This is a genomic window from Sphingomonas sp. (genome assembly GCF_036731925.1).
Classification (GTDB): domain Bacteria; phylum Pseudomonadota; class Alphaproteobacteria; order Sphingomonadales; family Sphingomonadaceae; genus Sphingomonas.
The window spans coordinates 885,930-943,371 of record NZ_DAINDJ010000001.1; the positions used below are offsets into that span (position 1 = coordinate 885,930).

49 protein-coding genes, 1 tRNA gene and 2 pseudogenes (2 of these 52 only partly in view) are annotated in these 57,442 nt (G+C 65.7%); 28 read left to right on the forward strand and 24 right to left on the reverse strand.

Annotated features, from left to right (window positions below):
* The 4 genes in view from yidC to rpmH are tightly spaced (at most 21 nt apart) and all read right to left on the reverse strand, a layout consistent with a single transcriptional unit that may run on beyond the window.
* Positions 1-780 carry the beginning of a membrane protein insertase YidC gene (yidC, locus tag V7E00_RS04560; protein ID WP_333571489.1) on the reverse strand. 939 nt of this gene lie to the left of the window's left edge, so only the first 780 of its 1,719 coding nucleotides appear in the window; it begins with the start codon at positions 778-780; the stop codon falls past the left edge of the window.
* A 21-nt stretch (positions 781-801) separates the two neighbouring features.
* A complete protein-coding gene (gene yidD, locus V7E00_RS04565; protein WP_066722546.1) occupies positions 802-1,014 on the reverse strand; it encodes a membrane protein insertion efficiency factor YidD in 213 nt (70 codons plus the stop codon).
* The gene (rnpA, locus tag V7E00_RS04570) at positions 1,011-1,370 is read right to left on the reverse strand and encodes a ribonuclease P protein component (RefSeq protein ID WP_333571490.1); all 360 of its coding nucleotides are present in this window, start codon (positions 1,368-1,370) and stop codon (positions 1,011-1,013) included. Before rnpA ends, yidD begins: the two co-directional genes overlap by 4 nt.
* Before the next feature lie 14 nt (positions 1,371-1,384).
* Positions 1,385-1,519, reverse strand: coding sequence for a 50S ribosomal protein L34 (gene rpmH / locus V7E00_RS04575; RefSeq protein ID WP_010545931.1), 135 nt, complete (start codon positions 1,517-1,519; stop codon positions 1,385-1,387).
* A 238-nt stretch (positions 1,520-1,757) separates the two neighbouring features.
* On the opposite strand from rpmH, the pseudogene V7E00_RS20050 reads away from it, so the two are divergent.
* The 3 genes and pseudogenes from V7E00_RS20050 to V7E00_RS04580 all read left to right on the forward strand — a co-directional run.
* Positions 1,758-1,892: pseudogene (locus V7E00_RS20050) on the forward strand (ATP-binding protein); the annotation flags it as partial.
* 259 nt (positions 1,893-2,151) lie between these two features.
* Positions 2,152-2,478 carry a topoisomerase DNA-binding C4 zinc finger domain-containing protein gene (locus V7E00_RS20055; RefSeq protein ID WP_443019170.1) on the forward strand — a complete coding sequence of 109 codons (327 nt, stop codon included), beginning with the start codon at positions 2,152-2,154 and terminating at the stop codon, positions 2,476-2,478.
* A gap of 195 nt (positions 2,479-2,673) precedes the next feature.
* Positions 2,674-3,567 (forward strand): site-specific integrase, encoded by an 894-nt coding sequence (locus tag V7E00_RS04580; RefSeq protein WP_333571491.1) that lies wholly within the window; start codon positions 2,674-2,676, stop codon positions 3,565-3,567.
* A gap of 125 nt (positions 3,568-3,692) precedes the next feature.
* On the opposite strand, the gene V7E00_RS04585 is transcribed toward V7E00_RS04580, so the two are convergent.
* A complete protein-coding gene (locus V7E00_RS04585) occupies positions 3,693-4,055 on the reverse strand; it encodes a response regulator (protein WP_333571492.1) in 363 nt (120 codons plus the stop codon).
* Positions 4,056-4,936: 881 nt separating this feature from the next.
* Between V7E00_RS04585 and V7E00_RS20060 the strand changes: the two genes are divergently transcribed.
* Both V7E00_RS20060 and V7E00_RS04590 read left to right on the forward strand, forming a co-directional pair.
* Positions 4,937-5,512 carry an SH3 domain-containing protein gene (locus V7E00_RS20060; RefSeq protein ID WP_443019137.1) on the forward strand — a complete coding sequence of 192 codons (576 nt, stop codon included), beginning with the start codon at positions 4,937-4,939 and terminating at the stop codon, positions 5,510-5,512.
* A gap of 93 nt (positions 5,513-5,605) precedes the next feature.
* Entirely contained in the window at positions 5,606-5,815 is a 210-nt protein-coding gene (locus V7E00_RS04590) for a hypothetical protein (protein WP_333571493.1), read from the forward strand.
* 615 nt (positions 5,816-6,430) lie between these two features.
* Here V7E00_RS04590 and V7E00_RS04595 read toward each other — a convergent pair.
* A complete protein-coding gene (locus tag V7E00_RS04595) occupies positions 6,431-7,873 on the reverse strand; it encodes a hypothetical protein (RefSeq protein ID WP_333571494.1) in 1,443 nt (480 codons plus the stop codon).
* Entirely contained in the window at positions 7,870-8,424 is a 555-nt protein-coding gene (locus tag V7E00_RS04600; RefSeq protein WP_333571495.1) for a recombinase family protein, read from the reverse strand. The genes V7E00_RS04595 and V7E00_RS04600 overlap by 4 nt, the downstream gene beginning before the upstream one ends.
* A 200-nt stretch (positions 8,425-8,624) precedes the next feature.
* Here V7E00_RS04600 and V7E00_RS04605 point away from each other — a divergent pair, with 200 nt between their 5' ends.
* Together V7E00_RS04605 and V7E00_RS04610 are read left to right on the forward strand one after the other, a co-directional pair.
* Entirely contained in the window at positions 8,625-9,104 is a 480-nt protein-coding gene (locus V7E00_RS04605) for a hypothetical protein (RefSeq protein ID WP_333571496.1), read from the forward strand.
* Positions 9,105-9,657: 553 nt separating this feature from the next.
* On the forward strand, positions 9,658-9,795 hold the full coding sequence (locus tag V7E00_RS04610) for a hypothetical protein (protein WP_333571497.1): 138 nt from the start codon (positions 9,658-9,660) through the stop codon (positions 9,793-9,795).
* A 181-nt stretch (positions 9,796-9,976) separates the two neighbouring features.
* Here V7E00_RS04610 and V7E00_RS04615 read toward each other — a convergent pair whose 3' ends face one another.
* The gene (locus V7E00_RS04615; RefSeq protein WP_333571498.1) at positions 9,977-10,882 is read right to left on the reverse strand and encodes a nucleotide-binding protein; all 906 of its coding nucleotides are present in this window, start codon (positions 10,880-10,882) and stop codon (positions 9,977-9,979) included.
* A gap of 416 nt (positions 10,883-11,298) precedes the next feature.
* Here V7E00_RS04615 and V7E00_RS04620 point away from each other — a divergent pair, with 416 nt between their 5' ends.
* From V7E00_RS04620 to V7E00_RS04630, 3 genes are all read left to right on the forward strand, one after another.
* On the forward strand, positions 11,299-11,928 hold the full coding sequence (locus V7E00_RS04620; protein WP_333571499.1) for a hypothetical protein: 630 nt from the start codon (positions 11,299-11,301) through the stop codon (positions 11,926-11,928).
* 317 nt (positions 11,929-12,245) lie between these two features.
* Complete coding sequence (locus V7E00_RS04625) at positions 12,246-14,591, forward strand: hypothetical protein (RefSeq protein WP_333571500.1); 2,346 nt, start codon at positions 12,246-12,248, stop codon at positions 14,589-14,591.
* A gap of 215 nt (positions 14,592-14,806) precedes the next feature.
* Positions 14,807-15,184 carry a hypothetical protein gene (locus V7E00_RS04630; protein WP_333571501.1) on the forward strand — a complete coding sequence of 126 codons (378 nt, stop codon included), beginning with the start codon at positions 14,807-14,809 and terminating at the stop codon, positions 15,182-15,184.
* 99 nt (positions 15,185-15,283) lie between these two features.
* Here V7E00_RS04630 and V7E00_RS04635 read toward each other — a convergent pair whose 3' ends face one another.
* Together V7E00_RS04635 and V7E00_RS04640 are read right to left on the reverse strand one after the other, a co-directional pair.
* Positions 15,284-15,472: a hypothetical protein gene (locus tag V7E00_RS04635; RefSeq protein WP_333571502.1), complete on the reverse strand. Its 189-nt coding sequence runs from the start codon at positions 15,470-15,472 to the stop codon at positions 15,284-15,286.
* Positions 15,472-17,094 (reverse strand): recombinase family protein, encoded by a 1,623-nt coding sequence (locus tag V7E00_RS04640; protein ID WP_333571503.1) that lies wholly within the window; start codon positions 17,092-17,094, stop codon positions 15,472-15,474. The genes V7E00_RS04635 and V7E00_RS04640 overlap by 1 nt, the downstream gene beginning before the upstream one ends.
* 105 nt (positions 17,095-17,199) lie before the next feature.
* On the opposite strand from V7E00_RS04640, the pseudogene V7E00_RS04645 reads away from it, so the two are divergent.
* The 6 genes and pseudogenes from V7E00_RS04645 to V7E00_RS04670 form a co-directional block, all read left to right on the forward strand.
* Positions 17,200-18,627 (forward strand): annotated as a pseudogene (locus tag V7E00_RS04645) (YifB family Mg chelatase-like AAA ATPase); the annotation flags it as partial.
* 191 nt (positions 18,628-18,818) lie between these two features.
* Complete coding sequence (locus tag V7E00_RS04650; RefSeq protein WP_333571504.1) at positions 18,819-19,133, forward strand: DUF6966 domain-containing protein; 315 nt, start codon at positions 18,819-18,821, stop codon at positions 19,131-19,133.
* A gap of 64 nt (positions 19,134-19,197) precedes the next feature.
* The gene (locus V7E00_RS04655) at positions 19,198-20,037 is read left to right on the forward strand and encodes a formate/nitrite transporter family protein (RefSeq protein WP_333571505.1); all 840 of its coding nucleotides are present in this window, start codon (positions 19,198-19,200) and stop codon (positions 20,035-20,037) included.
* A gap of 50 nt (positions 20,038-20,087) precedes the next feature.
* Positions 20,088-20,172 (forward strand) — tRNA-Leu (locus tag V7E00_RS04660).
* Between the two features lie 685 nt (positions 20,173-20,857).
* Complete coding sequence (locus tag V7E00_RS04665) at positions 20,858-22,669, forward strand: methyl-accepting chemotaxis protein (protein ID WP_333571506.1); 1,812 nt, start codon at positions 20,858-20,860, stop codon at positions 22,667-22,669.
* Between the two features lie 379 nt (positions 22,670-23,048).
* Entirely contained in the window at positions 23,049-24,728 is a 1,680-nt protein-coding gene (locus V7E00_RS04670; protein WP_333571507.1) for an MFS transporter, read from the forward strand.
* Positions 24,729-24,731: 3 nt separating this feature from the next.
* Here the strand turns inward: V7E00_RS04670 and V7E00_RS04675 are convergent, their stop codons facing one another.
* From V7E00_RS04675 to V7E00_RS04690, 4 genes are all read right to left on the reverse strand, one after another.
* Positions 24,732-27,179: an ABC transporter permease gene (locus V7E00_RS04675; RefSeq protein ID WP_333571508.1), complete on the reverse strand. Its 2,448-nt coding sequence runs from the start codon at positions 27,177-27,179 to the stop codon at positions 24,732-24,734.
* Between the two features lie 12 nt (positions 27,180-27,191).
* A complete protein-coding gene (locus V7E00_RS04680; RefSeq protein WP_333571509.1) occupies positions 27,192-29,603 on the reverse strand; it encodes an ABC transporter permease in 2,412 nt (803 codons plus the stop codon).
* 94 nt (positions 29,604-29,697) lie between these two features.
* Positions 29,698-30,378, reverse strand: coding sequence for an ABC transporter ATP-binding protein (locus V7E00_RS04685; protein WP_333571510.1), 681 nt, complete (start codon positions 30,376-30,378; stop codon positions 29,698-29,700).
* Positions 30,379-30,387: 9 nt separating this feature from the next.
* The gene (locus V7E00_RS04690) at positions 30,388-31,671 is read right to left on the reverse strand and encodes an efflux RND transporter periplasmic adaptor subunit (RefSeq protein ID WP_333571511.1); all 1,284 of its coding nucleotides are present in this window, start codon (positions 31,669-31,671) and stop codon (positions 30,388-30,390) included.
* A 139-nt stretch (positions 31,672-31,810) separates the two neighbouring features.
* Here V7E00_RS04690 and V7E00_RS04695 point away from each other — a divergent pair, with 139 nt between their 5' ends.
* Both V7E00_RS04695 and V7E00_RS04700 read left to right on the forward strand, forming a co-directional pair.
* Positions 31,811-33,055 (forward strand): sigma-54-dependent transcriptional regulator, encoded by a 1,245-nt coding sequence (locus V7E00_RS04695; RefSeq protein WP_333571512.1) that lies wholly within the window; start codon positions 31,811-31,813, stop codon positions 33,053-33,055.
* Positions 33,045-34,223, forward strand: a complete 1,179-nt coding sequence (locus V7E00_RS04700; protein WP_333571513.1) for a sensor histidine kinase — start codon at positions 33,045-33,047, stop codon at positions 34,221-34,223. Before V7E00_RS04695 ends, V7E00_RS04700 begins: the two co-directional genes overlap by 11 nt.
* Before the next feature lie 51 nt (positions 34,224-34,274).
* On the opposite strand, the gene V7E00_RS04705 is transcribed toward V7E00_RS04700, so the two are convergent.
* The 6 genes from V7E00_RS04705 to V7E00_RS04730 form a co-directional block, all read right to left on the reverse strand.
* Positions 34,275-35,444: a pyridoxal phosphate-dependent aminotransferase gene (locus tag V7E00_RS04705; protein WP_333571514.1), complete on the reverse strand. Its 1,170-nt coding sequence runs from the start codon at positions 35,442-35,444 to the stop codon at positions 34,275-34,277.
* Positions 35,445-35,478: 34 nt separating this feature from the next.
* Entirely contained in the window at positions 35,479-36,303 is an 825-nt protein-coding gene (locus V7E00_RS04710; protein WP_333572371.1) for a sulfite exporter TauE/SafE family protein, read from the reverse strand.
* Positions 36,304-36,382: 79 nt separating this feature from the next.
* On the reverse strand, positions 36,383-38,989 hold the full coding sequence (locus V7E00_RS04715; RefSeq protein WP_333571515.1) for a TonB-dependent receptor plug domain-containing protein: 2,607 nt from the start codon (positions 38,987-38,989) through the stop codon (positions 36,383-36,385).
* A 685-nt stretch (positions 38,990-39,674) separates the two neighbouring features.
* Positions 39,675-41,204: a DHA2 family efflux MFS transporter permease subunit gene (locus V7E00_RS04720; protein ID WP_333571516.1), complete on the reverse strand. Its 1,530-nt coding sequence runs from the start codon at positions 41,202-41,204 to the stop codon at positions 39,675-39,677.
* Between the two features lie 12 nt (positions 41,205-41,216).
* Entirely contained in the window at positions 41,217-42,410 is a 1,194-nt protein-coding gene (locus V7E00_RS04725) for an HlyD family secretion protein (RefSeq protein ID WP_443019138.1), read from the reverse strand.
* A complete protein-coding gene (locus V7E00_RS04730) occupies positions 42,403-43,842 on the reverse strand; it encodes an efflux transporter outer membrane subunit (RefSeq protein ID WP_333572373.1) in 1,440 nt (479 codons plus the stop codon). The genes V7E00_RS04725 and V7E00_RS04730 overlap by 8 nt, the downstream gene beginning before the upstream one ends.
* A gap of 117 nt (positions 43,843-43,959) precedes the next feature.
* Between V7E00_RS04730 and V7E00_RS04735 the strand changes: the two genes are divergently transcribed.
* The 4 genes from V7E00_RS04735 to V7E00_RS04750 all read left to right on the forward strand — a co-directional run bounded on the left by V7E00_RS04735 (position 43,960) and on the right by V7E00_RS04750 (position 46,229).
* Entirely contained in the window at positions 43,960-44,601 is a 642-nt protein-coding gene (locus V7E00_RS04735; RefSeq protein ID WP_333571517.1) for a TetR/AcrR family transcriptional regulator, read from the forward strand.
* A 23-nt stretch (positions 44,602-44,624) separates the two neighbouring features.
* The gene (locus tag V7E00_RS04740; RefSeq protein ID WP_333571518.1) at positions 44,625-45,125 is read left to right on the forward strand and encodes a hypothetical protein; all 501 of its coding nucleotides are present in this window, start codon (positions 44,625-44,627) and stop codon (positions 45,123-45,125) included.
* Positions 45,126-45,207: 82 nt separating this feature from the next.
* Complete coding sequence (locus V7E00_RS04745; protein WP_333571519.1) at positions 45,208-45,858, forward strand: hypothetical protein; 651 nt, start codon at positions 45,208-45,210, stop codon at positions 45,856-45,858.
* On the forward strand, positions 45,855-46,229 hold the full coding sequence (locus tag V7E00_RS04750) for a hypothetical protein (protein ID WP_333571520.1): 375 nt from the start codon (positions 45,855-45,857) through the stop codon (positions 46,227-46,229). Before V7E00_RS04745 ends, V7E00_RS04750 begins: the two co-directional genes overlap by 4 nt.
* On the opposite strand, the gene V7E00_RS04755 is transcribed toward V7E00_RS04750, so the two are convergent.
* The 4 genes from V7E00_RS04755 to V7E00_RS04770 form a co-directional block, all read right to left on the reverse strand.
* Complete coding sequence (locus V7E00_RS04755; protein WP_333571521.1) at positions 46,226-46,633, reverse strand: DoxX family protein; 408 nt, start codon at positions 46,631-46,633, stop codon at positions 46,226-46,228. The two genes, V7E00_RS04750 and V7E00_RS04755, sit on opposite strands and share 4 nt — an antisense overlap.
* A 4-nt stretch (positions 46,634-46,637) precedes the next feature.
* Positions 46,638-48,161: a fumarate hydratase gene (locus V7E00_RS04760; protein WP_333571522.1), complete on the reverse strand. Its 1,524-nt coding sequence runs from the start codon at positions 48,159-48,161 to the stop codon at positions 46,638-46,640.
* A 72-nt stretch (positions 48,162-48,233) separates the two neighbouring features.
* Positions 48,234-49,001, reverse strand: a complete 768-nt coding sequence (locus V7E00_RS04765) for an EAL domain-containing protein (RefSeq protein ID WP_333571523.1) — start codon at positions 48,999-49,001, stop codon at positions 48,234-48,236.
* Between the two features lie 82 nt (positions 49,002-49,083).
* Entirely contained in the window at positions 49,084-49,968 is an 885-nt protein-coding gene (locus tag V7E00_RS04770; RefSeq protein WP_333571524.1) for a LysR family transcriptional regulator, read from the reverse strand.
* A 103-nt stretch (positions 49,969-50,071) separates the two neighbouring features.
* Here V7E00_RS04770 and V7E00_RS04775 point away from each other — a divergent pair, with 103 nt between their 5' ends.
* From V7E00_RS04775 to V7E00_RS04800, 6 genes are all read left to right on the forward strand, one after another.
* On the forward strand, positions 50,072-51,619 hold the full coding sequence (locus tag V7E00_RS04775; protein ID WP_333572374.1) for a proton-conducting transporter transmembrane domain-containing protein: 1,548 nt from the start codon (positions 50,072-50,074) through the stop codon (positions 51,617-51,619).
* 4 nt (positions 51,620-51,623) lie between these two features.
* Positions 51,624-54,014, forward strand: coding sequence for a YbcC family protein (locus V7E00_RS04780; RefSeq protein WP_333571525.1), 2,391 nt, complete (start codon positions 51,624-51,626; stop codon positions 54,012-54,014).
* Between the two features lie 2 nt (positions 54,015-54,016).
* The gene (locus V7E00_RS04785) at positions 54,017-54,259 is read left to right on the forward strand and encodes a hypothetical protein (protein WP_333571526.1); all 243 of its coding nucleotides are present in this window, start codon (positions 54,017-54,019) and stop codon (positions 54,257-54,259) included.
* Positions 54,260-54,309: 50 nt separating this feature from the next.
* Positions 54,310-55,248 (forward strand): hydrogen peroxide-inducible genes activator, encoded by a 939-nt coding sequence (locus V7E00_RS04790; protein ID WP_333571527.1) that lies wholly within the window; start codon positions 54,310-54,312, stop codon positions 55,246-55,248.
* A gap of 73 nt (positions 55,249-55,321) precedes the next feature.
* The gene (locus tag V7E00_RS04795) at positions 55,322-57,007 is read left to right on the forward strand and encodes an ABC transporter ATP-binding protein (protein ID WP_333571528.1); all 1,686 of its coding nucleotides are present in this window, start codon (positions 55,322-55,324) and stop codon (positions 57,005-57,007) included.
* Positions 56,997-57,442, forward strand: partial view of an HlyD family secretion protein gene (locus V7E00_RS04800; RefSeq protein WP_333571529.1) — the start only. It continues 616 nt past the right edge of the window; the window shows 446 of its 1,062 coding nt (coding positions 1-446); it begins with the start codon at positions 56,997-56,999; the stop codon falls past the right edge of the window. The genes V7E00_RS04795 and V7E00_RS04800 overlap by 11 nt, the downstream gene beginning before the upstream one ends.

A 57,442-nucleotide genomic window follows, 5' to 3' on the forward strand; every position in this document is an offset into this window, starting at 1 on the left:
CGCGGTCAGCCAGTAATGGTCGCTGAAGCCGACCCAGCCGCCGGTGGTGGCGAACTGCTGGGGCGTGCTCTCGATGTCCTTCCAGTTGATGTAATGCGCCGCATCATTGGTCGCGGCCACCGGGCCGACATGCGCGGCCCACTGGCTGGTATCGGCCGAGCGCTGGCCGCGCGAGATCAGCGTGTAGGGGGTAACGGCCACCGGCGCCGCGCCGCGGTTCGCGACGGTCTGGCGCACGGTGAACATGAAGTTCGAGTCGACACCGAGCTCGACCGTGAAGGTCTGGCCCGCGCTGTTGGTGGTGGTGAGCTTCACCGGGGTGGCGGGCGTCAGCGTCTCGCCATCGGCCTTCCACACGGTGTTGCCGTCAGGCGCGCCGGCACCCTGCCAGCCGAACTGCGCGAAATAGCTCCCCTCCGCGCCGCTCGGCGAAAGCAGGCGGATCGGCGGCGAGTTCTTGGCGACGGTCTGGTCGTACTGGCGCAGCACGAGATCGTCGATGCGCAGGCCCTTGAGGTTGATCGAGCCCTTGAGCGCGGGGGTGTCGATGGCGACGCGCGGGCTATCGGCCAGCACCGCTTCCCGGGCCCGAATCGTCTTGGGCGCGTTGGCCGCCGGATCGACGCCGGAGTTGGGCATCGGCTGGAGCTTGCCGTCCACCATCTTCCCCGGGACGGCGGGCTGCTGCGGGAAGACCCAGCGGCTGATCATCGGCCAGCCGAGCAGGACAAGCGCCGCGAACGCCGCGAAGAGGATGAAGTTCTTCTGTTCTTCTTTCACCGATAATCCCCGGAAGGAAACTCAAGGAACGGGATCTGGGCCGTGCCCGCCCCATGGATGGCAGCGCGCGATGCGCCGGAGCGCAAGCCAGCCGCCTTTCACCGCCCCATAGCGGCGAAGCGCCTCGATTGCATAGGCCGAACAGGAAGGCTGATAGCGGCAGGTGGGCGGCAGGATCAGCGACGGCCCCAGCTGCCAGGCGCGCGCGAGCAGCATGAGTGCTCGCGCGATCATGATTCTACCTTGGGGTCGGCCTTGGGGCGAACGCGCCGAAGCGCCTTGGCGAGTTCCGCCTTCAGATCGGCATAGGGGCGTTCGATTCCGCCGTTCCGGCCGATCAGCACATGGTCCGCGCCGGCGATTCCCGCTTCGGGAAGCACTTCGCGCGCGAGCATGCGAAAGCGCCGCTTCATCCGGTTACGGATAACGGCGTTGCCAACTTTCTTGGATACGGTAATGCCGATCCGCATCGACGGATCGGCATCGTTCCGTTCGCGCACCAGCAGGACGAAACCGGGCATCGGTGCCCGCTTTCCCCCGTTGGCGGCGAGATAGTCCTTGCGCTGCGTGAGCCGGTCGAGGCTCAGCAAGGGCGTGTCGGTGCTTACGCCGACAGCTTCTTGCGGCCGCGGGCGCGGCGGGCGCGGATCACATTGCGACCGCCCGGGGTCGCCATCCGTGCACGGAAGCCGTGCCGGCGCGCACGCACCAGGTTGCTCGGCTGAAAGGTCCGCTTCATCGCTCATCCTCGAGTATCTAGAACGTAAAAGGGCCGCCACAGGGGCGGCCGCGTGTCGAGCGCCCTTAAGCAGAACTGCCGCACGAGTCAACGCAGGATGCGGAATTGGGCGGACTTCGGAGCACATTGCCGCGAAGATGGGAGAGGTGTTGTGTCGATGCAATACGCCTGTTGGTAATCGTGCCGCTTCCGTAGCGATGAAAAGCCGCTATGGTCTGAACCCGGGGAGGGGGCTCTCTTGGTCGCCAGTGTCTCGACGGTAGCCTATCTGGGGTTGGAAGCCCGTGCGGTGGAGGTGCAGTGCAACCTCGTCGCCGGTCTGCCCAAGTTCGTCGTCGTCGGAACACAAGACCCCGTATTTACCCGTAGCCGACCGGACTGCCTTTCCAGTGCTTAACTTATTGCGACGCTACGCGCTGCCCGTCTCAGTAGCGTCGGGTGTTGGCACCTTTGCGAGCCTTTGCTTCCTTCTGGCTGCTTTAAGCGGACCTCCCCGATGCCGCGACGGATGGCTTTCCCCGAGCATAGGCCATCGCGGCGCTTGCTCATGGCACGGGGGCGTCGATCGCAGCGGCGACGGCCGTGCACTCCTGTTGCCGTTCGGTGCGCTTTCTTGGTTCATCGGCTTCTACGTGTTCGACGCATTGGATCGCGGCTTCCTTCGTGATCGCGGCGAACGCAAGGGCTCTCTGACGCCAGAGCCTGGGGGCGACGAAGCATCGTCGTCTGATGAGTCGGCTCACTTGTCGGATGATCGCGCCGAGATAAGGACTCCGGTCGCCGATAGGAGCCGCGAGGGACGCCGAGCAGCGACAAGTCCTTCGTGCCCCGCCTGTGGCTCGCCGATGCGTATCCGGACAGCGAAGAAGGGACCTCGCACCGGGCGGCCGTTCTATGGGTGCGCAAACTTCCCGAGATGCAGGGGTACTAGGCCCTTTCGTGGTCGAGCAAAAAGGTAGAATGATGCAGACGGTCCGCAACTGCAGAGCTTAAATCTAATGATGTCATCGCTGTAAACCTGTAATTCCGGCTTAGTGAGTCGGGAGGTCGTGTTGATTAGGCTTGTGGATGGTCGATGGCTAGTTGAGTTTCATTCAGAGTCCGGGGCTGTTTCGTCTAAGAGCTTTGCTTCCGAAGGTAGGGCGAAGGCATGGGTGACCCTGAGGCAGGCGGCGTTGGTGCGCTACGCCTCCCCTGAGCAGGTCCCTGATCCTTACGCGGACACCCTTGGTGACTTGCTGGAGCGATACGACCGAGAGGTATCCTCCAAGAAGCGCGGGGCGTCGGCGGAGGCTTATCGGATCGGCAAGCTGCGGAGGTCGCTATTGGCGGCCCTGCCGGTCGCTGAGCTGACGAGTAAGGCCGTCGCTGACTATCGGGCCGAGCGGTCAAGCGAAGTGTCCTCCAGCTCAGTCCGAAGTGAAATCAGCCTGATTCGGCGGACCTTGGAGACTGCGAGGCGCGAGTGGGGCTATCAGCTCCTTACGAACGTCGCGGCCCTGGTTGCCTTGCCGGCGCCGGGTGCTGCTCGGGACCGGAGATTGCGGGCAGGCGAGTACGAAGCCCTTCGGGACGCTTTAGTGGGCCACCCGCTTGCCTGGGCCTACGTCCGGTTTGCAATCGAGACCGCAATGCGCCGGGGTGAAATACTGTCGCTGCGATGGCGCGATGCGTTCTTGTCCCTGGGCTGCGTTCATATTCCCAAGACGAAGAACGGCCGGCCGCGTACCGTCCCATTGACCGACGAGGCCTTGTATGTGCTGCGCGGGCTGAAACCACAAAGCGAGTACGTCTTCCCCATCGACATTCACGCTCTTCGCTGGGCTTGGACGACGGCCTGCACGCGAGCGGGCATCGAGGACCTTCGGCTGCACGATCTGCGACACGAAGGCGTCTCCAGGCTACTGGAGCTGGGCCTGTCGCCCCCGGAAGTTGCCACGGTCAGTGGGCACCTGACATTATCTCAACTGATGCGCTACACTCACCCGGACGCGCAGCGCATTCGTGCCAAGCTTGCTGGGCGTAGGACCGGGCAATCGGTCGAGTGACGGGCTGCCGATGATCTCCGAACGATCTTAGCGGCCGCCTAGGCTTCAGGCGGACCGACGAGCGGAGGGCCTGGGGGAACCCCTGGGCCCTTTTGCTATCCGAGGCCACGCGGTCACTTCGCGATTTAGTGATGCTTGGTAATCTGCTCCTGTATCAGCTCGGCCAGCTTGCCGTAGTCGTAGGGTTTCGGTAGGTACACGCCAGCGTCCGGTATCTCCCCGTCGTTTAGCTGCCGTACGCCAGAGGTGACCACTAAGCCTACTCTAGGGTGCCGCACAGCCACGATGTCGGCCAGCTCTAAGCCGTCGATTGGGCCGGGCATGTGGATGTCGGTAAAGAGCACCTCGACGGGGTTAGCCGCGAGAAGGTCCAGCGCCTCTGTGGCGTTTTGTGCTTCGAGGACGGCAAAGCCACTATCTGCGAGAATATCGGCCGCGAGCATCCGCACGTACAGCTCATCCTCAGCAACCAAAACCGTTGGCTTCATCGCGCGTTCCTTCCCCTCCGGACGTGTTGACTAACGCTCATATTTATGAAGGGTTCTAAACAGCGACGAATTTTTCGCATCATCTAAGTTATCCACGGAGCCTCCGCTTCATCGCCTGGAACTCAGCATGCGTCCTAGGCCGAGCGGAGACGGTGCGCTTACGACGGTCGCGGCGCGTTTCTTGCATCCGTCTCAGCCTCGACAACAGACGCGATGAACGGGGCTGGGTCTCGGGCGATCTGCTCAGCAACGCTGTTTAGTGCGTCGTATTCCGCTTTCTTCGCTGCGGGCGTGGAAGCCTCCCGGCTCAGTATAGTACAGACCCTGCTGAACCACCCTGAAATGCCGCTGGAAGTTCTTCGAAGCCTCACGTTTACCCAGCCGTACGACCGTTCTGCCAGCACTCCGCTATCTGACACGATAGCAAGCGTAAGCCCCTCTTGCTTAAGTCGCTTACATAAGGCGTCATAGCCCTTGAAGCTGAATCCATCCTCATGAATCGATTCCTTCAAAGTTCCTTCTGCCGTATGGCGGATGGCGCACGTCTCGGATTGTTGCACAGGCGATACCGAGATGAGGGTCCCGATAACTGAAGCTATTCCGGACGCGATAAACGGCATATTACCTCACGCAATTAAGACATCCTATTGTGCGATATCAAGAGACATGACGCAACAGCTGAAGCATAGATTTAGCCGCAAGGATTCATTCGGTAGGCGTTAGAAAGGTGTTCGTGGGCTCGAAAGAACTTTTCACGCTATTCACGGAACCGTCGCTTCATCACCTGAAATTCGGCTCGCGTTCGGGATCGAAGAAGCGGGACATGGAAGAGGCTTGCCGGCGTCGATTGCGTCGAGCAAAGAAGGTGGAAGGGGGACGTAATGCTCAAAGCTTTAGCGGCAGTTATCGCCGGCACTCTAACGATCTTCTCGTACGTCAATGCCCAGTCTGAGGTGATCGAATCTAACGCAGTACGGTGCCGTGAAGCGCCAAAGGCAAATGCTCGTGTCGTCGTTGTGCTTAGCCGAGGTACCGAGGTATTCGTGCAGTCGCGGCTTGGTGATTGGCGTTTGGTACTGACGAAAGGACGCTCGTGCTGGGTGCCGAGCCGGTATGTTGTCACTGCGGAAAGCAACCTGCAGCAGCGTGGCGCCGAAAGCGGCGCGGTTCATATGCCCTCTGATCGCGTCCAGCATCACACGCGGGCCGCCCCAGCGGCTAAGTGGACGGGGGTACATATCCCCACGGTGACGGCAAAGAGGACTCGCAGTACTCGAAGTGCTCGGAGCCATCGCGGTGGCGGCAGACTGCATGGTTATACGCCGATCCCGAAGCACCGCTCATTTGGATTTGGGGGCGGGGGGTCTTGTCCCTGCTCGGGCGGCAACGTGTGCGTTGGTCCACGAGGTGGGCGCTACTGCATCACGAGCGGCGGCAACAAGAGGTATGGCGTGTAGGACTGCGCAGTGGCGCCATCTCTGGGTGGTGAGTGCACCCGACTCGATCGGGCGCGATGTGACAAGAAGTAAGCGAAACCTGAGGGGGCTAAGGTGCGGGACGGCGAGATCTACTTCGGCATTGGTTTCTGTCTGGCCTTCGTCGGCTTCGTAGCCACGTGGTGGCATTTGGCGGCCACTTATTCGAGTGTCTGGACCATTGCGTTCGGATGGGTGCCGGGGCTGGCTGTCGGCGCCGCCGTGTGGATTGGATGGCCGCTTGTGCTTATCGGCTTCGGCGCCTGGTTTCTGCTGGGCCATTGATTCGGAAGGACAAAAGCAACGGTCCTCGATCCGATTTATGATCCTCGGGCCTGACCCCAAGAACTATTTGGGGTCTAGGTGCTCCGGGCGCCGAGGACCGTTTAGCCGCATCCTCCGCCCCCGTTGTTCACGAGGGCCGCCAAAGTCGCCCGGAGCGACCACACGATACCACAGCATGGCGAGTGGTCCAGAGGGGCGCTGGATCAGCTTGAACAGGCCGGGGCGCGACACAACTGTGAGGGGTGTCTTAGAAAAACTAAGACTCTCCACCCGTCGCTCATCCAGTCGAGCCAGCGCAGTGCGAGGCGCCGAGGTCCCTGCGAAAAGATCAGGGGGGTGGCTCGCTTCACCGGTCGGCACTCGTCTACCTCTAGGTTCTGGACGGGGCGGGCCTCAGCTTGCCGCACCCACAGGAAAACTGTGGGTCCTCGCCGCAGCGTCCCGAAGGGCGCTCCAGGTGCCGAGAGGCGTTTTGCCGCGCCCTCTGCCCCCGTGGAAACGAGGGCCTGCAAGTTCACCTGGAGCGCCTCGACGGTACCGCCGGTCAGCGAGGCCGGCAAGCGTCCTCAGGCGGCCGAGATTTCCTCCTGGAATGCCCCCGTTCTTAGGTACGCTCTAAGCTGCCTCATTCACCGATGTTTGATCATCAATCATGATCTTTGGGGCCTCACGGCGCTCTACGGTCAGCGCGGGGATGACCACGGTGGCGCAACGACGAACCTCTTCGATGTATGCGGCGAACGCCGATCTAATGGCCTCCTTACCGGCGTCCTCGGCGCTCAGCGGCACGATGAGACAATCATGAACCGGCAAGCTACCCCATCCGGCGGTCCTAAGTGTGGCCATGGCTCGCATCATTATCTCAGCTTCGTGGTAGTTGAGGTCGTGCACGGTCCGCCCCGGCGCCCCGGCGTAGACCAGGGCCTGCATAGCGACGCACACAGCGCTCTTGGCTGACCGAAAGCTCAGCGCCTTGTCCAACTTCTCCCCAGGGTGCGCTCGGGCGTAGTCAGCACGGGCCTTATCGGACCAGGTTGTGGCGTTAAGATCGCCCCGGCCAATTGCCTGGACCACGATGTTCTTCACAAGGTCTCGAGGCACGCCCTCCACATAATATGGGTCCGTCACTTCGGGGCCGAAGGCGTAACCGGAGAGAGCGCATAGCAGGGTGTAGTGGGACGCGCGGATGTCGATTTCGACAACAGGCTCCCCGCCGATGATCATGTTTTCAAGCCGGTCACGCTTGGTCTCGGTCTCGTAACCGGAGGGCCCGCGCGACGCGATCTTGCCGCCCCACTGCCACGCAAAGCCATCTTGATCGCCGTTGTTGAAGACGCGCTTGAGACCATAGAACGATGCACCTCGCACGCCTACTGCGGCCATGAAAGCGTTGTGCTCTTCCAGCTCGGCGATGATCCGTGCGACCTTGGGGTTCTCGGGGTTGACTGAGAGCGCTTCCCGCGCCTGCCGAACGGGTGACGAGATGACCTTCGCCGCCCGCAGCTCGACCAGGGGGCCGCCGACAACGGCAGAGAGGGCCGCGTCTTCACGGGTCCAATGCGCTCGCCAGTCTCTCAGCCTCTCCGCGTCGATCCCGGCCGCATCCAGGCGCTCAAGGGCGCTTTCGGTCAGGCCGAACGTGGTGACAGATGAGCCAGTCTTGATTGTCGCCCCGCCGTGGAACGCGCTCTTCGACGTCCACCTCCAACCGGGGCGCTCCTCCAGCAACCCCGCGCCCTTCAGGGCATCGGCGGTGCGACGAAAGACGTCGCGACCAAACGGGGCGCCCACGAAGTCGCTGTTGCCCATCCCGTGCTTTCCTCGAAGGCCGCGGATGTCGAAGCGCTGAAGCTCTCCGATTAAGACCGCGAGGGCCCGCCGGTGCTTCTCAATGGTCGTCTTGCGCCGCTGGAGACCTTCAGGCCACGCCGGCAACACGACATCGTTCAAGAGGCCCTCGACGAGCTGGACAGCCGCCTCCGAGGCCGCAGCGACCGCGAGCGACATGAACTCAGCCGTCTCGGCCTCCTGCCATGTGATAGCGAGCGGGTTAGTCACTCCCCGACGCTCACCAGCGCACGATAGACGCTTGCCCGGCCGATCCCCAGTTGCTTAGCAATTGCCGCAGGGCCCATGCCGGCCTCCCGCAGCTCCCGAACCTTCGCGACATCCACAGACGGCTTACGGCCCTTGTAGACGCCACGGTCCTTAGCCTTGGCGATCCCCTCCATCTGGCGCTCGCGGCGAATGGCGGTCTCGAATTGAGCGAAGACCCCCAGCATCTGGAGGAATGCGACGCCGGCCGGGGACGACGTGTCGATGGGCTGCTCAGTGGCTCGAAGGAACGCGCCGCGATCCTGTACGCTCTTTACGATGCGCTCCAGGTCAGCGACGGAACGAGCCAGGCGGTCGACGCGCGTGACCATGAGTGTGTCACCTGAGCGCATGAATGACAGGATGGTTTCCAGCTCCTGCCGACCCTCGGTCGTCGTGCCGCTCCGCTTCTCGCTCCGAATGATCGTACAACCCGCCGCCCTAAGCGCCTCCTCTTGCAGGGCGCAGTCTTGATCGTCCGTGCTGACGCGGGCGTATCCAACGAGTGCTGACATGATCCATTCAGTCCCAATAGGCTCTAGACCCGGTCCTGCTAGTCGCCCCAAAACTCCAAGTCAACCCTATTGAGACGTCGATATCGTCTCACGCCCGCATCTCCCACGGGTATACCCATCCGGACATCAAAGGCGCTGAAGGCGCGTCGGGCGCCATTAGTACGGACATTCGCACAACATAGTGTGGTCCACGCAGCCGCGTGACGATCCTGCTGCCCTTCGGAGATGTTCTCGTGAGCGACTATTTCTCAATGCCCTGCGACCCCTCAAGCGGCAACTTCCTCGTCTTCCTGAAGAATCTTTATCTCGGAGAGTCTGTAGATGAAGCCGCAAACCGAGCGGGCCGTCCCCCGGCCGCACCATTGGCGTCGAACGCTGCGGCGGAGGTCGCGGCGATCGAGGCAGAGGACGTGCAAGTTTCGGCAGCGGCGGTGAGGTCATTTCTCCGGGCCTGCTGCGTCTCAACCAAGGGGAGGGGGCCCCTGCTCGTCGGCGAACCCGCTGACCGCGCCTGCTATATGGCTGTAAGAATGCGGAAGGTTGTGGAGGCGCTCGATTACCTCATAGAGCGCGTTGACGACTTAGAGGCTGATTTCGCGGACGACGTCGCTACGGTTGGGCAGGGGACAGTGACCCGCCTGCGTGAAGTCCCTCCCCATACGTTAGCTTCTCAGGTGTAGTGTGCAACCGACACACTCTACCCCCGCCCCTAATGTCCCCGATGCCATCCCGCCGCTTCCAAACGGCCAATCCTATCGCGTTCCCCCACGCACCCTAAGCCCCGCACTGGCTTCTACATCCAGTAGGAAACCGCAGTTTCCCTAGGCATTCGGGCAGGGTGGGGGACGGCATGGTGGGGCAATCAGCCACTTCGGGTCCCTTCCGCCGCCCCCGATGGAACCGCCCGGACGCGATCGGATGCGGTTCGCAACTGGCGGTTTCGCTGAGCCGCTGCCAGCGCCACTCCGACCCTTGGTGACGCAGCGGTTCCCCTGAGTTTTCTGAGAGTTACCTGGAGTTTCTTGCCGCTCTCGCCGTTCACTCCGCGTCCGGAACGATCACCCGATTATTTTAGGGTCCCATTGGGTCCCCTTTGGGCGCCTGGAGGGACCCGCAGCCCCGTTCAGCAATCGACTGATTGAACAGTTACCTCTTCTGGCCTGAGGGCGCCATAAGGGTCCCCTGGGGCGCCCTAGGCCCGCAGCGAAACTCCCGGTCCGCCACGTCGTTCGCATGGAGCAGCTCGCCGAAGCAGGGAGTCTCCTCGATCCGATAAAGCCGCGTGAAAGCCCCGCCGAGGTTATCGAGATCGCGTTGGCTCAGCAGTCCTACGGCTACGATACGTTCCCCATCGGACATATTGATTCCTGAAGCTGATGCGTTTCCAAAAGGTTAACATTCACTTCATAGAAAGTTTCCGGCGGGTCCCTTCAAACGCGATCAGCGGGTCCCCTTTGGCCCCGTGGAGGGCCTAAAGAGGCGTTCGGATGCGGCGAGATCGACCCGTTACCTGTTTGAAGCGGGAAGAGCCGGTGGGATGGGCAGCCGCTGCCTAGATGCCTAAAGCCTTGGCAACATCGAAGTCGTAGCCTGCTGCTTTGAGTTCGCGAGCTAAGCTCATTTTCCAGGCGTCGGCAGAATCCATCGCAGTCCACACCACTCCAGCAATGTCGGATGGCAGCTCTAGCTCGCCCTTCTTCAGAGCTGCAACGCGCCCCCGGCCCAATCGGCCGGCGAAGTATCCTAGCTCTAGTATGACATTCTGCCGCGCACGCGCCTTCAGATCGTCGCTTGCAATCTGACCGCCTAAACGGATTCCGCCCACATCATCTGGAGTCAAAAGAACGACGGCAAATCCAACGTCCGCTTCTTTCTCAAATTTTTCGATAACGGTACGTCCGCCATTGGCCTGTTCGTGAAGAATGATGGGTTCTAAACTGCATGACGCGATGAAACGAGCAACGACAGCCTTAGCCTCATCGTCTTGTCCGTGGACTAAAAATATCCTATTCGTGGTAGGAGTTGCATGATTTTCCAGCCGCAGCGGATTTTCTGGAACCGCAACGTTGTCCACGCCCGGAAGTTCATCGATCAAATCCAAACGCTCTGCTAGTGACCTCAGTCGCTCCACGCGCGTGCCTAGCTTCTCGTAAAATTCTCCCACTCGATCGTAATTTGAACCGGGGCCAACAAAAAAGACTCCTGCTCCGACGTAGTGGTTATATTTCTCGGCGTACTCTTCTGTCGTGAAGGCTCTGCGCAGAAATTCTGCATTGTAATCGTTCCATCTACTATATGCCTCCTTGGCATTCTCAAAGCTACCGGAGCCTCGACTAGCTACAATGTCATTGCCTAAGTCGATGCGAGAAAGAAGCGTTGCCCTCACTTCTTCACGCGGCTTTGCCAGCAGCGCTGGTGCCCGGTTTGCTGTAGTCGCAGGTGTCGTCTTTCGGGCCATTCACGATATCCAGTTCTGATGCGTCTTGGGGCACCTTGGGTATACCGCTCAAAATAATCAACGTCCGACACGCCTCGTTTCTCACAAACCGAAAACGGGCCATCCGGTGTAGTTCCATCCCAGGATGGTTGCCCGTGTACACATCCGGCAAGTCGAATATTTGCAGAGGCGTGAAAATCTATCCTTGTCGAGCTTTATGTCTGCCTGTATTTCAGCGGGATAGCGGAAGCGAGCCGGGCTTGTTCTTCAAGTCCTACAATGGCGCCTTAGGCCGGTTCGCACACAGTCGAAGCGTGGTCCCTTTGCGGACTCTGAGGACGCACCCTCCTCAGTTTACATGCTCGGTGACTGGGATACCCGTGGGCCGGCTTCGCTCGGCTCTCTCCTCAATTCACATGCAGCCACGAAAGGCCGCCATGATCACCGATCGAACTTTAACCTATCGTAAGAAGCCCATTCGCGTGCGCGTTTGTGCCGCTGGGGCATTCTACGCAGCGCACGACATCTATTTGGCCCATAGGCGGCGCGTTGACCGCAAATTCCTCTCCCGCTTCGACCCGGCCCATCTGCGGCTGGAGACTTTCATGGGCGACGATGGTCCAATCAAATTGACCGCTGTGACCTGTCTCGGCGTTGCCACGATTGCCACCGATGTCGGCGCCGTAAGTGACCGTATGCTAGATGGCTGGGTGCGGCGAAACAGTGCGGAACTCGCGGATGAGTTTGGCTTCGGCCCACTTGGGCTCACGCTCTGCGCTAATGGCACGTTACCGGCAAAGCCGCTGGTCTCGCACGACCGCTACGAAGCATGGAAGAATCTGCGGGATGTCAGCGGTCCCATCCATCTGTTCCCATCCAACCTCCATGAGCCTGCCCTGTTCGATGAGGACCCGATTCTTGGTGCACACGATCCGGACGGGGACGCGGCGAAGGCAGAGGCGCAGCGGGCCGCAGCTGAAGAGTATATGAATCAGCGAGAGGCCCCGGACGGCCCTACCCGGTGGGAGGCGCTGCAAGCCAAGGTCGCTGGGAGGCGTTGGCTGTGAAGGGGGGTGCCATGTCATTCGAACCGAACGTAGACGCCGCCGGCTTCACTTCAGTGGGATTAGATGCAGGGCCCAAAGGAGACGAATGGCGAGAGCGCATTTCGTTGTTAGAGCGCGGGGAATCGGAAGGCCGATTGCGTCCAGAGCATCAAGCGGAACTGGAGGGCTATAGAGCCTCAGGGCGCGTGCAGCGTTCTCAACACCGACCAGACGGGCCGAGCAGGCACGCGGCTTCCGGCTCTGCCTTCACCGTCCGGGCCCCCGATGGCACGGAGTACGAGGTCCAGGCTCCGGCCGGAGCGACCGAGCAGGACATCATGGCCCGTGTCCAGGCCGAGCATGATGCAGCCCCCAAGCGGATGTCGAAAGACGACGAAGCCGGGTACATCAAGCTCGCCAAGGACCCGAACGCCACGGCGGACCAGCTCGTGGACTTCGTGGCCTCCAAGGGCTTCTCGCTGGACCCTAAGCTCGCTGCCGACTTCATCGAGCAGCGCTCGGCAGCGGGCGGCCAGGCCGGCGACAAGGTCTTCTACACCGACGAGCTGAAGGGACCCGCAGCAGCGGCCCCCGAGCAGCCTCAGGCCGCCCCGGAGGCGCCCCAGGCCCCCGAGGAGCACAACAGCCTCCGCGAGGACATCCGCGCCGCCGCAGGTCGCTTTGCGGACGGGGCGCTCCCCGGCGCAGCGAGCACCATTCGCGGCATCCGTGGCGCGATCGACAATACCTGGGACGCTCTAGTTCACGGAAAGGACTGGGAGCCCGGCAAGGCGTTCGACGAATACTCGGACGACATGAAGAAGGTGACCAAGCGCTTCTCGGACGAGCACCCCACGCTTGGGGACGGTCTCGGCTGGGCAGGCCTCGGCGCGAGCTTTCTGGCTCCCGAGCTGCGAGTGGCGAGGGGCGGAAGCCTCGGGGCTCACGCGATCAATGGCCTTGCCACTGGGGCGGCTTACGGCACTGCCGGCGGGCTCCTCAATGACAGCGGCGAGGGCCGCATTGCTAACGCCGAGAACGGGCTCATGTTCGGCGGTGCCGTTGGTGCCGCTGCCCCTGCACTCTTCCGGAGTGGGGCCGCAGCCGGCTCCTATGCGCTACGCACCGTCCCCTTCGCCGATCGGGCCGTAGAGGCCATTGGCGACGCCGCAAGCCGCGTCCGTGGCCTCCCAGTGCCGCCTCCGAACCGCGCTGCCCGCGCTCAGGCCGAAAGGCTCGTCGGGAGCGAGATGGGCAACGGCCACATCGCGCAAGGCATGGGCGCAACCGGCGCCGCAGCGACCCCGGCGAGCGTCGAGGCCGAAGTGGCCCGGCGGCAGGCTCTCGGGACCCCCGCGACGCCCGCAGACACCACCGAGGACCTCCGCCGGCTCACGAGCTGGGCGCTGCAAGGGCGCGGTCCGATGACGTCGCGAGCACGGGCGGCCCTGAGCGCCAGACAGGCACAGCAGGGGACCCGCATCCGGCAGCACGTGCAAGACGAACTCGGGCAGGCCGTGGACCCAATCCAGGCCGCCGAGGACATCAACCGCCGCGCTTCGGATGCCGCTGGCCCAGGCTACCATCAGGCCTATGCGCAGCCGATGGTGCTCACGCCAGAAATCGAGAGCATCATGCGGACCCCGGCCTTCCAGGAGGCCCTTCCGCAGGCCGTGCGCAACATCCGCAACGCTCAGCGCAATCCGACCGAGCTGGGCTTCAGGCTCCACCAGGACGGATCGATCGAGGGCGCCAACACGCTCAGCGTCGAGGGCTTCGACCAGGTCATCCGGGCCATGCGGGACGCGGCTTCGGACGCTATGGATACCTCTGGCTTCCGCCCGAGGAACACCACCAACTCCGTCCATATCGACAACCGTCGCCGGGACCTTCAGCGCCTCATCGGGGAGCAGAATGAACCCTACCGCGACGTGGTGGCGAACTATGCGGACGAGATGGCAATTCGGGATGCCTTGGGCAACGGCCAAGACGTGGCGAAGCTCACCGGCCCCGAAATCGCAGGCCAGATGCGCGACATGCCCCAGCACGCCCAAGAAGCGTGGATGACAGGCGCTCGGACTGCTCTGGCAAATAATGCGGTGCAGTTTGGGCAGAAGCACGAGAACGCAAACGTGGCGCAGCGCGTGCGGCAGGGCCTAGGCCTTTCCGGTGCTGGCAACTATGCGGCTCCAGGTGATGTCGCCAAGCTACAGGCAATCGAAGCGATGTCGGGGCGGGAGGGTGTGCTGAACCGTCTCGACGACCGTCTGGAGGCAGAGGATCAGGGCTTCAAGACCTTCTCTGAGACGTTCGGCAACTCGAAGAGCTACGGGCGTCAGGCGTACGACGAAGCCATCTACGGTGGGGATGCGAAGGTCGCCGCTAAGTTCCTCACGGGCCGCGTGATCGACGGCGCTATGGACCTTCTGTTCCGTGGACGTGGCGCGGGCCGCTTCAAGCAGGCGGTCCAGGAACGAGTGGCCGAAGTGCTCACCGCCGCGAACCCGGCGGACGTCACCGAAGCCATGGCGGCCATTCAGCGCCGCGCCGAGACCGACCGAGCCTTCAATGCCTCCCTTCAGCGGGCAGGCATCAAGCTCGGCCAGATCACGGCAATCCAAGCAGCCGGGATGCCCACTGAAGCGGACCCCGTGTCCCCCGCAGCCATCCCCGGCTACCGCTAACCACCTATCAACCCCGCCGGCACCTGTCCGCTGGCGGGGTCTCATCACGAGATTACACCATGCCCTCTAAGCCGACTGGCCGCCCCCGTGGGAGACCACTGGGGGTCAAGAACAAACCCAAGACGATCGAAGCGTTCGTGGTCGAGCAGATCAGCTCCCCGATCGCTCCACCCCCCTTACCGCCCACCAAGGCGCCGCGAGGACCATGGGCCAACATGACCTCTGAGCAGCGGAAGGAGTACTCTGCGAAGCTTGTAGCCTCCCGGAAGGGCAATCACCCGAACACCAACATCCCTGGCAAGCCTCGCGGCCTTACCCATGCTCAGTGGACTGCGGTTAAGGAGGAGGCGAAGCGGGACGCAAAGCGGATCATCGCCAAAATGAAAGACGCCGGACAGCTCCCGGATGACCCCCGCGCCGTAGAGGCCCTCGAAAAGGCCGTAACGACCTTGCGGGCCTCCCAGAGCCCCAAGGACGTAGCGGCCCTCGGGCGCCTCATCCTCGACTTCACCAAGCCCAAGCCCGCCCAGAAGATCGACCACACGGTCCGCACCGCTGAGGACATCCTCGACGAGATGGCGGCGGACGAATGACCCTGCCGGCCTCTTCGCCGTTCCGAGCTACAGCTAGATGCTAACTACCCCCAGCGCCCTCTTCGGGTGCCGGGGGTATTTTATCGACCAGACTCCGAGTTAGCCGCGCAGCTTGGCCAACAGCAGCTCAAGGTCGTTCTCGGTGAGAACTACGCGATGCCGCATTTTTCTTCCGGGCTCTGCCTGATCAACGACGATCAGCCCATCGCCCATGAGTTCTGCGACGATGTCATTCTCGGGGATGTGGATGGTCAGGCGATCGGAGGAGGCTACCAATTCGGGGGACATCACGACGCCTGCTCCAAGTTCGATTCATGATTGCTGGACGCCTGCACATCAAAAAGGATGGCGTAAGTGATCCGGCACAAGCCGCCAGCCTTCCACTCAAAATCTATGGTCCCATCTGGCCAGTTGATTATGACCCGGCTGAACAGGGTTCGGAGTGCTTGATTGGCAGCCGCTCGGTCTATTTCGCCGTTGGTCTGGCTCAGAGCTTCGATGGCGCGATCAACCCTCGTGGCGATGATGGCGTGGTCAGCGGCGACGTTTAGTTTCCTCAGGCGCTCCAGCTCTTCGCTTTGGCCCTTCCGCGCCTCGGCGAGTTGCCGCAGCTTTTGGCGCAGAATGCGACGGACATTCTCATCGTCCTCCGCAGCCAGATCATCAACCAAGCGGCCGATGTCGTCGCTCACGTGACTAAGGCGATCTTCTGTTTCGGCTATCCGGACTGCCAGGTCACCATCGGTCGCATCCAGGCCTTCGCGCTGCCGGAGCCTAGCGGGAAGGTCCTTCAGCAAACGCTCTTCGATCAGAGAGTACCTTACGGATCGATACTCACACGCCTTGCCCGCTTTCGCCATCGAGCAGACCAAGCTGGGGTATGAGCGCTTGCCCTTCATCACACGGACCATGCTGCCCCCGCACTTTGGGCAAACAGTCAGCCCGGCCAGCAAGTTCTGCGTGGGAAATAGCGCCCTCGGAGCACGGACGCGGTCGCCCCGTGCAGATGTAGCGGCGTTGGCTTCCCTGAAGACTTCCTGAGTTACCACAGGCGGATAGTAGTCTCTCACCGTCTCTTGAGGCACCCGCGACATCACTCCTTCTTCATCATGCGAGGTGCGGTGTAGGGTGATTTCTCCAACGACAGCGGGGTTCTTGATGATGCGAGCGATATAGGACCGGTGCCACATCTTGGCCTTGCGCTTCCCTCGCGCCCACGTGTCGATGCCTTCGGCGTTGAACGTGTTCGCTATCGCCTCCACGCCAGTGCCACCGATTGCCATCTCAAAGATGCGGCGAACAAGGACGGCGCGATCGTCGATCAGTTCCAGTTTGCCCGTCGCGTCGTCCAAGGCGATCCAAGCGGGCGTCATTGAGGTCAGGGGCTTCGAGCCAATCTGCGCCATCTTGTTCCCCCATGCGGCGCTGCCGCGCTCTGACTTCGTACGGCTTTCCTCATTAGCCCTCATGAAGAGCACCACGGCCATAATCAGGGACGTGAAGTCCTTCTTCAAAGACTCCCGAGTGTACTCCCGGCCGTCGCTGATCGTCACCACCGTTACGTCGTGCCGCAGGATGTCACGAAGGACGTCGATTGCGTCCAGCGGGTCCATTCGGCTGATGCGGTCTAGCTGTTCGACTAGGAGCACGGAGCCGGGCTCTACGTGTCCGGCTGCGACCGCCTCCATGAATACGGCGAGCCTTCCAGCCTTCCAGTTCGCGCCCCGGTATCCCGAACGGCCGACGTCATGGAATGTGAGCGTCTCGTCCAGTTCCAACCCATGCTGCTCGGCGTACTGCTTTGCTAGCTCGTGCTGGCGCCGGAAGCTGTCTCCCTTGCGCTGCTCTGGCGAACTGAATCTGATATAGGAGTAAGCTTTCCGAGGGCGCCCACCCGCCGTGCTGTCCATGTCCATTTCCAACCAATCTTCGTCTTGGTAACTCATAGATGCCTCGGGCCCCGAGAAACGCGCCAGGCTCAAGCGCTTTGGCTCCCCGCTCTCTGTGGGTCAACTGTCCCTACAAGGGTCGTCGTCGGCCTGCCCGACAAGGCGGTGGCGGAAAGCCGCGAGCGCGTCCGCGCTGCAATGGCCGCGATCGGCCTCGCCCTGCCGCCCAAGCACATCGTCCTCAATCTCTCGCCCGCCGATCTTCCCAAGGAAGGATCGCATTTCGACCTGCCGATCGCGCTGGCGTTGCTCGCGGCGATGGGGGTGGTCGATGCCGAGACGATCGCGGGCTATGTCGTGGTGGGCGAACTGGCGCTCGACGGGCGGATCGCGCCGTCGCCGGGCGTGCTGCTCGCGGCGATGCACGCGGCCGAGGCAGGCAAGGGGCTGGTCTGCCCCGCCGCGCAGGGGCCCGAAGCGAGCTGGGCGGGGCAGGTGGAGGTGCTCGCCGCGCCCGACCTGATCAGCCTGCTCAACCACTTCAAGGGTAACCAGCTGCTCCCCGGCCCGGTGCCGGGCGAGGTCGATCCGCCGGGTCAGGGGCCGGACCTCGCCCAGGTGAAGGGGCAGGAAACCGCCAAGCGCGCGCTGGAGATTGCCGCGGCGGGCGGGCACAATCTGCTGTTCGTCGGGCCGCCGGGCGCGGGCAAGTCGCTGATGGCCGCGTGCCTGCCCGGCATCCTGCCGCCGCTGGAGGCTGCCGAGGCGCTGGAAGTGTCGATGGTCGCCTCGGTCGCGGGGATGCTGCAAGGTGGCCGGCTGACCCGCACCCGCCCGTTTCGCGCGCCCCATCACAGCGCCTCGATGGCAGCGCTGACCGGCGGCGGGCTGAAGGTGAAGCCGGGCGAGGTGAGCCTCGCGCATCTGGGCGTGCTGTTCCTGGACGAACTGCCGGAGTTCCAGCGCGCCGTGCTCGATTCGCTCCGCCAGCCGCTCGAGGCGGGCGTAGTGAGCGTCGCGCGCGCCAATGCGCATGTCACTTTCCCTGCCCGGGTTCAGTTGATCGCCGCCATGAATCCGTGCCGCTGCGGGCATCTAGGTGACCCCGCACTCGCCTGCGCGCGGGCGCCGCGCTGCGCGGCGGACTATCAGGCCAAGGTTTCCGGCCCGCTGCTCGACCGGATCGACCTGCATGTCGAGGTCCAACCGGTCACCGCCGTCGACCTCGTCCTGCCACCGCCCGCGGAAGGATCAGCGGAAGTGGCGGCGCGGGTGGCGGCCGCACGGGCGCTGCAGACGAGGCGCTATGCCGGAACCAGCATCCGCACCAACGCCGAGGCGGACGGCGAGCCGCTGATGGCCGTCGCCACGCCCGACGAGGCCGGTCGCAAGCTGCTCGCGCAGGCAGCCGAGGCTATGCGGCTCTCCGCGCGCGGCTACACCCGCGTGCTGCGGGTCGCGCGAACGATCGCCGATCTGGCGGGCGCGGAGGGGGTGGGGCGCATTCATGTCGCGGAGGCACTCAGCTACCGGCGTCAGGCGCCGCGGAGTTGAGGGGGCCATGCTGATCGAGGCGATCCTTGCGTATTTAGGCGCCGTTGGCGGACCGGATCGCGCGACGTGGAAGCTGTGGCTCGGGATCATGGCAACGGGCGCTGTGGCCTGCGTCCTACTCGCACACTTTCGTTAGCGCGGCAGCTTACGCCCAGTTGCGGTCATTCCGATTGATGCGCTACGCTTGTGAAATGGCAATCCATCCCGATGTCGCTCGTCTCGCGGGTACGCTAGGCTCAATGAGAGCTTTACTGAACGCACACGGCTACGATGCATTGGCGGAACAGATCGAGCGGTGCAGATCCATCATCGTAAGGTCTGACTACCACGGCGTCGAGCGGCTCTTAGGTCTCTACGGTGGAATGGGATCACTGAACGACGTGATACTACAATCTGGTGGGATTGCTCCAGCAGAAGACAACGAAAGGCTCGACGCGCTTCGGACGATTGCCTGGGAACAGGCCCAATCGCTGGCGCTCGACGAAGCGAGCGGGAACGGCAACTGACCACCACTTTCAGTCATTCCTTCGCTCGGTAGCAACCTCCCGCCAACCTCTACGTTGAGCCCCGGTGCAACAGCCCCGAAACGAAGCGCCCGATGGCGAAGAACCCGATCTTCCTCCCGACGAGGAAGAGGACGTTCAGGAACGCGAGGCCGCGTCCTCGCGCGTCATTCACGAGGTCATTCGACGTCAGGGTGACGAGGAACTCGACCGGCCGGCGAGCTCGCTGTTCTTCTCCGGCGTGGTCGCCGGGGTGGCAATGGCGGCGTCGGTGCTCGGGCGCGGGCTGATCGAGAGCCATCTGCCCGACACCGAATGGCGGCTGCCGGTGGCGAGCATCGGCTACTGCCTGGGCTTCGTGATCGTCGTGCTCGGGCGGTTGCAGCTGTTCACCGAGAGCACGCTCTCGGCCGTGATCCCGGTCGCAGCCAGCCCGACACTGCGCAACTTGAGCCGGCTGGGGCGGCTCTGGGGGCTGGTGCTGGCGGCTAATCTCGTCGGGACGCTGCTGATCGCTGTGCTGGCAACCACGGGCTGGGTGGGGACAGAGGCGAGCACCAAGGCGATGCTGGATACCTCGCGCAGCCTGCTCGAGCTGTCCGGCTGGGACGCGGTGCGCGCGGGTGTGCCGGCGGGGTTCCTCATGGCGGGCGTCGCCTGGTCGCTGCCGGGGGCGCGGCGGCAGGAATTCTTCGTGCTGGTGTTCTGCACCTATTTCATCTCGCTCGGCGAATTCGCCCATGTCGTTGCTGGGGCCGTAGAGGCGTGGATGCTGTGGCTGGCCGGCGAGGCGAGCCTGGGTTGGGTGCTGGGCGGCTTCCTCGCGCCGGCGCTGCTCGGGAACATCCTTGGCGGATCGGTGCTGTTCGCGCTGCTCGCACACGCCCAGGTGCACGAAGAGACGTGAAGCGGGTTGCGGCGCGGCGAAGCTTCGTCTAGCCGTGCGCATCCTTCGCTGCCCCTGTGGCGAAATTGGTAGACGCATTCGACTCAAAATCGAACGCCGAAAGGCATGCTGGTTCGAGTCCGGCCAGGGGCACCAACGCTTACCGGGAAGCGTGCTGGAAGCCGCAAGTGCGCGGGTCCGACAGGCTCCGCGCTCCCGAATGCGGATCGGCCCGGCTAGATCCAATGGCAGGCGGCGGACTGCGGAAGCTGCTGCTATAGCCGCTCGCCAGCAGAACGGGAATGTTGCCACCCGCTGGCGGGCCTTGAGGTCCGCGGGAGCCAAGGCTCGAACCGCGTGCCTTTGCCCAACACGGAGTGGATGTTGGCCGAACCGGCCGATTGCAGGGCATAGCCGTGGATCTGCGAAAGCCTGAGCGCGTCGTTCGATTGGCCTTTCACTGTGCTTCCGAACCGCTGGGCGCGGGTCCATTGCACCGACGCGCAGACAAAAGGTTTGCGATCAACCAGCGTTCGGCGGATGCAGGGTGCACATCTTGAGCGCGGACCCTGCAGGCATGCGCAGCTTAGAGGAAGCTGCAACGCCTCTACGGACCTATTCTTCGCCGCAGCAAGTCGCTTCCGGGGCGGAGCGCGAAGAATCTTGATGATGCAAATCAATCTGCAATCGATCTCAAGGCGGTGATACGTAGAACTACCCGGCCCGGCGTCCCTGCCGTCCCTCTACCATGTAAGTTGTTGAGTTTACGCGCCATGATTGCGGAGGCGCGAAGGGGTGGCAGATGAATATATTTTCCGATCTCAAAATACAGCTGAAGATCATGTCGCTTCTGGCGATCCTCGGGCTCGTCACGGTGGGCGTGGCCTGGCTTGGCGGCAGCCTGATGACCAAGGCGGATGCGAGCTACAGCGATCTGGTGACGAAGACACTGCCGGACTCGGTCAAGCTCGCACGCGCCAATCGCCAGGCGACGCAGATGATGTACTCTGGCTATCGCACCGTGGCCTATGACGGTGCCTCGGCCACGGCACGCCAGGCTGTGGACGACGAGAAAAACGCCTATGGCAAGGCTGCAACGATCCTTGACGACACGATGCGTACCGAGCCTGGACTGGCCGACGTGCTCATGCCGTTGCGGCGCTCCCTCGACGGGCTGCATGAGCAGGTCAGCAAAGCGATGGAGCATGGCCTGCGCAACCAGAATGCGGAAGCAAATGCCCTTCTGGCGCATGCCGACGCCATCGCAGCCGATTTCACTACCAAGCTTGTCGCATTGAATGACAGCCGGGTCGAGCAGGCGAGCACAACGGCCACGAAGCTGAGCGGTTCTGCGGCGGCGTCGCGGACGATGATGCTGCTGACTGCCTTTGGCGCGCTGGCAGCGACGATGATACTGGCTGCCATCGTGTCCAAGAAGCAGGTCGGTGAGCCGCTGTCGCGGCTGCAGGATGCGATGGGCGCGCTCTCCGCCGGCAATCATGCGGTGGAGGTGCCGGGCGTCGACCGTCGCGACGAGGTGGGGGCGATGGCCAAGTCGGTCCTGATCTTCAAACAGGCGGCGGTCGAGCAGGCTGCAGCTGCTGCACGCAAGGCAGAGAGCGATGCCGCACAGAAGTTCGTGGTCGATACGCTGGAAGAGCGACTGACGAAGCTCGCGAGCGGGGACCTCACGGCTGCGATCGATGCACCGTTCACGGCGGAATACGAGGCGCTGAAGCACAATTTCAACGCGGCCGTGTCTGCTCTTCGGGATCTGATCGGCGCCGTGCTGGAAAGCGCGGAGACCATCTCGACGGGCTCAGCGGAGATCGCGCATGCCAGCGAGGATCTGGCACGCCGCACGGAAGGTGCCGCCGCGAGCCTCGAGGAAACGTCTGCCGCCGTGGCGGAGATGGATTCCCGCATCAAGGCGACGGCGGCCGCCGCGACGCAGACGGTCGCTCGCGCAACTGGCGCGATCCAGGTCGTGGGCTCCGGTCGCAGCGTGGCGGACGAAGCCATGCAGGCGATGAGCCGGGTGTCGGAAAGCGCGAAGGGAATCGACACGGTCATCGAGGGTCTCGACAAGATCGCGTTCCAAACGCGCGTTCTGGCCATGAATGCTGCCGTTGAGGCAGGCCGGGCTGGAGAGGCCGGCCGAGGCTTTGCAGTCGTTGCTGATCTGGTCTCGGCGCTTGCGATGCGTGCCGAAGAAGAAGCGGGTCGCGCGCGGGATCAGTTGACGGCAACGCAGTCGGACGTGAACGCCGCGGTGGACATGGTTCGCCGCGTCGACAGCGCCCTTGGCGAGATCGTGTCGGACGTGAATCAGGTGCATGGCCTGCTGGAGACCATGGCGATTGACAATCAGGCACAGGCCACCACGGTCACCCAAGTGTCCACGGCGGTTGGCAGCATCGACCAGATGACCCAGCAGAATGCGGCAATGGTGGAGCAGACCTCGGCAGCTGCCCGGAACCTGAGTTCGGAGGTGACATCGCTGAAGGAGCGTGCGTCACGATTCCAGACGGGCAGCAGCCGGATGGAAGGGAGCCGCGTTCGCGCTGTGCAGAAGCGCCCCGTAATGCCCTTGCCGGTCGCCGGGGCGGCTCGGACCGTTGCAGTCGCGGCGGAGGACTGGACCAGCTTCTGACCCCACTGCACCTGTACCCCAGCATGCAACGCTACGGGGGTACAGGTGCATGCAGGGGCGGGCTCTTTGCCGCGCAGGATCTCCGCATCTTCGACAATGACGCCTTCGCCGTATGCTGAGCGAAGGGTGGCGTAACGCGAGTAGCGACCTGCATGGCAGACCACCACCATCGATCAGTCCTGACTGATCGGGGCACGTTGGCCAACGGTCCAGGCATTGTCGCCCGGCATGGAACGCGGGTCGAACTGCATGGTGGTGCGATGCTACCATCGCGCTTTTGTCCGACATGCCTATGCAAGCGCGTCGCCGCTTGCCACTATCGCGCCGGCAATGGGTGCGGACACGTCGAGCGGCGGCCGCCGGGCAGGGAGAGAATGCGATGGCGATCGGGGAGGGGGCTGCGGCGCCGCAGCACCATGTGGCGACGCGAAGCGAGAAGCTGGTGATCACGGCCAGTTCGCTGGGTACGGTGTTCGAGTGGTATGACTTCTACCTCTACGGGCTGCTGACGACGATCATCGCCGCGCAGTTCCTGACCGGCCTGAACCCGACGACTTCGTTCATCATGGCGCTGCTGGTATTCGCCGCCGGCTTCATCGTCCGTCCCTTCGGCGCGCTGGTGTTCGGCCGGATCGGCGACATGGTCGGGCGGCGCTACACCTTCATCCTCACGCTGCTGGTGATGGGGCTTTCCACATTCCTCGTCGGCTGCCTGCCGACCTATCAGACGGCGGGGGTCGCAGCGCCGATCCTGCTGGTGGTGCTGCGCATGTTCCAGGGGCTGGCGCTCGGCGGAGAATATGGCGGCGCCGCCACCTATGTCGCGGAGCATGCGCCCGAGGGGAAGCGCGGCTTCTACACCAGCTGGATCCAGATCACCGCCACCGCAGGGCTCGCCATGGCGCTGCTGATCGTCATCACCGTCCGCTCGCCCGTCACCGGTCTTGGCGAAGCGGCATTCAAGGCCTGGGGCTGGCGGATTCCCTATCTGCTCTCCGGCCTGTTCCTCGCGGTAGGGCTGTGGCTGCGACTCAAGCTCCATGAGTCGCCGGTGTTCCAGAAGATGAAGGACGAAGGCACCGCCTCCAAGGCACCGCTGACCGAGGCGTTCGGCCAGTGGAAGAATGTGCGGGTCGTGCTGATCGCCTTTTTCGGCGCGATCGCAGGGCAGGCGGTGGTCTGGTACACGGGCCAGCTCTACGCGCTGTTCTTCCTGGAGAAGATGCTGAAGGTGGACGGGCTGACCGCGAACATGCTGGCGATCACCGCGCTGATGCTGGCAACGCCCTTCTTCCTGTTCTTTGGCTGGCTGTCGGACAAGATCGGCCGCAAGCCGATCATCCTCACCGGCTGCGCGCTGGCGGCGCTGACGATGTTCCCGGTGTTCCATGCGCTGACCGGCGCGGCCAACCCGGCGCTCGCCCGCGCACTGGCTTCCGCACCTGTCATCGTCACCGCCGATCCGGCCGAATGCTCCTCGCAGTTCGACCCCGTAGGCCAGAACAAGTTCGACACGACGAGCTGCGACATCGTCAAGAACGCGCTCGCCAAGGCGGCGGTGAACTATGAAAACGTCGCGGCCGCTCCTGGCACGGTGGCCACGGTGACGATCGGCGGCGCGCGATTCACCGCACCCGATCCCCGGGCGGTGACCGGGGAAGCACGGAAGCAGGCGGTGAAGGCCTTCACCGCAAGCCTTGCCGGCGAACTCGCCAAGGTCGGCTATCCCGCCAGGGCCGATCCGGCGGCGATCAACAAGCCGCTGGTCGTCGCGCTGCTCTTCTACCTCGTGCTGCTGGTGACGATGGTCTACGGCCCGATCGCGGCGATGCTGGTCGAGCTGTTCCCCAGCCGCATCCGCTACACCTCGATGTCGCTGCCCTATCATATCGGCAATGGCTGGCTGGGCGGGCTGCTGCCGGCGATCGGGTTCGCGATGGTGGCGGCGAACGGCAACATCTATTTCGGGCTGTGGTACCCGGTGGTCGTCGCGGCGGCGACGGTGGTGCTCGGGCTGCTGCTGCTGCCCGAGACCTTCCGCCGAGACGTGGACGGCTGACACCTACTCGCTGCGCAGCGCCCAGGCGGGCGAGGCGCGGCTGGCGCGCAGCGACTGGCCGAGCACCGTCAGCACCGCGATGGTCGTGGCAATCAGGCTCGCGCCGAGGAAGTAGAGCGGGGAAAGGGGAATGCGGTCCCCGAACCCCGCCAGCCACGTCCGCGATGCTGCCCAGGCCAGCGGCCAGGCGAGCAGGTTGGCGAGCAGCACCGGCCGCAGAAACTGGCCGACGAGCAGCCGCACGACGTCGCGCGCCGAGGCGCCCAGCGTCTTGCGGATACCGATCTCCTTCACCCGACGCGCCGTGCTGAACGCGGCGAGGCCCCATAGCCCTACGCAGCCGATCAGCACCGCCAGCGCGGTGCCGATCCCGACCAGCCGCATCGCACGCTCGTCCTCGGTGTAGAGATCGGCCAGCCGGTGATCCGCCGTCGCGGCACGGAACGGCACCTGCGGGATTACCCGCCGCCAGGCTTGCTGCAGCGTGTCGAGCATCGTGCGCGGATCGCCGGTAAAGCGAACCGCGCCGATATGCTGGTACACGGCGTTCGGCGTGTAGATGTAATAGGCCGCGTCGTCCGCGCTGCGCGGCGAGAAGAATCGCAGCTCGTCGATAACGCCCACGATGGTGCGAGGGCGGGGATTGCCCACGGTCTTGCCGATCGCCTCCTCGGGTGTGCGGAAGCCGAGCGCCGTCACTGCCCGGCGGTTCAGCACGACGTTGCGGCCGAAGTTCCAGCGCTTCCAGTCGCTCGCATCGTCGGCGGCATGGGCGTCGTCGAGCAGGCGTCCGGCGAGCAGCCGCGGCCGATAGGTCTCGAAGAAGCCGGGCCCGGCGCTGATCAGCCGGAGCAGCGGGCCCGTACCCGGCGGGCCGGGCTGCTCGACCACGTCGATGTTGCTCGCGCCCTCGCCACCCGGCGCGGCATTGCCGGTCCCGACGCGCTGCACACCGGGGAGCGCGCGCAAGGCCGCGATGAACGCGCGGGCCTGATCGGGCCCTATCTTCGGATCGGCAAGCGATTCGATCGTGATCAGGCCTTCGCGGCGAAAGCCGAGATCCGCCTCGCGCAGGTGGCGCATCTGCATCGTCATCACCACCGTCCCGACCAGAAAGGCAATGGCCAGCCCGAACTGCAGTACCACCAGCGCCTCGCGCAGCCGCGCGCCCGCCTTGCCGCCGCCGGGCGCGCCGGCGGAGGCGAGCACCGTCGCCGCAGGGAAGCGCGACAGCACGAGGGCAGGGTAGAAGCCGGCCGCCAGCCCCACGAACAGCGTGATCCCCCCCAGCATGGGCAACGCCCAGCCATAGGGCATGGTTAGGGACGTTCCCCCTGCGGCGTTGACCAGCGGCAGCCCCACTTCCGCCAGCATCAGGCCGAGCAGCGCGGCAAGGGCGACGGTTGCTATCGCCTCGCCGAGGAACTGGGCGATCAGGGCGGCGCGGCTGGCGCCCAGGACCTTGCGGATCGCCACTTCGCGGGCGCGCAGCCCGGCGCGGGCGGTGGCGAGGTTCACATAGTTGACGATGCCGATCAGCAGCGTGAGCAGACCGATCGCGCCGAGCGTGGTGACCATCAGCTGGCGGCTGGCGGTTTCGGCACCCGCGGGCCTGAGATGCGCCTTAGCGATCGGCACCAGCGGCAGCGACAGCCACTTCGACACATTGGGCCCCGAACTGCTGAGCGCGCGGCGGTCAATGAACGGCGGCAGCTTGGCCGCAAAGGCGCGCGCTGCCTCGGGTGTTTCAAACCGCAGATAGGTGCCGACCGACGCCGTGCCCCATTTATACCAGGCCCATTCGGACGGCGGCGGCGTCTTCGGGATCGGGATCAGGATGGTGAAATGCAGGTCGCTGTTCGCGGGCAGATCCTCGAACACGCCGGCGACGCGGTAGTTGGCGGGCGCATCCATGCTGATCGTCATGGTCTGGCCGATGGGATCGGCGCTGCCGAAATAGCGTCGCGCCGCCGATCGGCTGAGCAGCACCGCGCTGGGATCGGCCAGCGCGCCGGCACCGTCGCCTTGCACCATCGGAATCGCGAACACGTCGAAAAAGCCGGGATCGACCTGCGCGACATTTTCGGCGGTGATGGTCCCGCCGCGCAGGACCGCGCCGCTCCTGGGCCCATCGGGCGTGGCGACACCGCCGCCGCGGATGCGGGTGCCGATCAGCCCGGGAAAATCCTCGCGCATCTGTTCGAACATGCCCGGCATGGTTGCCGGATAGGCGCCGTTGAACGGGCTGCCGGGAAACTGGATCGCGGTATCGACGCGGTAGACCCGGTCGTAGCGCGGCACCCAGCGCTCGAAGCTTGTCTCGAACCGTACATAGAGGGCGAGGACCAGGAAGGTGGCAATGCCGACCGCCAGCCCTCCGATGGTAAGCACAGCATAAAGCTTGTCGCGGGTAAGCGCGCGGTACAGCGTGGTCAGGGCAAGGCGGGGCATGGGCGTCTGCTCCTATTCGTAGCGCAGGGCGCGGGCAGGTTCGGCGCGGGCGACGCGCCACGACTGGCCGAGGACGGTCAGAATCGCGATTCCGACGGCCAGCATGGAGGCAAGCAGGAAGTACCAGGGGGTGAGCGCGATCCGATCGTCGAACCCGGCGAGCCAGCGCTGCATCGCCACCCAGGCGAGCGGCCAGGCGATCAGGTTGGCGATCAGCACCGGGCGCAGGAACTTCGCGACCAGCAGCTGGAGCACGTCGCGGGTGGAGGCGCCCAGCGCCTTGCGGATGCCGATCTCCTTGATCCGGCGCGTCGTATCGAAGGCAGCGAGACCGTACAGCCCGATGCATCCGATCGCGATCGCCAGCACCGCGCCCATAGTGAACAGGCGACCGCGGCGGGTGTCCTCCTCGTAATAGGCCTTGTAGAGGTTCTCCTCGATCGTGCGGCCCTGAAACGGCTCGGTCGGCACGATGCGCTTCCACGCGGCTTCGACGGCGTCGGCCATCTTCTGCGGATCACCGCTGTAGCGCATCGTGATGAAGGCATCGTTCAGCGGGCGGGTGTCCAGCCGATAGAAGGTGCCGCTGATCGCCTGACGGGGACCGCGGAATAGCAGATCGTCGACGACGCCGATGATCGTCATCGAGGCGTCGCCTTCGATCTGCTTCCCGATTGCCGCCTGCGGGCTGGCAAAACCGAGCAGGCCGACGGCCATGCGATTCACCACCACGTTGAAGGGCGCGGTGCTGCCGTTGACGCGGAGCGCGCGATCATCGGCAGGGCGTGCGCGATCGAACAGGCGCCCCGCGATCAGCCGCGCGCCGAACGTGTCGAAATAATGATCGCCGATCCGCACATCCATCAGCGACGGCGCGCGGATGCCCTGCATGCCCGGCTGGTACATGGACGCGAAATTCGTGACGCTCTGATCGCCAGGCGCATTCTGCGCCATCGTGAGGTGGCTTACCCCAGGCAGGGCAGCGAACGCGCGGAGCAGCGCGGTCTTCTGCTCCGGCAGCACGGATCCGCTGTTGAGCGAGCGCACGACGTAAAGGCCGTCGCGACGGAAGCCGAGATCGGCGTTGCGGACATGATCGGCCTGGGCGAGCATCACCGTGGTGCCGATCGCGAAGGCAATCGCGACGGCAAATTGGACAACGACCAGCCCGGCGCGGACGCGGGCGCCCGCACGTCCGCCGCCGGGCGCGCGCGCGGCGGCGAGCACCGCGGCGGGGCGGAAGCCCGCCAGCACCGCTGCCGGATAGAGGCCGGCAATCGCGCCGACGAGCAGCACCAGCGGCACGAGCAGCAGCAGGACACTGTCGGCGCCGAGATAGGTGAGGTGCAGCGACATTCCCCCGGCGGCGTTGACCAGCGGCAGCGCTACTTCCGTGAGCGCCAGGCCGATCAGCGCCGATAGCGCCACGGTCAGCATCGCTTCGGCCATGAACTGGCGGATCAGCGTGCGCCGTGTGCCGCCCAGTACCTTGCGTACGGCCACTTCGCGCGCACGCAGCCCCGCACGGGCAGTCGCGAGGTTGATATAGTTCACGATCGCGATCAGCAGCGTGAGCACCCCCACCGCGCCCAGGGTGGTGACCACCGCGCGATCGGAGGCATCGTAGAGGTGGTTCTCCACCAAGGGGCGCAGTGACTGTTCCCACTGCCCCTTCTTGATGTTGTCGCCGTACACGCGCCGTTGCGCGAACCGGGCCAGCTCGCTTTCAAACTGCTTGGCAGCGGCGCGATCTGGGAAGCGCAGCAGCGTCACCAGCGAGGTGCTGCCCCAATGATCGAACCATTCGTTGGCGAAGCGAGATGCGACCAGCGGCACGAACAGTTCGGCGGTGTAGCTCTGGTCTTTGCGCATGTCGGCGATCACGGCGCCGACGCGGTAGGTGTAGGTGGTGCCGTTGGCGATGACGGTAAGGCTGCGGCCGATCGGCGACTTGAGGCCGAAATAGCTGGTTGCGGCGCGCTGCGTGATGACCAGCCCGTCCGGATCGGCCAGCGTACGCGTGGGGTCGCCGGCCAGGACGGGCAGCCGCATCAGCGAGAAGAAATTGGGGTCGACGGCCGCCATGGTTTCGCGGGTGTTCGAGGTCCCCTGGCGCACCGTCGCGTCCATCTGCGCGATGCGCGTTCCCTGCAGCTGGGGGTAGTCGGCGCGCAGCTGGAGCAGCTCGTTGCCCATGGTGTTGGGGTTCGGCGTCTCCGGATAGCCCGGCATGTGGTAGCGTTCCTGGATGATGTAGAGCTGGTCCGCGCCGGGGATCCAGCGGTCGAACCCGGTCTCGAAGCGAACGAACAGGGTCAGCACCAGGAACACGGAGATGCCGAGCGCCAGCCCGCCGATGTTGAGTGCGGCGAACAGCTTGTGGCGAGTGAGCGAGCGGTAGAAGCTGGTCAGCGCCGAGGTCATTGCGTCACTCCCGGTTCGCGGGTGGCGGACAGATGACGAAGCAGGGCAACGGCGAGGAGCAGCAGCACCAGCACCGTCAGCGCGCGATCGAGCTTCACGCCGCCCGCCGCACGGCGGAAAGGATCCGCCCGTCGAGCATGTGCACCGTGCGCTTGGCGATATCGGCATGCGCGGGCGAGTGGGTGACCATCACGATCGTCGCGCCGTCGGCATTCAGCCGGGTGAGGATGTCCATCACCTGCGCGCCGTTTTCCGTATCGAGGTTGCCGGTCGGTTCGTCCGCCAGGATCAGCTTCGGCTCGCCGACGATTGCGCGGGCGATGGCGGCGCGCTGCTGCTGGCCGCCCGAAAGCTGGTGGGGATGGTGGTTGCGGCGGTGGGCAATGCCCACCCGGTCCATCGCGGCGTCCACGCGCTCGCGCTTCTCCCGCGCCGGCATCGAGCGATAGGCGAGCGCCAGCGCGACATTCTCGGCGATGGTCAGCTCGTCGATCAGGTTGAAGCTCTGGAAGACGAAGCCCAGCCGGTCGCGGCGGAGCTTCGCCAGCTGCGCCTCGGGAACCTTGGCGATGTCCTCGCCCTCGAACCGATAGGTGCCGCTGGTGGGGCGATCGATCGTGCCGAGGATATTGAGCAAGGTCGATTTGCCGCAACCCGAAGGCCCCATGATCGCGAGGAATTCGCCGGCCTGCACGGTCAGGGCGATGTCGGCGAGCGCGGTCGTCTCCACTTCGTCGGAACGGTAGGCGCGGTGGATGGCATTGAGTTCGATCATGGCGGGTTCCTATCGGATGAGCAGGGTCTGGTAGGCGGCGTAGGTAGCGAGCGGGGTGGTGACGATGCGGTCGCCGGGGGCGAGCCCGCTGGTCACTTCCACCTGGTCGGGGTTGCGGCGTCCGGTGGTGATCGCCCGCCGCACGGCATGGCTGTCGCTGGTCAGCACAAAGGCGGTGGTGCCGCCCGCATCCAGCCAGCCGCCCGAAGAGGCGACGACCGCCGGTCGGTCCGCGCCGAGGACGAGCCGCACGTCGAGCGTCTGACCACGGTTGAGACCGGCGGGAGGCGGCGTCCTGAAGCCAAGTTCCACACGAAATCGCCCCTCGGTGACTTGCGGCAGCACCTTGATCACGGTCAGGGGCAGGCTGCGACCATCGAGATCGGCAACAGCGGTGAGGCCGATACGCACGCGGCCGAGATAGAATTGATCGACGTCCGCCGTCAGTTTCCAGGCGCGCTCGGAATCGACCTGACCCACCGCATCACCCGGCTTGATCATCTGCCCCGGCTGCAGGGTGAAGGCAGTAAGTCGACCCGCAACCGGCGCGCGCACCACCAGCGCCGCGAGACCGGCGCGGGTCATCGCCAGGCTCTCGCGCAGCTCGCCGGCGGTTGCGTCGACGCCCGAGGACTGGTCCGCAAGCATCCTCCCGGCTTCCGCGGCGCTGCGGGTAAGCGCGGTCAGTCGCGCGCGCTGATAGGCCACTTCGTCGCGCAGCGGGGTGACCGCGGCGGCGGTGACGATCTGCTTGTCGAACAGGATCTGCTTCTGGCGGAGCAGCGCCTCTGCCTTGGCGAGTTCGTTGCGAGCGGAGGCGATGTCGCGCTCGGTCTGCTCGCGGCTCTGCTGGATCGACAGGCGCTGGCCGCTGATCGAGCTGAGCTGGCCGGCGATGTTCGCCGAACGACTGGCGACGTCGAGCGCGAGCGTGGGGTTGGCGAGCCGGGCAAGCGGCGCGCCGGCGGTAACCGATTGGCCGTCGCTGGCGATCAGCGCCTCGACCTGACCGCCGCTGATCGCAGTGACATAGACGGTCTGGAGCGGCGCCACCTGTGCGCGCAGCGGCACGTAATCGGCGAAGGCGGCGCGGGCGACTGGGGCGATGCGGATCGTCGCGGCGTCGACCGCGAGACTGCCCGAGCCGGGCAGGAACCACCACAGCGCAGCGGCTGCCATGACCACCGCGGCGCCGAGGCCCATGCGGACCAGCAGCTTGCGGCGGCGCGCGTGCGGGCGCTCGATCCGCCGATCCATCGCGGCGCCGTTGGTGTGAAGAGGCGTAACGTCCATGGCGGACAGTGTACGGCAGCGAAGCGTTCGCTCCTAAGCTACTGCAATAAAGAGAGCTTTCGGAAAGTGCTGGCGCTCTTGGCGAACAGTGTTCAAGCTAGTGTCCGATTTCGAACACTCGCCAGGAGCGGTCAAGCCAGTGCCAACCGAATCGCCGACCATCCTGGTGATCGACGACGATCCCGACATCGTCCGCGCGGCGACGCTGCTGCTTGAACGGAACGGCATGCGGGTGCTGGGCGCCCCGGATCCCGATGCCGCCTGGGTGCGGCTGGCCGAGGGACCGGCCGATGCGATCCTGCTCGACCTCAATTTCGCGCGCGGACGGACGAGCGGGGAAGAGGGGTTTCGGATGCTCGACCGGCTGGTGGCCGCCGATCGCAACGCGGTGGTGATCGTCGTCACCGGCCATAGCGGTATCGCCGTCGCGGTACAGGCGATGCGGGGCGGGGCAAGCGACTTCGTGATCAAGCCGTGGAGCAACGAGCGCCTGCTCGCCACCGTCGAGCGGGCCGTGGCGCTGCGACGGGCGAAGCTGGCAGCCGCACCGGCAGCGACCGGGGAGGAGGCCCTGCTCCTGCTGGGCGAGGCACCCGCGATCGATGCGGCGCGGGGGATGATCGCTCGTGTTGGGCCAACGGATGCGGCGGTGCTTCTCACCGGCCCGGCCGGCAGCGGCAAGACGCTGGCGGCACAGATGCTCCACCGGGCCTCAGCGCGTGCCGAACGCCCGCTGGTGACGCTGGATGCGGCCGTGGCGGATCTGGCGACGATCGAAGCGCGCGCGGCGGCGGCTGAGGGGGGGACGCTGCTGATCGAGGATGTGGACCGGCTCGCACCGGCCCTGCAGCCCGAACTGGTGCGGCGGCTGAGCGGCCTGCGCCTGCTCTCCACCAGCCGGGGCGATCGGGCTGCCACGCGCGCGGCGCTCAGCGACGACCTGCGCTTCCGGCTGAACACGGTGGAGATCGAACTGCCGCCGCTTGCCGGCCGCGGCGGCGATGCGCTGCTGCTGGCGCGCCATTTCTGCGCGCTGTTCGCGGGCCGCTATGGCCAGCCGTTGCGGCCCCTCACAGACGAAGCCGCGCGCGCGATCGCTGCCGATTGCTGGCCCGACGGGGTGCACGGACTGCGCCAGGCCATCGAGCGGGCAGTCCTGCTCGGCGGCGGTGCGGCGATCGATGTGGCGACGCTGGGCCTCGCGCTGCCGGAGGACACGCTGGAGCCGCGGGCCATCAAGGCGGACCTCAATCTGGGGCGGAGCGAGGCGGCACTGGTGACGGCGGCGCTCAAGCGCCACGCCTTCAACGTCAGCCGCGCGGCGGCGGAACTGGGGCTGACGCGCGCGGCCCTATATCGGCGGATGGCAAAATATGGGCTCTAGGGGCTGGGCGGCGCTGCTGCGCGGGGTGTTGCTGCTCGTGGCGGGGGGCGCCTTTGCCGTCGCCTGGGGCTCGGGCCTCTATGCGAGCGCGCTGGTTGCGGCGCTCGCGGGGCTGTGGGCCATTGCGACCGGAGTCGTCGCAGCGCGCAAGCCGCAGCTGGTGCCGGTCGCTGCGCCCGGCCCTGCGCCGGACCCAGCGCACCGCGAGCGGCGGCTGACGGCGCTGCTCGATCTCTCCCCAGCGCCAATCGTCACGCTGGACGGCGAGGGGCGCCTGCACGCGATCAACCGCGCCGCACGACGCCTGTTCGGGGCTGCGGATCTCATCGCCGATCCGCCCGCGCTGCTGGTCAAGGCGATCGGCGACTTCGCTGCCCAGGCGGCGACGGTGGCGATCGGGGGGCGAAGCTATGCGCTGACCACCAGCGACTTCGCACTGGGCGGTACGCAGAGCCGGCTGGCGGTGCTGATCGACATCGATGCCGAACTCAAGGCGGCCGAGGCGGCGACGCTGCGCGATCTGGTGCAGGTGCTGAGCCACGAGATCGTCAACGCGCTGACGCCGATCGCCTCGCTGAGCCGCACGGCAGCGGACATGCTGGACGAGCCGGCCCCGGCGCTCGCCGCGCTGCGTGATGCCGTGGGCACGGTTGCGCGGCGCGCGGAAGGGCTTCAGCGCTTCGGCGAGGCCTATCGCTCGCTGGCGCGGCTGCCGCCGCCGCGCCTGGCGCCGCTCGACCTGCGCACGGTGGCGACCGATCTCGCGCGGCTGTTCGCGACCCGCTGGCCGGACTTGCCGCTCGTCTTCGATAGTGCGGCGCCGGTGCGCCTGCAGGGCGATGCGGACCAGCTGAGCGCGGCGCTCTGGGCGTTGCTGCAGAACGCCGCAGAAGCGGTCGGCGGGGCAGGCGAGGGCCGCATCGGCCTGTCGCTGTGGCGCGACGAGCGTGCCGCATATTGGCGGGTGTCGGACAATGGGCCGGGCGTGGCGGCCGGCGATCGTGGCGCCGTGTTCCGCCCCTTCTTCACCACCAAGCCGCAGGGGAGCGGCGTGGGGCTGGCGCTGGCGCGGCAGATCCTGCTCGGCCATGGCGGCGATCTGGTGCTGGTGGAGGGCACAAGCGGCGCGTGTTTCGAGGCGATGCTGCCGATCGTGCCGATGGGCTGAAAACGGGCCCGCGCCGCCCAGGGAGGCGGCGCGGGCCAGGCACCCCAACCCTCAGGCCAGCAGCACCTTGTCGACGGCGATCCGGAACTTCTCCATGTCCGCCGCCGAGCCGACGGTGACGCGCGACATCATCGGATAGGCCGTCCAGGAGCGGCCGATCTGGACGTTCTGGGCGAGCAGCGCCGCCATCATCTCCTTGGGCGCTTTTCCCTTCCACTCGGTCATGAACATGTTGGCGTGGCTGCCGGGGAGCACCTTCAGCCCGCGGCTCTGGAGATGTGCGATGGTCTTCTCGCGCACCGCGATCATCTCGTCGCGTCGCGCCTTGATCTCGGCGGCGAGAGGGATCGACGCGGTTCCGCAGGCGACCGCGGTCATCGGCAGCATGTTGGTCACCTGCATGCCGTCATAGCGCATCATCTTTTCGTGCAGCGACGGCGCCGCGAAGGTGAGCCCCAGCCGCATGCCTGCCATGCCGAACAGCTTGGAGAAGGTGCGCATCACCAGCACGTCGTCGCGGGCCGCAACGAGCTTGGCCGCGTTCGGCGCGTCGGCGAAGTGGATATAGGCCTCGTCGACGATCAGCACCGCGTCCTTGGGCTTGTTCTCGGCCAGCCAGACGATGTCGGCGATCGGGGTCAGCGTGCCGGTCGGGTTGTTGGGCGAGCAGACATAATAGAGCCCGGCGTTTGGATCCGCCGCCAGCATCGCCTTCACGTCGTGCTGATACTGAGGGCCGAGCGGCGCCTTGGTGACCTTGGCGCCGATCCAGGCGGCGGTGCGCCAGATCTGCTCATAGGTGGGGTCCGCGGTGACGATGCCGCGGGTGGGCGAGGCAAAGGTGACGGCGGCGCGGTTGAGCGGGTCGCTGGAACCAGGCCACGCCTTGATGTGGGTGGCGGGCAGCCCTTCCACCGCGGAAACGGCGGCGAAGAGCTGGTCGTGCTCGCCGTTCGGCTCGTAGCGATTGCCTTCGGTGACGATCTTCATCGCGGCCGCCGCGCCGGCGGGGAGGGGGCCGGTCCAGCATTCGTTCGATCCGATGCGAACGGCGCCGACCACAGCCTTGGCGGATTGCTGGGCGAAGGCAGGTGCGGCGCGACCTAGCGCGACCGTACCGCCGAGCAGCGCGGCGATCCGCCCCATGTCGCGGCGCGAATAGCCGCGACCGCGCAGGTCCTCAGCGACTTCAGGCTTCTTGAGCGTGTCGAGAATGGTCATGTCGTGGGTCTCCCTGTTTCGATCGAGACGCGCGTCAGAACTTCAGCGCGTTGTGGAACATCACCAGCGCGATGACGATGAGGTAAATGCCGAATACCCGTTTCAGCATGGCTGGTTGTAAGGCGTGGGCGGCGGCAACCCCGAGCGGGGCGGTGAGCATCGACATCGAGGCGATGGCGACCGTCGCGGGCAGGTTGACGAAGCCGAGCGAGCCCCAGGGCAGCCCCGGCTCGCGCAAGCCGATGATCGCGAAGCCGATCGCGCTGGGGATGGCGATCAGCGTGCCGATGCCGCTCGCGGTGCCGACCGCCCGGTGAATCGAGCGGCCGCACAGCGTCATCACCATGATCGCAATCGTGCCGCCGCCGATGCCGAGCAGCGAGGAGAAGGTGCCCAGACCTCCCGCGATGGCGACCCGCGCGACGCCCATCGGCATGGTATCGCTGATCACCCGATTGCCGAGCCGCGGCACCAGGAAGTTGACCGACATCAACAGCACGCCGCTGGCGAACACCAGGGTCAGCACCCGCCCGTCGACATGGCTGGCGAGCAGCACGCCGATGCCGTCGCCCAGCACCACCCAAGGCGCCCAGGTCTTGAGGATCTCGAAATCGACCGAACCGCGCTTGTGGTGGCTCAGCACCGATCGGATCGAGGTGATGATGATCGTGGCGGCAGAGGTGCCGATCGCGACATGGGCATATTGGCTATGCTCGCCGCCGAGCAGCGGCAGCATCAGCAGCAGGGCAGGCACGACGACGAAGCCGCCGCCGATGCCGAACACGCCCCCGGCGAAACCGGCGGCGAGCCCGGCGACCAGCAGCCCCAGCAGCGGGATCAGCCAGTCCGTGGAAGACATAAGCAAGACGCATCACTCCCATGATATGTTCTGGCAAGCACAGGCCGGACCGGAAACATGCTCCCGGCCCGGCGAGATTTTAGAATTTCAGACTGATCCGGCCGTAATAATAACCGCCGTTGATCCCGTAGGGTGAAATCGTCGGGTAGAGGTTCGACGAATAGCCGCGCGATCCGGCGGCCAACTGCGCCGAGCGGATATTCTCGAACGAACGCTGCGTCGGGTAATGGTTGAATAGGTTGTTCGCGCCGACCGAGAGCTTGATGCCACCGGTGATCTTCACGCTGCCTTCGAGATCGGTGATGAACGCCGCGTTGACCGGCACCTCGAGATCGGCGCCCTTGAGCGGGCTGTTTCCCGGTGTCGATTCCAGCGCGTAGACCTTGGAATAATAGCTCTCGCGGAAGTTCAGGCTGAACCGCCCCGATTCCCAGAAGGCGCCTAGCGTCGCGCGGAACTTGGGCGTGCTGTTTTCCAGCTCGATGATCGAATAATTGTTGATCAGCGCCGACAGCGCGGGATTGGCCTTGTTGACGTAGAGCGCCGAGGGCAGGGCGGCGATGTTCTTGACCTTGTTGTCGTTGTAATTGGCCGAAAGCGTCCAGTTCACCTTCCCGATCGGGCTCATCATGTCGTAGCTGGCGACGAAGTCGACGCCGCGGGTGCGCATCTCGGCGCCGTTGACGAAGGTCTGCACCGAGACGGTCCCGTCGATGTTGCGTTCGCCATTGACGTCGCTGAGCACATAGCTGGGGATGGTGCCGCCCAACGCGGTGGCGACGGCGTTATACACCGCCTGCTGGTTGTACGTGTTGAACGTATCCGCGTTGTAGACGACGCAGTTCGCTCTGTTTGAGCCGGCATAGCCCTGCGGGCAGTATTTGCCATTGAAGCCGTAGAAGGTGCTCGAGATCAGGATGCGGTCGCGGATCTCGATCCAATAGGCGTCGAGCGTCACGTTGACGTGCGGGCTAGGCGTGAAGACGAAGCCGGCGCTGAAGTTGGTCGACTTCTCGGGCTTGAGGCCGCCAAAGCCCAGCGCCTTGGCGCCCGGCGAGTTGGCGGGCAGCACGCCGGAGACGCTGTTCGGGCCGACATTGATGCCGGAATAGAAGCCCTCCGCCAGCGTCGGCGCGCGGAAGCCGGTGGAGACGGTGCCGCGGATCGCGATCGCGTTCGTGATGTCGTAGCGGCTGGTCAGCTTGAAGACAGTGGTGTCGCCAAAATCGCTGTAATGTTCGTGGCGGAGCGCACCGTCGACCAGCCAGGCATCGACCGGCTTCACGCTGATGTCGAGATATTGCGAGAAGTTGGTGCGCGAATGCTGGCCGGCGTCGTTCGGGCTGTAGCCGAAGAAGGATTGCGCGCCGCTGCCGTAATAGGAGGCCGGGTCGCCCGAGACGATGCCATAGGTTTCGCGGCGATATTCAAGGCCACCGGCCACGTTGAGCGGCTCGGCCAGGCCGATGTCGAAGGGGTGGGTCAGGTCGAGCGTGCTCGTCCACTGGCTGGCCTTGAAGTCGCCATTGTGGAAGTTGGTGGGGGTGAAACCGGTGTCCTTGTAGAGCGCGGCGTTGGCCGAATTCTGCACATAGACGCCGACGAAATCGTCGCCATAGGTGGAGGCGATGTCGAAGGTGGTGGCGCCGATGCTGCCGCGGAAGCCGCCGGTGACGGCATAGTCGGTTTCCGAAATCGCCTCGAGCGGCTGGAAACCCATCGGGTAGAAGGGTACGCCCGCCTTGCTGGTGACCACGTCCGGCGTGCGGACATTCTCATAGGCACGGGCATTCTTGTGGCCGTAGCTGCCGAAGCTGTAGAATTCGAACCCGCCGAAATCATAGCCCGCGTTGACCATCACCGAGCTCTGATCGACTTCCGGATCGCCCAGAATGCGGTTCGTGTACGGGTAATAAGGCAGGTTCTTGATCGCCGGATACAGCGTCAGATATTTGGTGGCGTTGGCATTGTTGCCATATACCTGCGGGTTGACGTCGCCGCGGAAGCTGAAGCCCTTGTGCTTCTTCTCGGCAGTGATGTTCACCCAGGCATTCTCGATCGGCGCGAAGCCGATATTGCCGGAGAAGGCGTAGGTCTTCCCGCCCTGATCGTAATAGCGGCCGCCGGTGACATCGATGATGCCGCCATGATCGGCCTTCTTCTGGATAATGTTGATCACCCCGGCGATCGCATCGGTGCCATATTGGGCGGCGGCACCGTCCTGCAGCACTTCGATATGGTCGATCGAGTCCGGCAGGATGAAGCTGATGTCGGGCGCGGCGCTGCCGCCATAGGGGCCGCCTGCAACCGACACGTTCGCGGTGCCGTGGCGGCGCTTGCCGTTGAGCAGGATCAGCGTGTGGTTGGGGCTGAGGCCGCGCAGCTTCATCTGCAGGTTGTGCGCCTGAAGATCGCTGCCGAACGCCTGGGCCTGCACGCTGGGCAGGTTCTGCGCGAGCGCCTGGATCAGGTCCGGCTGGCCGGTGCGGGAAAGGTCCGCCGCGCTCAGCAACTGGATCGGCGCCGGGCTGTCTGCGGCGCGCAGGCCGGTGACGCGGGTTCCGGTAACGATGATATCGTCGCCCTGCGGAACCGGCGCGGTGCTGTCCTGCGCGAAGGCCGGTGTGGCGGCCAGTGCCAGCGTGATGGCCAGAACCGTGAAGGATGCCGTTTCTCGAAATTGCATTCGATGGTGCCCCCCGAAGGCTGATGGTTGTCGTTCGTTCGCTCCTGCGTGGTCTTTTCTCTCGTTATCTCGTCGTCCGGCATCGGCGGGACAGGGTTGTCCATTCCCCGAAGCGCAGGCGCGCTACCGGGGTAGATCGATGCCGACACAGGGGTACGCTCCGGCGACCGTCGCCATGGCCAGGGTCGCACGTCATCCTGACGCGCCGGAACTGGCCACTGCGAGGCGCATCAAATCGACGCTGAAATGCGGCTTCTATCGCAAGCCCGAAGCACAGAGGCAGCATCAGGCAGACTTGGCTGCCGATCTCGAGATGTTCAGGGACGCGCGGCGATAATGCTTGGGCAGACCCTGAAGGGATCGTCAGCCGATCTCTTCAATCTATTCTGGCCATGTGGTGAGGCTTGGTTGAATGCGGCTGGTGCAGCGTCTCGCTGCGAAAGCCCGCGGCAAGTGATGGTCGGCCATTTGATCACCCCTTTTTTGATCAAGGCGCCGATTCGGGTATCCAATCCCTGCGGTTTATTATTGCTTGTTGCAGGGATGCTATCCGTGGAGCGGGGGAAGTCAATGCGCGAATGACGTATATCGTAACGTTTGTGTCGCGCTTATGTCACATGGCCCGCTCCACTGCTGGAACGGGCCATCAACACATATGCAGGTGCCAAGGCGCTGTGCGCGCTGGTCAATGCGCGGCGCTGGTATCCACCTTGCCGCGCGGGCGGGGCGTGAACCAGATGATCCCTGCCGCGAAGACGAAGATGATCGCCGACAGCAGGAACACATGGGTGGTCGCCAGCGTGAGGCTCTCCTGGCTCACCAGACGCTCCACGGCGCTGCGTATCTGCCCGACCGAGAAGCCCTGCGCCGTCAGCGCGCTCACCGTCGGATCGGTGTTCATCCGCGAGACGATCTCGCTGCGGGCCACGCGCGAACTGTCGTCCCAGATGCTCGTGGAGATCGAGGTACCGATCGCGCCCGCCATGGTGCGCAGGAAGCTCATCACGCCCGCCGCCGAAGCGGTTTCCTCCGGCAGCACCGACCCCAGCGCGAGCGTGGTGAGGGGGATGAAGAAGAAGGGCATGCCGAAGCCCTGCAGGAACTGCGGGAAGGCAAAGGTCCAGAACCCGGCCTGGCTGTTCCAATAGACGCGGATCAGCGCCGAGAGCCCCAGCCACAGAATGCCGAACGACACCAGCAGCCGCGGATCCACCTTGTTCGACAGCTTGGCGACGACGGGCGACATGAACACCGCCGCCACGCCCGAGAAGGCCGTGGCATAGCCGGCATAGGTGGCCGTGTAGCCCTGACTCGACTGGAGCCATTGCGGGATGATCACCGCCGAGGCGAAGAAGGTGGCGAACGCGAAGGACAGCGATATCACGGAAACGGTGAAGCCGCGGTGCCGGAACACGCGCAGGTCGACAATGGGGTCCTTCGCAGTGATCTCCCAGGCGAGGAAGACGAGGAAGCCGATCGCCGCGACCACGCCCAGCCACACGATGGTGGCATCGTTGAACCAGTCGTGCTCGCGGCCGAGGTCGAGCATGATCTGCAGCGCGGCGATCCACAGGACCAGCAGCCCGAGCCCGCCCTTGTCGACCGACAGCTTCTGGGTAGGCGTCTCCGCGCGGCGCAGCAGACGCATCGCGCCGAACGCGCAGAGTGCGGCCACGGGAATGTTGATGAAGAAGATCCAGTGCCACGACCAGTTGTCGCTGATCGTGCCGCCCGCGATCGGGCCGAGGATCGGCGCGACGACCGTGGTCATTGCCCACAGGCCCATCGCCTGGGCGTGCTGTTCGGGCTTGAAGATGCGCAGCAGCAGCGTCTGGGTCAGCGGCATCAGCGGGCCGCCGCACAGCCCCTGGCCGATACGGCAGGCGACCAGCATGCCGAGCGTCGTCGACATGCCGCACAGCACCGAGAAGATGCCGAAGCCCATCACGCCGAGGATGAACACCCGCACCACGCCGAACCGGCCGGCGAGCCAGCCGGTAAGCGGCACGCAGATCGCTTCCGCCACCGCATAGGAGGTGATGATCCAGGTACCCTGGCTCGCCGAAATGCCCAGGCTGCCGGCGATGTGCGGCACCGAGACGTTGGCGATGGTGGTGTCCAGCACCACCATGAAGTTGGTCAACGCCAGCACCACGCCGGCGAGGATCAGCGAGGGCCCCTCAAGGAAGCCCCCGCGCTGCATCTGGCCGCTCATGGCAGGCAATCCTTACTTGGCCGAGGTATCGATCTCGGCATCCATCGACAGGCCCACGCGAAGCGGATGCTGCTGCAGTTCCTTCGGATCGAGCGCGACGCGCACCGGCAGGCGCTGGACCACCTTGATCCAGTTGCCGGTGGCGTTCTGTGCCGGGATCAGCGCGAAGGACGAACCGGTGCCGCCCGAGAAGCCGATCACGCGACCGTGATACTTCACGTCGCCGCCATACAGGTCGGACGTCAGCTCCACCGGCTGGCCGACCTTCACGCGGGTCAGCTGACCTTCCTTGAAGTTGGCATCGACATAGAGCTGGTTGAGCGGCACGATCAGCATCAGCTGCGCGCCCGGCGCCACGCGCTGGCCGACCTGGACGTTGCGGCGGGTGACGACGCCGTCGAACGGCGCACGAATGGTGGTGCGGGCAAGGTCGAGCTTGGCCTGATCCACCTTGGCGCGCGCAGCGAGCACTTCCGGTGCCGTGTTCGCCGTGGCGCCATTGACCAGCGCCTGGTTCGCCGCCAGCTGGCCGCTCGCTGCAACGCGGGTTGAGGTCGCCTGGGCGAGACCCGCCTTGGCGAGTTCGAGATTGGCGCGCGCCGCCGCGAAGGCGTTGGTCGCCGAGGTCAGTTCCTCGCCCGAGACGGCGCCGTTGGGCGCGAGCTTCTGGCGACGGGACAGATCGATGCGAGCCTTTTCGAAATCAGCCTGCGCTGCGGTGACCTGCGCACGGGCACGGGCGATGTCCGCCTCGCGCGCCTGCACCTGCGCCGCCAGCGCTTCGCTGGTCGCCGAGGTCTGACCGAACTGGCGGGTCGCGCGGGCAAGATCCGCCTCGGCCTGGGCCAGCGCGATCCGGGCGTCGCTGTCGTCGATTTGGACGAGCACGTCGCCCTTCTTGACCGTCTGGGTGTCGGCCACCGCAACGCGGAGCACCTGGCCGCCGGTCATCGGCGTGATGCTGGCGCTGTCGGCACCGACATAGGCGTTGTCGGTGCTGACGAAGTGGCTGCCGACGGCCATGTAATAGCCGCCATAGCCAAGGCCGGCGATCAGCACGAGGCCGCCAATGCCCAGCATCAGCCGCTTGCGCAGCGACTTGCGGTTGCCCTCGTCCGCGTCGGCGGCGGCCGGGGCGGGCGAGGGTTCCTTGCGATCGGCGGCATCGCCGCGGGCGGCGTGGATGGCGGGTTCTGCGTCAGCCATGGGTCTTGACCTCGGAAGCGGCAACCGCCGCGTTGTTGGTGGAAAAGCCTCCGCCGAGCGCACGGACGAGCTGGACGTCGAGCGTGAACGCGCGCGCTTCCAGTTCGGCAACGATCTGGCGGTTCTGCAACACCCTCTCCTCGGCGGTCAGAACGTCGAGAAACCGCGACAGCCCGCCTTGATAGCGTTGCTGCGCAATTCCATAGGCCTGTTCGGAATCTTCGAGCGCCTGGCGGCTCTCGGCAAGGCGCGTGGCGAGCGCCTTCTGACTGGTCACCGCATCGGCCACGTCGTGATAGGCCGTGGTGACGCTGTTGTCGTAGTTGGCGACCGCTTCGTCATAGGTGGCGCGGGCACCGGCATATTGGCCGCGCAGTTCGCCCCCATGAAAGATCGGCAGGCTGATCGCCGGGCCGGCCTGGAGCACCGAGGCGCCGCTACCGTCGACAAGGTTGTTGAGGCCGAGCGCACCATAGCCGGCGAGCGCGCTGAGGCGGATCGACGGATAGAAGTTGGCGCGGGCGACCTTGATCCGGCTGGCGGCGGCTTCGACCCGGGCACGGGCGGCGGCGATGTCGGGGCGGCGACCGATCAGGTCCGTGGTGACGTCAGCCGGTATGCCGCGCGCTTGGGCCGGTGCCGCGGGCAGTGCGATGTTGAGCCCGCGGTCCGGACCCTGGCCGAGCAGCGCCGCGATACGGTTGCGCGTGAGGCCGATCTCTTCGTCGATCGCGGCCAGCTGGGCGCGCGCCGCAGGTACGGCGGCGGCGGCCTGCTTCTCTTCGGCACGGGTTTCGAGGCCGTTGGTCACGCGGTCGGTAACGAGCTTCTGTGTAGCAAGCCGCACTTCCAGCGCGCGCTCCTGCACCCGGCGGTCTGCGGCAAGGCGCGCGAGGTCCGCATAGGCGGCAGCGATGTTGGTCGACAGCGCGAGCCGCGCCTGTTCCAGCTCCAGTCGTGCTGCCTCCGCCTCGGAGGTGGCAGCCGCCAGTTGCGCGCGGTTCTTGCCCCAAAGGTCGAGATCGAAGGCGAGGTTGAGCGTGCCATAACCGATCGTCTGGACATTCGACGGAATGTCGATCGGCAGGCCGCTCCCGGTATCGATCCGGTTTGCGGCTGCGGAGCCGCTGGCATCGACGCGCGGGAGGCGCGCGGCGCCGGCCTGCACCGCATAGGCCTGGGCCGAACGCAACCGGGCGGCAGCGGCGGCGAGGTTCGGCGCACCGCGGAAGGCCTCATCCATCAATGCGTTGAGCTGCGGATCGTTATAGGCGGTCCACCAGTTGGTGACGGGCCACTGCGCCTCGGCACTGCCGGCAAGCGACTGGCCGGCCGCATAGCTGTTGGCGGCGCGCACTTCGGGGCGAGCACCGAGATCCGGCACCGGCGCACACGCCGCCAGCGCGGAGGCTGCAGCCGCAGACAGCAACAAGGGCCTTGTTGGGAAACGACTCATCATGGTCTGGAAAAACCGTACTATTGGGTACGAGTTCCAGATGGAGAGCGCTTCCGCTCTTGTCAATAGAAAATCGTACCCTATAGTACGGTTATGGAAATCGTAACCCCCAAATGCCTGGGCAAGCGCGAGGCGCGGAAGCAGGATCGGCGTGCCGCCATCCTTGCTATCGCCAAGCGTCACTTCATGGAGCAGGGCTATGCCGCCGTGTCCATGTCGGCAATCGCGGCGGAGCTGGGCGGTTCCAAGGGCACGCTCTGGAGCTATTTCGCGTCCAAGGAAGAACTGTTCGACGCCTGCGTGGACGAAGCCACGCGCGATTATCGCGAACAGGTGATGCAGTTGCTGGTCCCTTCGGACAATCTGCAGGCCACGCTGTGTGCGTTCATTCGCAGCCTGTTGCGCAAGGTTACCTCGCGTGAGGCAATCCAGCTGCACCGGGTGATCCATGCCGAGGTGGAGCGCACGCCGGAAATGGGCGAGATCTTCTTCCGGCGCGGTCCGCAGCGCACCCGCGAGATGCTGGCCGCGCATCTGGACGACGCGATGCACAAGGGACAATTGCGCGCGTCCGATCCGTTGAAGGCGGCCTTCGCGCTCACCAGCCTGTGCATGGGTTCGCAGCAACGGGCGATGCTGGGCCACCAGTTCAGCGACGCCGAGATCGACGAAGAGACCGACTATATCGTTGATCTGTTCCTGCGCGCCTTTGCACCGGAGCCGCTCCGCGCATAAGCTTGCCGCAGGGGGAGCGCAGGATGGCGACGGCGGAACATCGATATCACGGGTGGTGGCGCGCGGCGGCGCTTTCTGCTGCGCTGTTGGCAGCGGGTTGCCATTCGGAGCCTCCCGCGCCGCCACCTCCCTCGATCAGCTTCGCGGGGCTGCCGGTGAGCGGCAGCCTGGCCGATGCGAAGCGCGCGGGTTTCGACAATTGCCTGCAAATGGATGGCGGACATATGCGCTGTCGCCGCTCCGGCGTGATGTTGCTGGGCGAAGGCCCCTATGAGGCGGCGCTCGACCTGCTCGAGGGCGATGGCAGCGGTGGCTTCCGCCAGATCACGCTGTGGCATGATCGCGACCAGTCGGCACCGCTGAAGGTCGGCGACGCGCTGAAGAAGCAGGGCTGGTCCTTTCGCTATACCGGCGAGGGCGCGCGCGGCGACCAGATGATCCTCGTCCGCAAGGATGCGCCGGTCCATTTCTCGATCGATCTCAGCTATTGGGGCAAGCGCCGGGTGCGGATCCTGCCCGAATAGGGCGATGCACCTGATGTTGTGCCGCCCATCGGTTCGGCGCGAAGCCATTGCCGCCGCACGGACGGCGTAATACCGGGCCGGCATGAGAATCCCGCACCTCCGTCAAGCCCTGGTCGCTGCCCTGCTTCCGACTTCCGCCTTTGCCGCGCCACCGCAGGATAGCGCGGGCGCCCGCGACGACGTGGATTTCAGCACCATCGACATCAAGGATGCGATCGAGTGTCGCCTCGATGCACCCACCTATAACGGCTTCGCCACGGCGGCGACCGACGACGCAACCCTTGCGACCAGCCACTGGAAGCCGGTGAAGTCCGCCAACATGCTGCTGGCAGAATATGAGCTTCCGAACCCGATCGTCGTGGCCGGGGGGTATAGCACCCGCCGCATCGCCTTCACCTCCAGCGGCGTGCTCGCCGTGCTGGATGTCGCCGATCCCGGGGTGATCGCGGCCAAGGTGCATATCCGGAACACGATGGGATCCGACGGCCTGGTCGATGCACTTGTCGCCTCGGGCAAGGTCACGCGGGCAGAGGCGGAAGCGGAGATCAAGTTTCACAAGTTCCTGGGCGAGCGCGTGATCAGCGATGTCACCGATCCGGCCGATGGCGAAACATATCGTGCCCGCACGACCATCGCCCTCAACGTCTCGAACGTCGTGACGCATCCCGGCAAGACTTTGTACGGCTGTTCGTACAAGATGGAGTTGCTGGACAAGGACGGTAACCCGCTGTGATTGCGATCAGCGCAGTCGGGCGATCAACCGCCGTCGGCGCTGCGCTGCTGGCGCTGGCGGCGCCGGCACCAGCGGTTCTAGCGCAAGACGCGGAGGACATCGCAGATGTCTTCATCGGCACGCTGGAACGGGACGGCAACGACGTGATCTTGCGGCGCTGCGATTTTGTGAAGAACCGATATGTGCTAGTCGATGCGGCCGGTCGCCACGCCGTCGGGGCGGTTCGCAAGGCGAAGCTGCCCGCCTATGGGGAAGTGATCGCGCACTATGCCGAAGGGGAAGGTCGCTCGATCCTGCGGGTTGAGCGCGTCGAGAAGCTGACCCCGGGCAAGAACTGCCATTTGCTGGATGCGCTCGACAAGGCGGGTTAGCGACTGCGGCGGCCTTTGCCGACCAAGCCGCCCGCCCAAAGCGCCCACCAGCAGACCAGCGGCTGCACGAACAGGCGCGGCGCATGATAGGCCCAGCCCAGGCCGGTGCCGGTCGAAAGGTCCCGCACCGCGTGCTGGAGGTTTGCCGGGAACACGCAGACCGCGTAGAGTGCCAGCATCGCGCCCGCGAGATTGCGCAGCCGCACGGTCAACAGCGCGATCGCCGCCGCGATCTCACAGAGCCCGGTGCCCGCGATCACGAGTTCGGGATGGGGCACCCAGGCCGGGGTGATGTGCAGGAACGGGCGTGGCACAGCCAGGTGCAGCACGCCCGCCAACAGATAGAGGCACGCCAGCGCGATGCGCGCGCGGCGGCGCCACGGCGTCTCGGCGGGCGTGCCCATGGCCTCAGGCCTGCTGGAGCAGGCGTTCCTTGGCGATCTTTTCGCGCCACACCAGCGGGCCGGTGTGGTGGACGCTCTCGCCCGTCGCATCCACGGCGACGGTGACCGGCATGTCCTTCACGTCGAACTCGTAGATTGCTTCCATGCCGAGATCCTCGAAGCCCACCACGCGCGCGCCCTTGATCGCGCGGGCGACGAGATAGGCCGCACCGCCCACTGCCATCAGATAGGCGGCCTTGTGGTTGCGGATCGCGTCGATCGCCACGGGACCGCGCTCGGCCTTGCCGACCATCGCGATCAGGCCCGTCTGGGCGAGCATCATCTCGGTGAACTTGTCCATGCGGGTCGCAGTGGTGGGGCCGGCGGGGCCGACCACCTCGTCACGTACCGGATCCACCGGGCCGACATAGTAGATCACCCGGCCCTTGAAATCGACCGGCAGCTCTTCGCCCTTGGCCAGCATGTCCTGGATGCGCTTGTGCGCGGCGTCGCGGCCGGTGAGCATCTTGCCGTTGAGCAGCAGGCGATCGCCCGGCTTCCAGCTGGCCACCACTTCCGGGGTCAGCGTGTCGAGATCGACGCGGATCGATTCCTTCGAGGGCGTCCATTCCACCTTGGGCCATTCGTCGAGGCTCGGCGGGTCGAGATAGACCGGGCCGCTGCCGTTGAGGCTGAAATGCGCATGGCGGGTGGCGGCGCAGTTCGGGATCATCGCGATCGGCTTGGAGGCGGCATGGGTCGGATAGTCGAGGATCTTCACGTCGAGGATCGTGGCCAGGCCGCCCAGGCCCTGCGCGCCGATGCCGAGCGCGTTGACCTTGTCGAAGATCTCGATGCGGAGCCTCTCGATATCGTTCTGCGGCCCGCGCAGCTTGAGCTGGGCCATGTCGATATCCCCCATCAGCGACTTCTTGGCGAGCGTCACCGCCTTCTCGGCGGTGCCGCCGATGCCGATGCCGAGCATGCCGGGCGGGCACCAGCCGGCGCCCATCTTCGGGACCATCTCGAGCACCCAGTCGACGATGGAGTCGCTCGGGTTGAGCATGGCGAACTTGGACTTGTTCTCGGAGCCGCCGCCCTTGGCCGCGAGCTCGACATGGACACGGTCGCCGGGGACCATCTCTACGTTGAGCACGCAAGGGGTGTTGTCCTTGGTGTTGACGCGGCTGAAGGCCGGGTCGCGCAGGATGGAGGCGCGCAGGCGGTTCTCGGGGTGAAGATAGGCGCGACGCACGCCTTCATCGACCACGTCCTGCAGCGAGCGCTCGCTGTCCAGCACGCACTTCTGGCCCCACTGGATGAACACGGTGACGATGCCGGTATCCTGGCAGATCGGGCGATGCCCTTCCGCGCACATGCGGCTGTTGGTCAGGATCTGGGCGATGGCGTCCTTGGCGGCGGGGCCCTGCTCGGCCTCATAGGCGTCGCCCAGCGCGCGGATATAATCCATCGGGTGGTAATAGGAGATGTACTGGAGCGCGTCGGCGACGCTCTCGATCAGATCGGCTTCCTTGATGAGGACGGTCATGGATCTTGCCTGCGATGATGTGGTCGCCCGGGGCGGGCTCCTGGTCCCTGTATAGGCCAAGGCGCGGCAGGACTAGTCGGGTCGGGCGCGGAGCGCGTCACCGTTGACGGCGGGCAGCACGCCCAGCGCTGGTCGGGCATACCAATAGCCCTGGTGATAGCGCACCCCGAGTTCCCGTAGCGTCGCGGCCTCGGCAGCGGTTTCGATCCCCTCGGCGATCAGCAGCGTGTCCAGTTCGGCGCAGAGGCCCGCGACGGCGCGCACGATTGCCTGGCGACGACGATCGCCGTCGATGTTCCGCACCAGCTCCATGTCCAGCTTCACTTCGTCCGGCGCGAAGCGCGCGAACCGATCGAGGCCCGAATGGCCGGCACCAAAATCGTCGATCGCGACCTTGAACCCGATCTGCTTGTACGATTCGATGATCGCTTCGACATGCTCGGGCGACCCCATCTGCTCGTTCTCGGTAAACTCGAAGATCAGGCGGTCCGGCGGCAGCCCCGTCTTGCGGGCGGTCTGCAGCGTCAGCTGGATGCAGGCCAGGGGCGAATAGACGGCGTTGGGCAGGAAGTTGATGGAGAGAAGGGCACCGGTCGCCATCAACCCGGCGGCCATGGCGGTTTCAATCGCCTTGACGCGGCAGGCCTGATCGAAGGCGTAGCGATTGGCATCCGTCACCTGCGACAGAACGTGCATCGCGCCTGACCCGTCGGCACCACGTACCAGCGCCTCATAGGCGAAAGGCGCACCCGTCAGCGTGTCGATGATTGGCTGGAACGCCATGTCGAACGGGATGTCGAAATCGACGCCATCGCGGCAGCCGCTGCAGATCTTTCGCATCTCCATCCCCTGCAGCTATCGCAATACCCCGAATTTTTGGCGAATCGGGAGCAGCAATCGGCACCAGCTGCTGGCGCAACGTCTATGCCTTTCCCGCAGTAGCGTCGCGCAGCAGCGCGGCGACCAGCGGGTTCGGGAAGCGCCGGTCCAGCGTGACGGCGTAGAAGCTTTCCGTCACCTGTGGGAGCTGATCGAACTCGATCAGACTGCCTGCCGCCAACTCGTCGCGCACGACGATCGGGGGGAGCACGGCCAGCCCCACGCCATCGCGGGCAAGAAGGCGCATCAGCGCCATGTCGTCCACCTCGGCCGCGATCTGGGGGCGAACGCCCAGGGTCGCGGCGAGTGCATCAAAGGCTGCGCGCACGCTGCTTTCCAGCGTGGGCAGCACCAGCGGCTGGGTGGCGAGCAGCGCCGCAAGGCTGGTATCCCCGGCGATCCCGGGGCGGCCGATCAGGCTCACGCGCTGCTCGGCGATCTTGTGGGAAAGATAGGGCGTGATCGCGTCGCGGGCGGGGGGGCGATTGGCCAGCACGACATCGAGTTGCAGGCCGGCCAGCGATTGCATCAGCTCCGCGGCGCTGCCCGATCGCAACACCAGCTCCACATCGGCGCGGTGGAGCAGGGGCTGGACAAAGCCGATCTGGAAGTTGCGCGAAAGCGTGGCCAGCGCACCGATCCGCACCGCCTGACGGGCGCGGCCGGTTTCCCGCAGCACGTCGAGCAGCTCGTCGCCGGTGGCGAAGATCGAATCGGCATGGTCCAGCGCGATCCGCCCGGCCTCGGTGAGCACCAGGCGACGGCCCTCGCGCTGGAACAGGGCGTGGCCGAGCCGTTCCTCCAGCTTGCTGATCTGGGTGGACAGGGCGGACTGCGACACGGCCATCCGCTCTGCGGTGCGCGTGAGATTTCCGTCATGCGCGACGGCCCAGAAATAGCGGAGATGGTTGTAGTTCAGGTCGCGCATATCGTTCTCATAAAGTGAACATTACGCACCATACAATGAATTTTATCTGATCGTTCCGCAGGCCTAACGCTCCTCCCGCACAAGAAGGAGATCGGGTGTGAGCATGTGGTGGTTGGCCAACGCCGGGCCGGCTTTTCTCGCCGCGGCAGCGCTATTGGCGGGCGCCGGGCGGCAGTTCCGGCCCGGCTGGACGCTGCGGGTGATATCGCTCGCCGCGCTGGGCGCGCTGGTCGCGGCGGTGGCCCTGGCGGGATGGACGGGTTGGATGGGGCCGCGCACACTCGCGCTACCGGGCGTCGACGCGCTGGTGTCGACCCGGCTGGATGTGGTGAGCGTCACCATGCTGGTGCTGGTCAGCTTTGTCGGCTGCATCGTGGTGCGTTTCGCGGCCACCTATCTCGATGGCGAGGCGCGGCAGGGCAGTTTCATGGCCTGGCTGGCGGTGACGCTGGCGAGCGTGATGCTGCTGGTGAGCGCTGGAACGCTGCCGCAGCTGGTCTTCGCCTGGATTGCGGCCGGGCAGGGGCTGCGGCGCCTGCTGCTCTTCTATCCCGAGCGCGCTGCCGCACGCCGTGCCGCGCGTAAGAAGGCGATCAGCACCGGCTTCGCCGACGTGGCGCTGATCGGATCCGCCGTGCTGCTGTGGCAGGCGACCGGCACGACGGACATCGCACGTTTGCTCGAAGCCGCACGCGCCGGCACGGCACCTGGCGCGATGGCGCTCGCCGCCTGGGGCATCGCGCTCGCGGCGATGCTGAAATCGGCGCAGTTCCCGCTGCACGGCTGGCTGACGGAAGTGATGGAAGCGCCGACGCCGGTCTCCGCGCTGCTGCATGCCGGGGTTATCAATGCCGGCGGGTTCCTGCTGATCCGGCTGGCGGACGTGATGCTTGTCTCGCCCTCGGCGCTGGCGCTGCTGGCGGTGCTGGGCGGCTTCACGGCGCTGTTCGGCAGCCTGGTGCTGCCCACCCAGCCAGCGATCAAGACGCAGCTTGCCTGGTCGACCGTCGCCCAGATGGGCTTCATGGTCATGCAGTGCGGGCTCGGCCTGTTCTACCTCGCGCTGCTGCACATCGTGGCGCACTCGCTCTACAAGGCGCATGCCTTCCTCTCCTCCGGCGGCGCCGTCGAGCGGATTGCCGCGGCGCGGCGGCTGGGGCCGGTAGCCAAACCGGACGGCGCGGCCGTCGGGCTGGCGATGCTGGGGGCGGCGATCCTCTATGGTGCGCTCGCGATCGGCTTCGGGGCCTGGGCAAAGCCGCCCCAGGCGGTCGCACTGGGTGCGATCCTGGTGTTCGGCGTCGCTTATCTGATCGTGCAGGGAATGAGCCCGGCCGCGCCGCGCGCGCTGCTCCAGAGCACCCTGGGCTTCGCGATCCTTGCGACCTCCGCCTATTTCATCCTGCACCATGCCGCCGAATGGCTCACCATCGGCACCCTGCCGCCTGTTCCTGCGCCGGGCCCGTTCCAATGGGTGCTGCTCGCCGTCGCCCTGATCGCCTTCGGCGGCATCGCACTGGCCCAGGCCATGCTGCCGCTGTGGTGCGACCATCCGGCGGCGCAGCGGCTGCGCACGCATCTCTCCCACGGATTTTACGTCAACGCGCTGCTCGATCGGGTGATCGGCAGCCGGGTCATCGGAAAGGCTTGATCCCATGTATCGCATTGCCGACCCGCAATCCCACGCGCCGCAGCCCAGCTATGTCGGGCTGCTCCTGGAGGCTGCCGAGCAGGCCGCCCGCGCCGTGCCGCCGCTGTGGCCGCTGGCGACCAGCGTCGCGGTGAACCCGTTCCTCGGCCACACCCGCCGCAGCCTCGCGCAGGCCTCGGCCTGGTTGCGCCGAAGCGGCGGCGCCCGCGCCACCATGCCCCGCGCCTGGTATCGTGACCGGATCGCCGAAAGCGCGATTTACGAAAGCGACCTGCACGCGGCGTGGGAGGCTGCTCCTCCAGCGGAGCGGCCGCAGCCGTTCGAGCGCTTCCTGATCGACATCCGCCACGATGGCGCCGATCCCGTACCCCATCCCACGCTGGCGGAGATGGCCGCGGTGCCGGGGGGCACCGACTGGCCGTCGGTCGTCGCCGACCAGATCGGCAGCTGGGCCGGCAGCTATTTCGATGCGGGACAGGCGCTTTGGGCGGCGCCCCAGGGGCAGGGCGCCTATGCCGGATGGCGCGAACAAGCCGGACGCGATCGCACGCCCGAAATCCATGGCCTTGCCGGTTTTCGCGCCTTTGTAGGTACTGCGCCCTCAACGGCCAGAGATGCGATTGCGGTGAGCGCCGCCCGGCTCGGTCTTCGCGCCGAAGCGGCTGAACGCTATTTCGAGCGGCTGCTGATGAGCCTCGGCGGGTGGGCCCAGTTCGCCCGCTACCAGCGCTGGCAGGCGGAGCTGGCGAGCAGCGCGGACGACACGCTGGTCGAACTGCTCGCGGTGCGCCTGCTCTGGGAAGCGGCGCTGTGGGAACTGGGCGGCGCTGCCCTGCGGGAGCGCTGGGCGGAAGCCGCACGGATCTATGAAGCGCCGATGCGGCCAGGCCAGGATTGCTGCATCGACGCCATCCTCCAGCATGCGGCCGAGATTGCCGAACAGCGGCGACTGGTCGCGCGGCTGCATGCGCCGGTGGTCAGCGCAGCGGCAACGGCACCGGTTGCGCAGATGGCATTCTGCATCGATGTGCGATCGGAGCCGATCCGCGCCGCGATCGAGCGGGTGGCTCCGGGAATCCGCACCAGGGGCTTCGCGGGCTTCTTCGGTCTTGGCACCGCGCATCGGCCGCACGCCGCGTGCGCCGGCGAGGCGCGCCTTCCGGTGCTGCTCCGGCCTGGTCTGACCAGCGACGATGGCGGGGACCCGCATCTCGAGGCGCTGGACCACGCCAATGCGCGCGGGGACCGTGCGTGGGGGCGGTTCAAGCAGGCGGCGGTCTCCTCCTTCGCCTTCGTGGAGTCTGCCGGGTTCGTCTATGCCGCCAAGCTGCTCAAGAACACGTTGGGCCTGGCCGGTGCGAGCCGGAAAGCGGGCAAGCCGCGTTTCCATCCGCCCTTGCCGCAGCGGGACGCCGTCGACGCTGCCGAGCGGATCCTTCGCGCCATGTCCCTTACCAGCGACTTTGCGCCCCTGGTGATTCTGGTAGGGCACGGCGCGGGCGTGACCAACAATCTCCACGCCAGTGCGCTTCAGTGCGGTGCGTGCGGCGGCCATGCCGGTGACGTGAATGCGCGGCTGCTCGCCGGGCTGCTCAACGACCCGGTGGTACGCAAAGGGCTCGCGGAGCGGGGGATCGACATCCCCGCCGAGACGGTGGTGATCGGCGGCCTGCACGACACGACGAGCGATCGCATCCAGCTGTTTCACGAGGATGCCGCAGTGCCCGTACCGCTGCTTGCGGCGGTGGAGCAGGCATTGGCGCAAGCATCGGTCGAAGCGGCTGTTGCCCGTGCTGCCCGACTGCCGCGGGCGCAGGGTGTTCGGCAGATCCTCGCCCGTGGCCGTGACTGGGCGGAGGTGCGCCCCGAATGGGGCCTTGCCGGATGCAGCGCCTTCATCGCCGCGCCGCGCCGCCGCACGGCCGGACGATCGCTGGGCGGGCGCGCGTTCCTTCATGACTATGACTGGCGGGCCGATGCCGATCTGGGGGTGCTGGAGCTGATCCTGACGGCCCCGGTGGTGGTCGCCAGCTGGATCAGCCTGCAATATTACGGCTCCAGCGTCGCGCCCGGCGTGTTCGGCGCGGGCAACAAGCTGCTCCACAACGCAGTCGGCGGGATCGGCGTGCTCGAAGGCAATGGCGGGCTGCTACGGGGCGGGCTGCCCTGGCAGTCGGTGCACGACGGGCAGCGGCTGGTGCACGATCCGCTGCGGCTGACCGTGGTGATCGAGGCCCCGACGGCGGCGATCAGCGACGTGCTCGCCCGTCATGACGAGGTGCGGGCGCTGTTCGACAACCGCTGGCTGCACCTGCTGGCCATCGACGAAGGCGGGAACGTCGCCTGGCGCTACGCCGGCGGGCTGCGCTGGCAGCCCTTCGCGCAGGAGGTTTGACGATGCGAATCGAGATTGCCCCCGCGCTGCGGGTGGCGGAGCCCGAGGTGGAACTCGCCGGCATCGAACGGCGAATTTCGTGGGTGCTCGCGCATTCCGGCACCAGCCCCTGGTTACGGGCTGCGCTGGAGGCAGCGCTGGCGGAGGACCCGGTGGCCATCGCCAACGATGTCGAGATGCTGCGGCATCTGCTGCTGCCCCGCAGCACGGCGCATGCGATCCTCGCCGCCGCCGCCATGCGCTGACGGAGAAGACCGTAGGCGAAGCTGTCATGGTTATGCTTCTATGAAGCTGTATGGACCTGAAGACCCCCGGCTTTGACCAACAGATCAGCTTGCGGCAGCTGCGCTACCTGGTTGCATTGGGCGAGCAGGCGAGCTTCACCCGTGCGGCTGCTGTTTCGGGCGTGAGCCAGCCTTCGCTTTCCCAGGCGATCCGTCAGCTGGAGGAGGCGCTGGGTGCGCCGCTGGTGGAACGCGGGGCACGCGCCTTTCTCACGCCGCTTGGCCGCGAGGTGGCGGCGCGCGCGCAGCGCATCCTGCTGGAGGTTCGCGATCTGGCCGAGCTGGCGGGCGCGGGCGATACCGCGCTGCTCGGTACGATCCGGCTGGGCGTGACGCCCACCGTCGGCGCCTATCTGCTGCCGCGGCTGGTCGCACGGCTGCACCAGCAGTTTCATGATCTGCGTGTGCATGTCCGCGAAAATCCGCCCGCGTTGCTGGTGGAAGGGCTGGCGGCAGGGGCGCACGACGTGATCCTGGCGCAACTGCCGCTGCAGGCCGCCGGGGCCCATGTCGAGCGGCTGTTCCGCGAGCCCCTGCACCTTGCCATGGCTGCAGACCATCCGCTGGCGGCCCGCACGACGATCGGGCGCGAGGATCTTGCCGGGCAGGACCTGCTCACCCTCCAGCGCGGCTATCGCCTGGCCGAGCAGACGATCGCGATCGCCGAGGAAGCGGGAGCACGGGTGCGGGAGGATTACGAAGGCACCAGCCTGGATGCGATCCGCCAGATGGCCGGCATGGGCATGGGGCTGGCGGTGCTGCCCGAACTCTATGTGCGGCAGGAGATTCGAGCCGGCGACGGCGTGGTCGCGCGGCCCTTCCAAGCCGGGCGGCACTATCGCGAGCTGGGCTTGCTCTGGCGCAGCGGGGTGGCGCGGGCCGCGGCCTATAAGAGACTGGCACAGGAATTGGTCGCCTGTGCCGAAGACATAGGAATATCCTATCGGTGATATAGCCGGCGCGCCATTGTGCTTATGGCGCGCCGCACGCACTTCATCGATCGTGAAGGGAGATGACGTAGCGATGGCAAAACAGAAGATCGGCTGGGCGCAGGTGCGCGGCTGGCTGAACGAGGTGATCGGGCCCGATGGCGGCTATCTGCGGCTGGCGATGGTCTATGGCATCGCGATCAGCCTCCTCTCGCTGGCGACCCCTATTTCGGTGCAGCTGCTGATCAACAGCGTAGCCAAGATCGCGCTGCCGGCCCCGCTGATCACGCTGTCGGCGATGCTGTTCACGCTGCTGCTGATCGTGGTGATCCTGAGCGCGCTGCGCGTCCACATCATGGCGCTGTTCGAGCGCCGCCTATTCGCGCGCACCGTGGCCGAGATCACGATCCGGGTCGTGCACGCCCGCAACCCCTTCTTCGCCGATGCCCGCCGGATCGATCTGTTCAACCGCTATTTCGACCTGATGACGGTGCAGAAGAGCGTGCCGAGCCTCGTCATCGGCGGCTTCACCATCCTGCTCCAATCAGTGGTGGGGCTGGTGGTGACCAGCTTTTACCATCCGTTCTTCCTTGCCTTCAACGTGATCCTGATCGCGCTCGTCTGGCTGATCTGGCAACTCTGGTCGCCCGGCGCGATCCGCTCGGCGGTGGCGCTCAGCCATGCAAAGCATGATGCCGCGCGCTGGCTGGAGGGGCTGGGCACCTCCAACGGCTTCTACAAGTCCAGCCGCCATCTCGATTTCGCGATGGACGGATCGGAATCGATGACCGCCGCCTATGTCGCGGCGCACCGCCGCCACTTCCGCTACAGCTTCACCCAGACCTGCGCCTATCTGCTGCTCTACGCCACCGCGAGCGCCGCGCTGCTGGCGATGGGCGGCTGGCTGATCCTGCAGGGACAATTGTCGATCGGCCAGCTGGTCGCCGCCGAACTGATCCTGTCAGGCGTCTTCTACGGCCTGGGCCAGCTCGGACATTATCTCGACGCCTTCTACGACATGGCTGCGGCCGCGGAGGAAGTATCGCTGCTCTACGCCATTCCGCACGAAACGCACACGCGCAGCACCGAAGCACCGGGCAATGGCGAGGTGCGCCTGCGCGAGGTGGAGGCCGGTGACGCCCGGATCGACCTGACCATTCCCGCGGGCGCGCAGCTTGTCGCGATTGGCGCTCCCGCCATGGACAGCCGGCTCGCGATGCTGCTCAAGCGCAATACCCAGCCGGATCGCGGGCTGGTGATGGTGGGCGGCGTCGACCTGGAGGCGCTCGACGTCTACCGCCTCCGTTCGGATGTGATCGTGCTCGATCGGCCGACGATCGTCGAGATCAGCATTCGCGAGTATCTGGGCCTCGCCGGTGCCGGGATCCCCGCCGGCAAGGTGCTGGACGCGCTGGCGCTGGTGGGGCTCGACGCCCGCATCGGGCAGCTGCCGGAGGGAATGGAAACGCCGCTCGCCGCCTCGGGCTATCCGCTGTCGATCGGCGAGTTGATGGCGCTGAAGCTTGCCAATGCGCTGCTCGCCCGGCCCCGGGTGTTGCTGCTGAGCCCGCTATACGACCTGATGCCGACCCAAAGACTTACGGCCGCGCTCGATGCGCTGCGCGAGGCCGGCACCACGGTGCTGTTGTTCACGGGCCGCCCGGAAGCGATCCGCCGAGACGGCTATCTGTGGCTGGGCAAGACGGCCCAGGCCCGCTTCGACACGGTGGACCAGCTGCGTGCCGCGCTCGCCGATCTGGAGGCCCGCAATGCCCTTTAAGCCCGACCATATCGGCCATTTCCCGACCCTTGCCGGCATGCGCCTGCCGCGGATCGCGCGCGCGATCGCGTGGATGATCGTCATCGCAGTGGCGCTGCTCGGCGTCACCATGGTCTATGTCCCCTGGGTGCAGACCGCGCCGGGGCGGGGGCAGGTGGTCGCGCTCGATCCCCATGATCGCGTCCAGTCGGTCACCGCGCTGGTGCCGGGGCGGGTCGAGCGCTGGTTCGTCACCGACGGCCAGGCGGTGAAGAAAGGCGATCCGATCGCCAAGATCTCGGACAACGACCCCGAGCTGCTCGCCCGCCTCGCCGCCGAGCGCGATCAGGTGCTTGCCGAGATTTCCTCGATCGAAAGCGCCCGTGCAGTCGCCTCGATCGACGTCAACCGCGCGCGTACCCTGTTCAATGAAGGGCTGGCCGCGCGGCGCGACTA

Excerpts from the sequence above, each read along its gene's own strand:
- yidD (WP_066722546.1), bottom strand. The coding sequence starts at position 1,014 with ATGATCGCGCGAGCACTCATGCTGCTCGCGCGCGCCTGGCAGCTGGGG.
- rpmH (WP_010545931.1), bottom strand. The coding sequence starts at position 1,519 with ATGAAGCGGACCTTTCAGCCGAGCAACCTGGTGCGTGCGCGCCGGCAC.
- V7E00_RS04585 (WP_333571492.1), bottom strand. The coding sequence starts at position 4,055 with ATGAAGCCAACGGTTTTGGTTGCTGAGGATGAGCTGTACGTGCGGATG.
- V7E00_RS20060 (WP_443019137.1), top strand. The coding sequence starts at position 4,937 with ATGCTCAAAGCTTTAGCGGCAGTTATCGCCGGCACTCTAACGATCTTC.
- V7E00_RS04600 (WP_333571495.1), bottom strand. The coding sequence starts at position 8,424 with ATGTCAGCACTCGTTGGATACGCCCGCGTCAGCACGGACGATCAAGAC.
- V7E00_RS04610 (WP_333571497.1), top strand. The coding sequence starts at position 9,658 with ATGGAGCAGCTCGCCGAAGCAGGGAGTCTCCTCGATCCGATAAAGCCG.
- V7E00_RS04615 (WP_333571498.1), bottom strand. The coding sequence starts at position 10,882 with ATGGCCCGAAAGACGACACCTGCGACTACAGCAAACCGGGCACCAGCG.
- V7E00_RS04620 (WP_333571499.1), top strand. The coding sequence starts at position 11,299 with ATGATCACCGATCGAACTTTAACCTATCGTAAGAAGCCCATTCGCGTG.
- V7E00_RS04625 (WP_333571500.1), top strand. The coding sequence starts at position 12,246 with ATGGCCCGTGTCCAGGCCGAGCATGATGCAGCCCCCAAGCGGATGTCG.
- V7E00_RS04630 (WP_333571501.1), top strand. The coding sequence starts at position 14,807 with ATGACCTCTGAGCAGCGGAAGGAGTACTCTGCGAAGCTTGTAGCCTCC.
- V7E00_RS04635 (WP_333571502.1), bottom strand. The coding sequence starts at position 15,472 with ATGTCCCCCGAATTGGTAGCCTCCTCCGATCGCCTGACCATCCACATC.
- V7E00_RS04640 (WP_333571503.1), bottom strand. The coding sequence starts at position 17,094 with ATGGACAGCACGGCGGGTGGGCGCCCTCGGAAAGCTTACTCCTATATC.
- V7E00_RS04650 (WP_333571504.1), top strand. The coding sequence starts at position 18,819 with ATGGCAATCCATCCCGATGTCGCTCGTCTCGCGGGTACGCTAGGCTCA.
- V7E00_RS04665 (WP_333571506.1), top strand. The coding sequence starts at position 20,858 with ATGTCGCTTCTGGCGATCCTCGGGCTCGTCACGGTGGGCGTGGCCTGG.
- V7E00_RS04670 (WP_333571507.1), top strand. The coding sequence starts at position 23,049 with ATGGCGATCGGGGAGGGGGCTGCGGCGCCGCAGCACCATGTGGCGACG.
- V7E00_RS04675 (WP_333571508.1), bottom strand. The coding sequence starts at position 27,179 with ATGCCCCGCCTTGCCCTGACCACGCTGTACCGCGCGCTTACCCGCGAC.
- V7E00_RS04680 (WP_333571509.1), bottom strand. The coding sequence starts at position 29,603 with ATGACCTCGGCGCTGACCAGCTTCTACCGCTCGCTCACTCGCCACAAG.
- V7E00_RS04685 (WP_333571510.1), bottom strand. The coding sequence starts at position 30,378 with ATGATCGAACTCAATGCCATCCACCGCGCCTACCGTTCCGACGAAGTG.
- V7E00_RS04690 (WP_333571511.1), bottom strand. The coding sequence starts at position 31,671 with ATGGACGTTACGCCTCTTCACACCAACGGCGCCGCGATGGATCGGCGG.
- V7E00_RS04700 (WP_333571513.1), top strand. The coding sequence starts at position 33,045 with ATGGGCTCTAGGGGCTGGGCGGCGCTGCTGCGCGGGGTGTTGCTGCTC.
- V7E00_RS04705 (WP_333571514.1), bottom strand. The coding sequence starts at position 35,444 with ATGACCATTCTCGACACGCTCAAGAAGCCTGAAGTCGCTGAGGACCTG.
- V7E00_RS04710 (WP_333572371.1), bottom strand. The coding sequence starts at position 36,303 with ATGTCTTCCACGGACTGGCTGATCCCGCTGCTGGGGCTGCTGGTCGCC.
- V7E00_RS04715 (WP_333571515.1), bottom strand. The coding sequence starts at position 38,989 with ATGCAATTTCGAGAAACGGCATCCTTCACGGTTCTGGCCATCACGCTG.
- V7E00_RS04720 (WP_333571516.1), bottom strand. The coding sequence starts at position 41,204 with ATGAGCGGCCAGATGCAGCGCGGGGGCTTCCTTGAGGGGCCCTCGCTG.
- V7E00_RS04725 (WP_443019138.1), bottom strand. The coding sequence starts at position 42,410 with ATGGCTGACGCAGAACCCGCCATCCACGCCGCCCGCGGCGATGCCGCC.
- V7E00_RS04735 (WP_333571517.1), top strand. The coding sequence starts at position 43,960 with ATGGAAATCGTAACCCCCAAATGCCTGGGCAAGCGCGAGGCGCGGAAG.
- V7E00_RS04740 (WP_333571518.1), top strand. The coding sequence starts at position 44,625 with ATGGCGACGGCGGAACATCGATATCACGGGTGGTGGCGCGCGGCGGCG.
- V7E00_RS04745 (WP_333571519.1), top strand. The coding sequence starts at position 45,208 with ATGAGAATCCCGCACCTCCGTCAAGCCCTGGTCGCTGCCCTGCTTCCG.
- V7E00_RS04755 (WP_333571521.1), bottom strand. The coding sequence starts at position 46,633 with ATGGGCACGCCCGCCGAGACGCCGTGGCGCCGCCGCGCGCGCATCGCG.
- V7E00_RS04760 (WP_333571522.1), bottom strand. The coding sequence starts at position 48,161 with ATGACCGTCCTCATCAAGGAAGCCGATCTGATCGAGAGCGTCGCCGAC.
- V7E00_RS04765 (WP_333571523.1), bottom strand. The coding sequence starts at position 49,001 with ATGCGAAAGATCTGCAGCGGCTGCCGCGATGGCGTCGATTTCGACATC.
- V7E00_RS04770 (WP_333571524.1), bottom strand. The coding sequence starts at position 49,968 with ATGCGCGACCTGAACTACAACCATCTCCGCTATTTCTGGGCCGTCGCG.
- V7E00_RS04775 (WP_333572374.1), top strand. The coding sequence starts at position 50,072 with ATGTGGTGGTTGGCCAACGCCGGGCCGGCTTTTCTCGCCGCGGCAGCG.
- V7E00_RS04780 (WP_333571525.1), top strand. The coding sequence starts at position 51,624 with ATGTATCGCATTGCCGACCCGCAATCCCACGCGCCGCAGCCCAGCTAT.
- V7E00_RS04785 (WP_333571526.1), top strand. The coding sequence starts at position 54,017 with ATGCGAATCGAGATTGCCCCCGCGCTGCGGGTGGCGGAGCCCGAGGTG.
- V7E00_RS04790 (WP_333571527.1), top strand. The coding sequence starts at position 54,310 with ATGGACCTGAAGACCCCCGGCTTTGACCAACAGATCAGCTTGCGGCAG.
- V7E00_RS04795 (WP_333571528.1), top strand. The coding sequence starts at position 55,322 with ATGGCAAAACAGAAGATCGGCTGGGCGCAGGTGCGCGGCTGGCTGAAC.